Raw genomic sequence first — 45,818 nt, 5'->3', positions numbered from 1 at the left:
CCACTTCTGCTTTCAAAATCTCCGCATCCGGAACGCTGAATTGACGAATCATTTTATACCATTCGTTAATTTTAACGCCCACTTGCGAAGATGACAAAGTTTGCTCCACAAAATCCCCCCTATGTTTTTATAAATTTTACCACTATTTGCATATTATGTGTAAACGAAAAAAAACCGCAAACTTATTGCGGTCTACTCACTTATAACAGATATATAATTATCTCCTTAGAATGAAGTTCCAACTCCAGGTAAGACTGAGTATTTACTCATATCCAATGAGTACGCAGTACCCTTCAAAGTTGCATACCCTCCATTATTCTTATTCATGTGTACAGCTCCACTTATACTGCTTCCTAAAGCCCCCATACCACCTATTGGCGCATCTCTTTTAAAACCAGAATAATAACGTAATTTTACATAACCTTCAAAATGGAAAGGCCATAATGTTTTTGGTCTAACTGTCCAGTAAATAGTTCTTCCATTATCCGCTGCGTTAATAACTGCCCTTCCTCCGGGACCCACAGCTTTTGGTTTAATTCCAGCATCTTCATCAGCTATAACACTATTTGGGTCTTCAGCAATGATATTGGAAACTAAAGGATCATTGCCTAAATCTCTTACTGTAATCTCATTATCTTGATAAACAATGTCGCCAAGCTGAGATAAATCTTCCAATTGACTAGGTTTTTCACTTGCTAAAGAAGGACTTGCTAATAAGAATGACGAAAGCACAATAAATGACAAAACGAACAACTTTTTCATAATATTCAATTCAACTCCTATTTTATTTATTCATGGATAATGGTACCATATAAACAAAAAAAAGGGTGATTTTTTTGTCAAAAAGTAATGAGGTTTCAGATATTTTCAAACAATCCGTCAAAGGACTTTGCAAAATTAACAATATATCTCCCCGGAAGCCTAGATTTGAAACCGTCAACAACTATGTGATTATTAGTATTAAGAACCATTTAAAAGATGGAGTAGATTTAGATTGTTTTAAAATTTTAAACCTGATATACCGAATAATTGGGCAATCAGGGATAAAATTCAACCAACAATTATTCTTGTATGCAGATTCGGATAGAGTTGATAGAGTAACTGTCTCTTTTAACAAAGAGGATTATGATGCTTTAAATAGAGTAATGAAAGATGGAAACATAAATAATTATGGGACCATAAATAACTAGAGGACATTTTTTTGTTGCATTTGTTGAACAACAAATAATGGCTTTATATGCAGTGCAGATCGATGAAATTACAAAAAAGCCCGCCTTCTTAACAGGTGGGCTTTTACTGATCATACGGCCGGTATTTCTTCCGCTCTGCTTCTAATTCTTTTTTTAGAGCTTGTACATGGTCCAGCAAGAATAAGGCCACTGTTCCCACCTTCTTAACCGCTTTGAGCCGCCCACCGCTGTTAAGCTGGCTTACACGCTGCCGAGTTACATCAAGCAGCTCGGCAACTTCCGCTGCGGTTAAAACTTCTTCCTGAATAAACCTGATTTTTTCACTTTCTTTCATGTCGGCTTTCTCTCCACATCATAAAAAATCCTTTTAACAAAATAATCATTACAGCCAAGTATAAAACAAACATTGTGATTTTCCCAAGTGTACCGGCTGTTTCGTAATCAATAGCCACAATACCAGCAATGATGATAATAAGTGTGGTCATATCAAACGAGCTGTACTGCTTAAAATATTTTTTCATATCGTCGTGGACGTGATATAATATTGGAGCAAGGGGATTTTCTCCCCTTGTCTCACTATGTTTCAGCGCTTCTTGCTTGTCCGGCGGGAGCGCTTTTTCATGTTCTTTTCTCGCTTTTCGCTTTCCTTTTGCCATATATCATAGATGTTTTTGATAATGGTCACGATACCAGCGATAATAAGAACAATGTTTCTAATCTCGTCCACCCCAGCACCTCCTTTCTATACTTTAATTATACAATACCTGTTTACGATTGTAAATAGATATTGTGAAAAAAAGAGTTATTTTATTCATAATCTGGTATAATCACTCTATAAAAGTTAAAGGAGATGCTACTTTGAAAGAATACGTGGAAATAATTGAACTAAGCCATATGCAAAATGTAAATCGTTATATCCAAGAAGGTTGGGAAGTAATTGATACTTTAAAGAGAAATATTATGCATGAAGAAGAGGTTCTGAATTATGTAATTGGATACCCTATCAAAAAGAGGGTAGAAGATTTAAAAGAAATAATTAAAGCTTATGAAGAAAAAGGATTAAAAGAGGAACTTTTTAAAGGTATTGCTGAAGATAATGGGGAGAATTATACTGAAATTCATGAAGGATCGTATCAAAAGCAGAATGAAACTTCAAAATTTATGAATAAGTATGAAAAAGCTCTTGATTCTAAAAACGAATATGGCTTGGTAAACGATGTGAAAAGTTTTGATTTTTAACCCCCCTCATAAGAGAGGGGTTTTTTATTATTTCAATAATGAATCAAGCTTTGCTTTGGTATCCGGCCCATAAATGCCGTCAGCCTTCAATCCATTCATCAGCTGGAACCGTCTAACGGCGTTGGCGGTTTTCGGGCCATATGCGCCGTCAATTCCGAAATTCTTTGCATTCTTATCCGGGTAATAGTGAAGAGCCGCCAGCGCCGTCTGAATCTGTTTTACGGCCTCCCCTCGGGTCAACGGGCTTGTGACTTTAAAAATACCCGCAGGAAGGCTGAATTTTGATTTTTGAGTGGTTTTAGGCTTTGACGATGTTACTTTCTTCTTGCCGCCGCTTTTCAGCTCATTATCACTCTTAATGTATGAGACGTTCACATAGCCGTGGAATGTTTGGCCTTTTGAATTGGTATACTCAACATAGCCCCATCCGTTGACAGTTGAACCAAGCTGATATTTTACAATCGTGCCATTCGGCAGGGTTAGCACCATTGAAGAACTGGCACTTCGTTCTGTACGCAAAACCAAGCCATCACTTGAAACCACCGTGTTTTTGATGAAACGGCCCTTATTCGAATCGGTGTTAGTTTTTGATTTGTTGTTAGTTGGTTTGGTAATTACTACCCCGCCTAATCGTGCTTTTACTCCTTTCTTAAAATCAGCGAACCCCTGTGACCTGCTTACCCATGGGGCCGGGCAGATTTTATGAGTAATGTCATAGTGCCGTACGATGTCATTGATCGGATCAAGTTTAAACATCTTGCACAGTTCAGCACAGACTTGTTCCGCTCGGGCAACTGTATCCGGGTGGAAAGTACCGGATTTTTCAATGCACAGTTCCACGCCGACAGATAAGAAATTCGCGTTCGGTTTCAATGCCGCTACTCCGCGGTAAGGCTGACCATTAACGATCTGCTGAACATCATTCGCATGGTAAGCCACTTCGTTTAATGGAATGATACAAATAGCCTCTGTTCGGTCAACAAAGATATGAGCAGAAGCATAGGTTTGGTACTTCTTCGACTGCTTTCTGTTTTGGGAGGGAAGCGTTTCTCCAAAATATCTATAATGGTTAGCAGCAGGCGCTCCGGGATTCGCGGTATAGTGAACGACAAGTTTCCTGACGCTATTATTTTTAATGCCCGGCCGTGTCCATTCGTTAATATTGATATATTGGTTTCTGAATGCTGACATATAATTCTCTCCTATTCTGTTTTGAAATATAAAAAAGGCCGCCGAACGGCAGCCTTTACTTGGTCAAATCGTGCTGTTTTAAAACGGCTTTTTGCTTATGGCCTTTCTTAGTCACATAGTTGTTTTTGAACCATGTTACCAGCGACATGATGATCGTAAACCCGATGGAGCCGCCTAAATAAACCGCGTCCGCCAGATCATTGACTTGATCGTCGGCAATTGGAAGCACGTCCTTACCAAACATCACTAATACCTGGTTTGCCAGTGCAATAAAAAGAAGCACAGTCCGAACGACTGAGCCTTTGTCAAAGTTTTTCATATTTTGTTTTCCTCCTTATTTTTGCAGCAGGTTATACATGATCGCGATAGCCCCGCCGATAATACCCGTGCTGATTGCTGTCACAATGGCTCCTGTGATGGTCCGCTTAATCCAAGTTGTGTTCTCTTCGATTTTATTGAGCTTTTCGTTAAGCGTAGTGATCTGCTGATCATGCCTGTCTGAAGAGCGTTCTAATGAATAAACTCGCAATTCCAGTTTTTCTTGTTTTGATGCTATTTGTTGCATTTCTTTTTCTAATGGATTCATATCAGGTACCTCCGTCATTTGTGACATTAGTACGCCCCCCTTTTTATCTATCTCATACGTTTCACCTCCTTCGAGGCAAAATAAAAAACCCGCCTATATAGACGAGTCTAAAAATTTTCTTGTATATGCGGGATTATTGGTAAATAATCCATCCACCCTTAATTTAAGCATTTTTGGTGTCAATTTTTTCTCAGTTGTCGCATCGAAAAACACATGAATCTTTAAATCTGCGTCATGTACTTTTTTAACAATGTCTTCATTGACTAACTTAGCGTTCGGTCCAACAGCATAAGCATAATTTTTTATATTCTTTAGACTAACGGATGTTACGTTTTTCACCTCTTCATCTCTCAGCAATCGAACAAGAGGAATAGCCTTGTTTATGGAATGAATCTTCTTTAAACTCTTTTCACTAAAGGATTCAAGTACAATTTTGTTTTCCTTAATTAAATCATACTTGTTCAAAATATTTATTAACTTTTCTTCCATGACTAAATTGCCGCTGTTATCTTCTCTCGTTTCAATATAATACTTTATAGAGGTGCCAAATTCTTGAATGATTTCTTCAATAGTCAATATCTTTTGCCCTTTACCCGCATTGAGTTCTTTTAATTGGGCCAAAGTAAGGTTCTGCACATCTCCATTACCATTTGTCGTTCTTTTAACATCCTTATCGTGTATTGCAACCAGATTACCGTCTTTAGTTTGTCTCAGATCGATCTCAATAAAATCAGCTTTATCCTGTATTGCTCGTTTATAAGATCGTAAAGTGTGCTCAGGCTCTAAAGCAGAAGCCCCCCTATGTGCAATCATTAAAGGACGATAACTATCAGTCTTAATTGATGTTTTACTAGCACCTTTTACAGATGTTTCATGTGTTGAGCACCCACTCATTAAAATAAATAAACCAATGATAAGTAAACAGATAGTATTTTTCATAAAATTAAACTATCATACTTGTTCATCTGCAACAATAGTTTTTCCTGAATTAACAATCTCTTCATATTGATTTTCAGTGATTTTGTTGTATTGAACAAATTCCCGTACATCTTCCGGTGAGTAACATCCCCAGTTAAAGCATGCACGAATACTTTTAAACCAGTCCAATTATATCACCCCTTTTTTTGTAAGTAAGAAAATGAGATCAGCGTACATTTGAGCCTGTTCTTTGGACATAGATTGAGTTTTTGCTAACTGAGAGATCAATAAAGCATTTTGTTCTTTTAATATCTCTAAATCTGATGATTCCCGATCTTGTTCCAAACCTTTTATATATTCTAAGGATGCAGCTTCCCACCATTCTCCTTTTTCTGGATGAAATTGAGGTTTGTACATTCCATCAGTCGGTGCTATTTTTGTGCAATTATCAGGCAGAATGATATTTCCAGCCTGATTTAACCCTTGAATTATTACAGGAGTCTCAAAAAAATAATCTTCATCATATTTATATACTTGTATCATCAGAAGTCCCCCTATACAGCTTTGAAGCTAAAACCTAGACTAATATAATCGTTTGGGTTTGCCGTATTTGAACAGTTCTCAATAATTACCTTACCTTCAGTATCAACAATCCCTCTGTATGTCTGGGGAATCCCAGACATACCAACCTGAGAAGAAACACCAACCCATTGAAAAGCTCTTGCTGGTCTATACCCAATCGGCAATATAAAGGCTGGAATACCGAAGCCTATTTTCCCTTTTGCTATAGCACCTTCAACGAAAACTGTACCAGTAACATCTTTAGTATAGCGTGTTTTAAAAACGGTCTGATCATTTGAATTCGCATCAATGTAATTACTCCAACTATTTAGTAATGTCGGAGCGAACCACGTTAAATCGGTTTGTTTTTTTTCGAGTACGTCAGTGTATTTTTTCGCCTCAGTAAGGGAATTGTCAGCTTTCAATTGTGCCCCTGTAATGGTTTCCTTCGCATTCCAGTTTGAGCGCTCTGTGGCTGTAATATGGCGGTCATTATCCTTTGTATGGGCGTCAAAATCAGCTTTCGAAGCCTGTTGCACATTGTCAACGTTGCCAAGCCCCACTTGTACTTTTGTTGTCTTGTGTGGGTTGTCAGTTCGTTTTTCGTGCTTGTCAGTATATGCTTTAGCATCAGATACGGCTGAAGAAATATCATCTTTTGTGGCCCCGATCTCTTGCAGCTCTTTTAATGCTTGGTAAGCCGTATACTGATACCAGTTAAACCAGTCAGCCGGTGGGTGATCCATCGGCTTATAGCCTTGTTCAATGGATGTTTGCGGCGGCCGCTGGCCGGGATTCCCCCATTTAGGCAATTCTTTTGTAAATGGCATTCGCATTTCACTCCTTAAATTGGTAACGGGTAATCATCTTCAGGCCGGAAGATGCCTCCCAGAGTCCCGCCGTCTTTTCCATCAGTAGAAAACCCGTATTCGCTTGTTTCTATCGTGTCGGCTGAAGAGGAAAAACGGAAAGTGCCGTTTAAATCCACATAGGCGACTCGGACCCCCGCAGCCACAGTTTTTTGAACAATGTTCGAAAATTGCGTTTCACTCATTCCAACCTTACTTAACGCCTCGATCGGCGCCTTTTTCACAATGATTGCAGCTGGTTCATCTTGATTGTTCTCCTTGCTGCTTACAATGTTTATTTCACTCGGCTTGCAATTTAACGTTTTCGCCAACGCTTCAATAATCCGGTTTGTTGTCCCGTCCGAGGCATTCCGGGCGACCTTGCCACGAATAAGTACCCGATAAATTTCATCAGTGGCCCGGCCCCGGTCCTGGGCTACGTTATCTCCGAGAAGGTCCAGCGATTTGCCGCGCGCCGCGTCAATATCCCGCCATTGTTCCGCCGTTGTCAGTGAATTTTTTAATGCTGTCAATTGTTCATCTATAATTAAAAAAAGCTTTCCGATGTTGCTCTTTTCGTCTTTCAAGAACGCATCAGTAAGCTTTCCTATTAAATCCTTAATCATGTCAGGTTCACCACTATTTCGGAGAAGTGTACTTGCGCAACCTCTTTCGGTTCAATTGTGATATTTGACTGACCGAGAGCCGCCGCATCCTTCCCGATTTGAATAGTCACATCAGTTACCCCATCTACTTGATATACTGCATTGAATAATTGTGACAAGATCACGTCGTCACCCATCTGTGAACCCGTGAAAGAAGAGCCATTTTCATCAATGCCGCCGATTTTATAGACGATATTGTTTTTGATCTGATTTTCACCATCTGCTGGAAAAGACGCATTTGTTTTCAAATCAAGTTGAACATAAACTTTTACTTCTTTTGCAAAATCAAATTTCACATCATGAGCCAGACCGCTGGCGTCTGTAATGGTCACGGTTTGCCCACCAACTGTTTCAATACCGGCTGCCACACTATCAAATAAAGCCTGGGCGACGTCATCTTTTGTTCCGCCAAGGACATAAGCGTGGATACTTTTCGGCGGGTTGCCGTCACCATCTTCATTCATGGTATTGTTGGCAACAATATTTGCTGAACGTACCCCGGAAACACCCAAGAGCGCCGCTATAATGCCGCTGTTCGTCGAAGCTGAACTCCCTTCGATAGACCGTTTAATCCGTGCCCGAAATTCACTATCAGTTTCAATATCTGAACCGCCTGCCGATTTCTCGGGATTCGTAACAGTGAATATATTTTCTGATGGTTCAGCTTGAACGGTAATCGTATCGGCCGCGACATTGTTATCTATGCCTTTTTCCAATGAAATCGCTTGCGCTGTGCCTTCGCCTTTTGAATTAAGTTGAACGGCCTCTAACACCTCAAAATAAATGTCTGATTCGGTTGCGAATTGTGTTTGTTCCTCTATAACATGGCCGGGTTCACCTGTAAAAGAAAGTGTCACGTATGATTCGCTGGCCGGTTCCCGCAGTATACCGTTATTACTGCCGAGACGGTCTAATTGCACGCCCTCAGACTTGCTGACAAATCCGGAATTATAAACGCGCTCGGAAACATCCCACAACCCTGATAGAAACCATGCAAATATACGGAGAATGATTCCTAACGGGGTACGGCTTGACGTGTTTACATCTTCTCCAAATTGTTCCCGCGCCTTATCTTCCATGTCATCGACTAAATCCGAATATGTTTTGCGCTGGAACCCGTTTTCATTAAGCAAGATCAACGCCCTCCATTTCAATTACTGTATCATCGTCAGCCTTATTCATTTTGATATTAATAGATCGAGAGCGCTTACTCTTGCCTGTTAAAAACTCAACATCCTCAACGCTTTCGATCCGCTCATCTTGAGAAATAGCGCTAATAATATCATAAATCGCTTCTTCATCATCAAGATTTTTCCCGAGCAGGTTTTCACGTTCGAGCCCGACGTGTTCATCCAACTCAAACTCGCCTAACCTTGTTTTTAAAGTGATTTCAATAGACTGAGCAATTTCAACATCACCTTCGACCATTTGCAGTTCATTATTCTCAAAACAAATATCACCGTTTTTGTACTTTAGGGTTTTCATCCGTCCCATACCCCCATCACCACGGCATCCGTCATGTCATGTGTTCGGCTGCTGTCAGGATCAAAGGGTTTATTTCCTGATAGATTGTCAAGCGCTCTTTCGGCAAAGGCGACAAACACGACGACGCCCGGAGCAATGTCAGTTTGAGCATGTTTTAATACAGGCACAGCTTCTATTAATGGCTGCTCATAAAGCGTGTCCTCATCAGCAGTCATAAACAACGGCTTAACACTGGCTGTTTTTGTCCCAGCGTCATAGGAAACGATTCGGGCCGGAGCTAACGTATGGATACTATGTTTTATGTTTTTTATTAAGGCGTCATAAAAATTTGTTTGTTTTGTCATTAGATCACATCCGTTTCCGTCATGAAGTCGTTGCCGTCAAAATAATGCTTGCCGCGTTTCGCCCGATATTTTCCCTTAGCAGTTTTGCTCTTTACCTCAATAATAGAAGCTGTTGTGATACGGTGCTGCAAGAGACATTTCACGGTATACCCCTTCAAATTTTCATCTTCAAAAGGCGCGGGAGAATCTATCAAGCCAGTGGACTCTTGTAATGTAAACCTTTCGTCATCGCCTGATGTAATTGACCGAATAACCATTCGGCCCCGTCTATAATAAAGGGCTGCGCCGCAGTCTTTCACGACCTCTTCAAGTTTCTTTTCAATTGAGCCAGTTACTGTATAGCCGCTTTTATAGATTTTGTTTCGTGGCAATGAAAGCTGGGCCAATTTAATATCAAGTATCCGTGTCAATTTTTTTATAATAACTTGCGCGCTGGTGTTTTTTTTGAACGTGATTTTCATTGACTGCTTTCTGTACTTGGCCTCTCGGACTGTTTTATAGTTGATTGTTTTTGTACTCGTGCGGGTAACAATCTTTCCAGATTTCAGTTTAACCTTTTTCTGTGTTGTTGTTTTAATAGGCTTCTTGAGCTTGTACCGCTTATTGACATAGTATTTTTCGGGGGAATCGGCAACGTCCGCAGTCACTTTTATATGGGAATAGTCGTCACCCTCTTTCATATGAATGACAGTTAGCTTATTAACGCCGTCACGGCTCGTCAGCACTTTTGTAACCTTTCCTATGGCAAGCACACCGTAATCGTCTTTATAGCCCGCTTGGATTGTCATAGAGCTGCCTTTCCGGATTTTATTTATAGTGCTAGTGCTCAAGTTAAAGATTGTCACTTTGGATTCATTCGGCTTGCTGTCATCATCAAAAGGCACTTCGAAATGAATCTCTAAATCTTTGTAATCAAATGTCCCTTTATAATGACCGTTATCGATTGTGACTTTTATAATTCTCCCAAACAATAGTTTATTCGCCGTCGCCATTATCTGCCTCCTCGCTTCCCACGTCATCAATATAAAGAAACACGGTTTTCATAAAATTTTCTGCTGAAACCCGCGTTTCTGTATTTGATTCATCCATTGGAACAAGAGAAGGGGCGGGGAGACGGTCATCAACAATATCTTCCCATAACGGAACATTAAGGATGAGTTTTTCGCCGAGCACAATCTCTTCCATATCCAAATCAAACAAGTCAAGCGAAAAGCTGTCATCTGTCTGATTGTAATTTATTCGCATAACGAATGTCCCGTCAGCAAGATCAATTTCAAATTGCTGTGGGATTTCCTCTTTATCAAAAGGGATATAGTCACGGACCGCCATATGCCATCCTCCTATTTCACACGTAATTTGACCCCAATCGGTATTCGTCGATCAGGGTATTTGTTCCACTTTCTCAATTGGGAAAGGCTTGTACCATACCACATTCTCATGTGTGAATAGGTTTCACCCTTTTTCACTTTGTGATAAACAGCTTTTGATTTTTTGGTGCTGGATTTCTTCTTTTTTCCGGCATTTTTTGTTTTCTTCTTAACCCACGGACTTTTTGCGATTCTGATTTCTTGTAGTTCAACTGTTATAGCAAAACCGTTTTTTATTTCGCCGATGTCTCTATTGATGTTTGTAATCAGCACATTTTTAGCAATTTTGCGTCCGGTATACTGCATGAGTTTCCCGGCATACTGCTGCTTTTTCAAATATTCATAATCGCTATTGGCGCTGCTCCCCAACAAATAACCCGAAACGCTTGTCGTCTCGGGCTTTCGTTGTACATGATCCGTGATAGGTATGCCTTTTTCAACTGGATATGAAGTAACATCGACATCGGCCGTATCGGATTCTTTCTCGTTGATAATTTTTATTTTGCCGAGTTTAGCCATATCAATAATCTCCTTCCGGGGAATACATGTCCATTATGCTGGCGTATGACTCCTCTATCACTTCTTTAATTGCACGCTTTATGTTGCCCTCTGTGTTTTCTCCCTCTTTGCTGTTAACCTGAACGTAGATGGTAGGGTTAAACTGGACAGAGCTGCCTGATCCAGTTGAAGTCGTGGCGGCCGTTCCCGGAGTGTATCCTGTTTCGACGCCGAGATCATGGCCGACTCGCGCCCATAGACCGAGATTTCTTTCGCGGTATCTCGGATCAGTTGTAATAGTGGTTTCATCATAGCCGCGCTCATTTAATACCGCCATTTTAGCCCCGCCGGCTCCCGGTGACGTTCCACCTTTGGCATAGCCGACATACGGGCCACCATGTGCCATAGATTTAAGACCTGGGTGCTTTAGGATGCCGCCGTATCTGCTGTTCAGATAATTAATTGAAGCCAGTATCTGATCCACTGGATTCTTAATGTTTCCATGTCCCGGCTCCTTATGAGCATTGAATGTACTCGGTATGAACTGCATGAGCCCTTGTGATGGATGGCCGGCTTTCGCATTTGAATCCCAGTTATTTACCACATTAGGATTTCCACCGGATTCTTTCATAGCGATTGTTTCAAGAGCCCCCGCGAACTGCGGTCCTAATCCTTTAATAGACAAAGCTTGAGCAACCCATTTTTTCACGGCCTTGCTCCCACCGCCGGAGAAACTTTCCGCATAGCTTGCCATTTTGCCTTTAACAAAGCCTACAGCCTTATCCTTGATAAAAGTAAAAGCCCCTTTTGCCATATCGCCGAATGAACCCGGCATCGAAGGAGCTGAAACCCCCATTTTTTCCAAGACCTTCGTCAATAGTTTTGATGGATGCCCAATATAATCAAAAACATCTAAAGCGACGTCTTTCACCTTACCAACAGCCGCTTTGGCCCCATCCCATGCTTTTGTCAAGAAATTTCCACCTGTACCCTTGGCATATGCAGGCATCATGGACAATGCAGCTCTTGTCTGTTTTGCAGACAGTACTTCCGTGCCTTTCGGCAGGTTCATCATGGTATCAGTTGCTGGGCTCAAACCCATATGTCCAGATGGTGTCCGGAACAATTCAGACCCCGCATTGGAGCCTTTACCATCTCCAAGAATAGCAGGTCCGCCTGGATGAGCTCCGGTGCCGTGTGCATATTTCGGCATTTTGAAATTCGCTGGCTTCCACTCAGGGATCTTGGAAACGCCTATCTTATCTAGAACCCAGTTTACCCCACCGATAACACCATTTACAGCTTTAGCCATTGCATCTTTCATTGAATTACCAAGCGAAATAATCCCACTCAACGCATGCTTTGACATATTCTTAATTCCATCACCGATTTTACCCGGCAAAGCTTTTGCAGCATCAACAATGTCATTGAATTTATTCGTTACGTTTTCCCATAACCGATGCGCCAGCTCAGATACTTTATTCTTGATGTACGTCCATCTATCCACGATCGCATTTTTCACACTTGTTACTGTGGTTACAACCGAATTGAATACCTTACACAAAAATCTAATAACAACTGAAATGGCATTGATTACGGTTGTGATGACACTTAGCACCAGCGGGAAAACAATTTGAATGACAGCCAATATCAACCTGATGGCCGGAATCAATATATATGTGATGACGATCATGACGCCTTTTAATAATGCCGTGACAATCGGGATAACTGCTTGTATGACTGTCAGGATAATCGGGAACACAGCTTGAACCACCGTCAAAATGAGAGGGAGGACCGCGCTTGCCAACTGCAAAACGATTTGAATTACACTTGTAAATAGTGTTACAGCGATCGGGAGAACGGCCCTGATTACTGCTAATATAATCGGGAATACCGCTTGAATCACCGATAAAAGCATTGGCAACACTGTATTGACAATTTGCAAGATCACAGGCATTAATGCAGTGATTAACTGAAGCACTATCGGTAACACCGCTTGTATAATTTGCAAAACTGCTGGAAATACCATCTGGACTACTTGTAGTAGAATCGGAAGCACAGCCTGTATAATTTGCATAATGACCGGAATAATTGCACTGATGAGAGATGGTAGCAAACCAAAAACAGCCTGAACAACTTGCAGGATCACTGGCATTATTTGCATGAATGCTTGTGCTAATATCGGTAACACCGAGGTAATAACAGTCATCGCACCAGATAAAAGCGTCGATTGCAAATTCACCCAAACGGAAATCAATTGACCGATGATAGGAAGGATCTGTGGAATAAGTTGAGCGAATGATCCGGTCACTTGTTGCAAAATCGGCTGGATCGTTTGCGCAAGCTCGCCAAAGGCAGAACCCAGTTCAGAAAAAGCAGGCTGAAGCGTCGCCAAACTTTCACTCATTACTTGGGCTGTCTTCTGAAATTCTGGTCCCAATTGATCTGCAAATTCCTTGAATGTATCTTTAAATACTTCAAAAATCGGCTGAAGTGCTGTTAAAACGGAACTGATGACACTTGAAATAGCTGTCCATGCAGTGACAAGAGCATTCTTAACTGTTTCATTAGTTTGGGACAATCTGTAAATGTAGCCTATTAAGCTGACAAAGGCAGAGATAAGAATACCTATTGGACCAGTAACTCCCGCTATCGAAAGCCCAATCCCTGTCATTAGTGGTGCGATAAGTGAAATGACACCACCAACGCTACTTAAACCCGTTTTAAATTGGGTAAGGAATCCAGAGACAAGGGGGCCGACACTTGCCTGTAATCCCTTTCCGAATTCACTGGCAGCGTTCTTCCCTATTTCAAAGAATGCCCCTATTCCATTACCAATCTTAGAAAAGGCTGAACCAATCGTTTTAAGAGAACTTGCAAAACCTGAATTAAATGCCCCGGCTGCTTCTTGTCCTTTCTTGCTGAAATAGGATTTTAATATATTGCCTGCTGCCCCTAACGCTTTGATGACATTGTCCCATGCGCTAACCAATCCAGATAAAGCTGAATTGAATACAGGAGCCAAACTATTCCACGCGGCTTGGATTCCTTTAACAACTGATACAGTCGCTTTTCCAATGCTCGAAAAAACCTTATTTACTCCGTTTCTGAATGCTTCAGATTTCTTGTAAGCTGTATAAAACGCCGCTCCCAGCCCAATGATCAGTGAAGCAATTAAAACGAATGGATTAGCTAACATTGTGATATTTAAAGCCCTCATTGCTGCTGTGTTCGCCAAGAGCATTCCACGAACCCCACCGCCGCTTACAATCATGGCAAGATGGGCCGCTCTCTGCGCCTTTGATAAAGCGATGGATATAGCTCTTACCGTGTTACTGACTTTTTCGGCAGCGACAACAGCCATTGTGACAGTTTTATAAGCAATAAAAGCCGATACTATCCCGGATACCACCGGAGCAAAGCCCTTCCAAGCTGTAATTGTTTTTACGACCGGACCAACAACAGTTTTAAATGCAGTACCTACACCTGATATAGCACCTATCAAAGCTTTTCCAAACAAGCTACCAACAGGTTCAAATGCAGAATAAATAGAAGCCGCAGCCGGAACAAGATCGTTTTTAACTGTATCAGAAATATCAGCAAAGGCATTTTTTATTGGCAGCGCCGCTGGCTTTAATGTATTGGCTACTCCGAATATCACGTCAGGAAGCTTACTAAACTGCGTTCCGAACCATCCCATAAAATTCTGTAAAGGGATTTTTAAAGGCGTCATCAGTTTTGCCATTGTGGAACTGATGGATGATTTCATGCTATCCAAAGAGCCCACCCATGTATCTTTCGCCTTTTCCATAATTCCGGCCATCGCTGCCGTTTTTCCGGCTACTCCGTCAGTCCCTTTCTGCATTCCTTTAACAAGGCCGTCAATTGCCTCGGTGCTGTCCATGGTGCCTTTAGAAATAGCATTCTTCATGTCCATTGCACTGACGCCCGCTTGGTTTGCTAAAATCTTCAAAGCTGGAATACCAGCATCAGTCAGGCGGTTTATTTCTTCCATTGACACAGTTCCGGCGACTTGCATTGCTCCAATGGCATCACCGATTTGCCTGAAACCTTCTGCACCTTTTCCGGATGCCGCAGCAGCGTCACCGATTGCTTTCATGGTAGGGATGACTTTCTTTTCATCCTGACCAAAAGCAATCAAGTTTCGGCCGATTTCCGCCAAGTCAGGAAACGCGAAAGGAGTTGTTTTGGCAAACGATAATAGTTTATCAAGAAAGCCCTGAGCCTTCTTTGCATCACCCATTAAAACAGATAAGGAGGTTTTCGCTTGCTCTATAGCCGATAAACGATTCATACCTGTTCCGGCTAACGCTCCGGCGGATAAAAGACCCAGAGCTCCGGCATAACCTTTGACAACGCTTGTCGCTTCCCTGAAGGGGGTAACGATTCCCTTAGCTACACTTGCAGAAACACCGCTCGCCATTGAACTGGCGTTTATAGGCACTGTTCTGATGGCGCTATTCATATTACCAACAGCCCTTGCCGTAGAACTGTTCATGCTCTGCATTCCACTTGTGACGGTACGGTCGGCATTGCTAAAGTTCCGCGAAAATCCCTGCACGTTGCTAGTCATTCGGTTAAAATTTCGCGTTGTTTGGTTTCCAAGCGTACTGAAGCTGCGTGCAGTAGTGTCCGACCCCCTACTGGTATCAGCCAGCCTATTTCTCATGACATCCATCTGGCTGTTTGTCACTCGCATTGTTCTGTTTACTGTGCTTGCGCCGCGGTTCATTTGCGTCAACCGAGTTGTGGTCTGATTGATATTCCGATTCATTGATTGAGAATTCCCATTAACATCACGCAGGCCCCGCGATAGTGTTTCAACATTTCCGGTTACGAGACGAAGCGAACGGTTTGCCCCTTTCATAGTCCTCGTTGTTTGCTGAAAGTTTCTTTGCATGGTTTGGACGGGGCGCGCTGCTTGTCTGACGTTATTTAATACCCGGTCTACCTGCTGGTTCATTTGTTGCAAAGGTTTGGAATTCATGATCAAATTCAGTTCAACAGCAGTTGTACGCAAAGCTTGACCCAATTTTATTTACCTCCTTTCTTCTTTTCTTGTTCTTTCTTTAAATCCAATGCTGCATTGGCTTCCAGCAGCACGTCCCAATCCATATCAAAAGCTTCAGAAATTGAGGCGACCCCTTCCAGCACTAATCGCCAGATGGGCCACCTTTCCCTTGCTTTTTGTTTGTAAAAAGGGTTACTTTTCTTCGCCGTTAAGAAACAAGGCAGCTTCTTGCATCACCTCTTGAATTCCCTCGTTTTCTTCGAAAAACTCCCAGTTTACTTTTGGTTCAACAATCACGTGTTCCATGTATAATTCATACATTTTTGTGATGCTTGGAACGCCGTTTGATTTGATTGTCTCGTCTTGAATTTCAATTGATTTTTTTACCCCCGGATGTTGCAGTGTGTATTCTACGCCTTTTACTGTTACTTTCTTTTGAGTACCGAATTTAGCCATTGGTTTTCTCTCCTTTAGTGGTTTGTTTAGATTTAAAAAAGCAGCCTTTTCAGACTGCTTCTGTGCGTTCGATTTTCTTTTGTTTACGGTAGCCATTATGCTACCGTGTAATCAAATACCTGAATCTCAAATTCCCGATCGCCGACCTCGTCAGAGAATTCAGCATCAGCATTCTTTTTGACTGCTGCACTTGTTCCCCCGATCTTTTCTTTGACCGATCCCGCAGAGTTAACCCAGATCGGAAATTGTTTCCCGGTGTTTGCGTATTTATTGAGCATTGCAACAAACGGGGAACCCTGCGAAAGAGTCAAGGTAACAGTGCCTAGTTTATTATTTGTGATCGCCATGCTGGCCTCACCTTTTGCGCTCATTTTGGTTTGGAAATTTTCTTCATCCTTTGAGCAAGACACCATAGTTCCCTCTGAGAAACCCGTAACAATCTTCCCATCGACAGTGACGGAAACATCCATAGGGTTGTATGTGTATGTTGGCATTTATAAAACCTCCTTAGAGAATGATCTCCCCTGTGATATTCGCTTCATGAACGGCTTGAGCCAATTCGAAACTAAATGATAAACCGTCATACAATCGTTTGTTTCTGTTCTCGTCTGAGATTTCAGAGCGATTTTTTGTTTTGACGGTGTAAATCGGCTGGCCGTCCTCATCACCCGCAATGATACCGTTTGTAAATGCTGTAAGGAGAACGTTTGTCACCTGAGACTCAAGCAGTGAAAAACCTTCGTTAGAAAACGGGATCTTTCCAGAGTTAGACAAGGCCGTCTGGATAGATGTTTCAATGTTCAATTTGACCCAGTCTTTTCCGTGCAGAACGTCAATGTATTCACCGGACGCCGTAATCCCTTCGCTCGTCTGGTTTATTCCAGCTTTTGTGACGTAAACAATCGCACCAGATTTGTGAAAATTGGCAATTTGATCCGCTTTGTAATCCTGCGGAGTGATGCTCACAAGCGTTTTAAACTTCCATGTAACTGATCCGACCGTACGAGAAGAAACGGCGCCGACAAGAGCCGCGTCAGGCTCTTCGTCCGTCAGAGGGTGGTAAAAAACTATAGTCCGGTCTTTGCCTTTGTATGAGGTAATCTCCGCTTCATCAGTAACCTTGAGAACTAGGAATTTATACGCTTTTTCCTCAAAGAATTTCGAAGCTTCCAGTCGGTCGTCAGCATTTGCCGCAGCCAATAAAACAAAGTGAAAGTCCTTATCAAAATATTCTTCTAGTGCATTACGCACTGAAAATGTTGTTACTGGCTTATCCTTTCCATCCCCCGATGTCTCTTTACCAAAAGAAGCGACGGCAATTTTATGCGGGGCGTAATCCCCTTGTGCATAAATCGCGGCCGCTTTCTTATATGTGGAAGAGCTCTCCGGGTAATTCTGTTTTAACGCTTCAAGCGAGCCGTATTCACGATAAACACTGTCAGCTGACGTGTTCTTGACTAAAATTAACGGAACACCCAAGCCGATAAGCGTTGACGGTTTGACGAGATCAATCGTCACTTTAACATCTGACAATGGCATTTTTTAACCTCCTATTGATTCATTCTTGATTTGTATTCCTTCGAAATATTCGTTGTCTTCTTCACCGTGGATTACACGCATTCTAAGACGCATATCAAACCCATGACGGCGTTCTGTCTCAATCGTGATAAATGTATCCCGATTGCCGAAACCGTCTGTTCTGATGAACGCCAGCCCGTTATCATGAAGCACCTGCTTAGCCTTAACTGATTTGAAATAGGTTGCCGTTTGCTGGGCAAGGGAAACGACTTCCAGATGACTGTTTGAACACCAAGTCAAAGAGAACACTAAATCAACATCCTCTGTAATTGCTCCCCCTTCATAAACGCCCCTATGCTGCGATAGATAGGGAGAAGTCACCGTGTAGGTGCAGAATGGGTAAGCTGGCTGTTTCCCGGTCCCGTCGGCTTCAATAACGATATGACCTGTCTTCTCTTTAATCATCCCAATTACAATGCGGACAATTCTTTCATAATCAAGCAAGACCGTTCACCGCCTTCAAAATATAGCTGTCAAAATCGGCGTAATCGCTGTAAGGTATCTTTGATTCGACATCATAAGTGACGCCATCATATTCAATCCTTGATTTTAATGGGATGTTTTTATTTATATAGAGCTGTCGATCATACGACGTGAGCCGGCCGCCAGACTGATAGATCAATTGAGTTGGCAGGGGAATAAGCGCGCCGGATTCAACTGAAATTGCTGACTCACCGCTCACCCATCTACCTAAATCATCATAATGACCTTCGTCAGCGGGCGTTGTTAAAGTGAATAGCACAGCATATTCAGTGATCAAGTCCTGAAAATAGAATTGTCTCCCCATCACTCTACCTCGTAATCTATCGAACCGATCATAGAGCCGGTATCCACTAAAGGATTAGATGACCCTTTTTGCTGGACAGTAAAAGGGTTGTTCGCGGGCTTTCTCAAGTCCCGAGCATATTTCTGCATTTTCCCCTTAGCTTCAAGTCCGATGGCAGCAAGAATAGCCTTTGGGCTGATACCCTTTTCGACAGCTTGAAGCAGATACTTGTCAAGCTTTTTAATGATTTCTGCTTCGTTTTCATCCCAACCTGACCGAATAAATGCGCGTTCAGGAATTACAATGTGTTGCGTGTCCTTCTTCAAATGCAGGCCCTGAGAATGAAGATAGGCCCGCATTTTAGGTGTGACATTAATCTTCACACCAAATTCATGAACAGCTGCTATCATGGCCGCCTCACTGTTGCCAAGCACGCCGATTTGCACTTTTCTTTTCTTATTTCCAAGAGCTTTTACAACCTTTGGGATACGGTTCTTATCCTTGATTCTGAGATTCGCCAATTCAGCACCTTCTTCTCTTTTTCAATTCAAGAACTTTAAGTTTTTTGTATGGCCGCCAAAGTCTGTATACCGCCTGATACTTTTCATCCTCGCTAGCGAAGGATTTACTCATACCACCAATTGAATGAGCTGTGACTCCTGGTTGTCCTGTCCGATCAATCTTAATCATTAGAGCAATGCCCTTTTTGATAGGTGAAGGTAAAAATAGTTCTCCCTCTTTATTCGTAAAAGGGTTATTACAGTAATCAACTGCATGCTCTATGGCATCATCAAGTTCAATCTGCAAACACGCGTCTTGTGTTTCATCATCAACAGGTATACCTAAACGGGTTTTTAATTCTGATAACTCCATCATAATCACCTCAGTCCTACTACTTCATATGTCACAAAGCAACGGCAATTTATATCATTCGAAGCGCTTCCGGACTGTCCCGGAGCCTGTGCCGTTACACCGTTTCCGAGATCAAAACGCTCATTTACCGGGCGCCGCTGCCCCTGCAAGCTTCGGTGATTGGCTCGCTTACTGTGCCTCACTCGCTCGTCACCAACGTTATTCCAGACCTTTTCCATTACAACGCCCTGAGCCGCTGCATCAACAGCACTGGTATGGGTTGCCTTTTCCCTTACCCGATGAGCTTCGGTACGGGCGATAGTGACTGAACGGGAAAACGAGCTTTCGAAAGCTGCGTTCACCTTCTTGGCTATCCCGACGTAACGCTCACCCTCAATAAAACCGCGTTCAATGGCTTCGTTAATCTCTTTGACTATGAGTTTTCGGTGACGCTCAAGTGACTCCTCAAGCCGCAAGCCGTAAACAGCGTTTTTCCGCGTCTCTTCTACCAGTTGCGGCAAAGAAGGCGTTGAATCTTTCAGTTTGTCGTCAATCGCATTATTAACGGTCGCAGCCATCCACTCATACGAAAAATCATAGGTGTCTTCCAGCAAACGTATGATTTCTTTGCGGCCCTTTTTATCCAACTGGTTAGCGAGGGCCATTATTTGCTCTCGCAACTTTTCAAGATCACCAAACTGGTTAATGTCGGCATATGTCAGTTCTTCCCCTTGATCAAGCCGGGTGTATATGTCGCTGATCTCGGATAAAAAGTCTTTTGCAAATTGCCTGTACAATTTCCTGAGCTTCCGAACGGTTATTGTTTCCTTTTGAGTTAACGGCTTCAAAAGCTCATTTACATATAAATCTTTATCCACCGCTCACCCTCCCTATTTATCCGTTTTCACATTAGAACCGCCCTCATCATCGGCGGGCTCTTTGTCTTTTTTCTTTTTCTCTGTTTTCTTGATTGGTGAAGTCACTTCCTCGAATTTCTCGCCTTTCAGCAGCTTCTTGGCATGATCCTCAGTCACGTACCAAACAACATCAGTTTCAATATTTTTAATCCACATAAGAACAGCTCCCTACTTCGGACGGGATGCGCTCAATACAGCCAGCGCTTCCGGTCTAGTAACTTTTGCACCGTAAAGGTGAAGCCCTTTGACTGCATCAGCAAAACGTTTTTCAGGGCGATACGCCTCGACTTGAGTCGCTTGGTCAGCATAAGACCACGCACTGCTGTGACCAGCAATAATCTTATGGTTTTCCGTTCCGCCTTCCGGAGTAGAGACAGGCGTATTATTTGACTTCAATACTGTAAATCCAGCAGCTTGTCCGACTACACCATTAAGCAATCGCTCTTCCGAAGACATATTACCCGCTTTTACAAAGCGATCATCTTTCAGTAATAGCCCCTCATACCATGGCGGCAGAACAACCCAGCGCCCTTGCTCTGTAACGTCTGATTCATCAAGTTTTACTGACAAATCCACAAGATATTCATAAGCATCGTTCTTTGTTGGTGAAACAACCTTTGTATCATCACCAATAGTGTTAGCAGCTTCAACATAATGGGAAGCAATAAATGAATCAGCAGTATTTTTAAGTGCATATGCCGCCTCCTGCATAGCTGCGTCCATTAGTTTTGGATTCTGTTGAATTTTATCAACGTCATCAATTTGAAAGTTAAAATATTTCATTTGATCAATAAGTAGTTTACGGCTGTTAGAATCAAGTGTTTCCGGACTTTTCATATCTTTGTTTTTAGTGTAGTCTCCTACACTGACACGGCCGATATTATTGATTGTTACTGAATCGCCAGCGCTACTGATTTCCCCTTCGTAATCCCGGTTAATTACACCCAGTTGTCCGTATACTAATGTTCTTTGCAGATTATACAGAAGCCTCGCGCTCCATAACGATGGAATAAAGTTGTCAAGTGCCATATTGTTTTTCCTCCTATTGTCCTTTTAAGACTTCTTGGATTTGATCCCAATTCTGATTGATTTCAGCTTCAGACATATTTTTAATTGCTTCTTTAGTAATTGGCGCTGCTCCTCCTGATGGTGGAGGCGTACTACCGCCCTGTTTGAATTTTTCATCAATGATTGACTGACGGTAGGTTTTCAAGGCTTCGGAAAGAACATTGAGATTTTGCGCCGTTGAATCCTCGTCCTGACCGATGAAGAAATCAACCAATTTCGTTGGTAAGCTTTGTTCGGATGCAATCGAAAGAGCTGTGCTTCTCAATGCCGCCCGCGTTTTCTCATGCTCAAGGTTCTGAAATTTTTCTTGCAGCTCACGTAATTGCTTTTGTTCCTCTGTTTCAGGCGGGAACCTCTTTGCGATCTCTTCTTCAAGTTTCTTCGGCAGCGTGTTTTTCTCATATGTCTTGATTGCCTCAGTCACCCTTGCGTCGGACGTTGATTGAAGTAGTTTCTTGCCTTCTTCATTTGATTCTAAGAAAGCTTGAACTGCATCCAGCGTGAGTTCTCCGCCGCTTGGCTGTGGTGCTGGGTCATTACCAACTCCGCCTGCCACTGGCTGGCTTCCCGGTGTTGGATCGGCAGCGCCCCCAGATTCGGAAAAATGCTGAAGGTTAATACGCAGTGGCAGCCTTTCTTTTTTCATGAAATTCATTGACGGACTGACTGACTTACCCGTGTTTAATCGTTTCATTTCTGTGTGTCCTCCTTGCCCTTATCAGTTGCCGAAGCCCCTAACAAGTTCAAAAGTATTTCGGTTGCTCTTTAACGCCTACAACGCGAAAAAAAGGCATAAAAAAAGCCGCGTTAGCGACTTTACTTAATGATCTCCCAATCCTCTGCAAGAATGTCAGAAACACTAGGAACCCACATAGCATGGTCACCTTGTGCGGTTTTTAACTGAAGATATGGACGGACTTTAAATAAATCCCCCTCATTCATCCCCCATGCTTCAGCCGTTTGCTTGTTACAAGGAATACCTTCTGGATAACCCTTTTGATAAACAGCAAACATCCCTTTACCATTCCAACCCGAACGAAACGCTTTTTCACCTTGCTTCATCAAATCCAAAGCTTGACCAAATTTCATATTGTCCCTCCTAAAATAAAAAAAGCCCCTCATGAATGAGTTGCGCGTTTACTTGCCTTGTGTATATATCTTGGGGAAAATCGCTGGTTCTCCTTTTGTTGAAGCCTTTTTCGTATGAGATTCTTCCCTCTTGAAAAGAGTCGCTTTAAGTTCAGCATACACCTCTTCAAATTCAGTGAGCTGGTGATTTGCAGTAATTCCGAGCATCGTCAATAATCCATTGATTCTAAATTCTTCATCCAGATCTTGTTTCACTCTACTGCACCTCCTGTTCTTCATCATCTAATGAATAAGCTGACACTGCGTTCTCCATCTTCTCAATCTCAAAACGGACATCATCAATAAATGATAAAAGAGCAAGCCGCGTTTCTTCGCTCACCAGTCCTTTGAGCTGAGCAGATGCCTGTGCCTCTTCAAGAATATTAGCAGGTAGATTCCTTTTAAACTGGAACCACACGTCTAAATAGTCATCTTTGTAAACTCTTTCCTTTTCGGCCCATGCCGAACAGAGAATCTTGTATTGATAACGGAATGCCGCTGTCATTTTCCGTTCCATCGTAATGGCCTTATGCTCAAGTGCCATAAGTTTATACCTGAGCGCCACGCCAGTTGCTGAATTTCCAAATTTATCATCAGAGAAATTTACTGTTTTAGCAAAACGCAAAATATTCTCTTCCAGCCTGTCCAAATGGTTTTCAATCATAGTGTCGTTTATTTCTTTGGTTAGAAACTTTGCGTCATCGTCTTTGTCGAAGAATTGCATGATACCGGATTCTTTCAGCTTTCCCTCAGTATCCTCGTCAATTCCAACTCCCCGAATTATGAGATACGCCAGCCGAAGTTGTTCTATTTCGTTTGATGCATCGGAAAGCGTACGATCGTAAGCATCAATTAACGAGAGCACTTTTTCTGCATCCCCTTTTAGCTCTTTGTTATTCGGAACACCGAACAACGGGCAGCCATTAAAAAGATGCGGCCGCTCTTCAATAAATTTATACTTCTCTTTATCTAAGGATTTAAACGAATAGATATACTTTGAATCATAAAAATCAGCCCGATACACCTTTACCTTCTTTTCGTCTGACCACTCAAAAACCTGATAGTACCGTAAAGCGAAAGTGGGCTCGGTTATATCATCTACTGCAAGAAAAATACATTCCCACGGATCAATGTTGCGGAGCCGCTCATTTCCTTCTTCATCAATGTAAAGAAGGCGACTGCCATATCCGCAAATAGTCGACGCTTTTCCCAATTCAGAGTCAGCGTCATCAATGGTATTGCGGATATTAAAAGTATTAATCATACCTTTTAATTTCTCATTATCCGTCTCATAAGCAATAGGATGACCAAACATGTATCCTGTTTTTGTGTCAACAATCTCAGCATCGAATGCATTGTTTAGGCGATTATTGACCTTGTTGTCCACACGTTTAAAGAATTCGTTTTCTGAGCTTCCATAGTCAATCGGGTTCCGAACAAGAATAGGCACGCCAGACGCTTCGGCTTTATACCGATCATACAACTTCAGCATTTTCTCCCTGACTGGCGCATGATCTTTTATCAGCATCTTTATAATGTTCCCGCTAATTCCACTTTGTTTGATAAGACCGATATATTCGTTCAAGTGATCACCTCTTTTCTTTTCGTCTCATTGGTTTGTTGTGTGTATACAAGGCATATCGAACCGCGTCTAGCACGTCGTCCCATTCCTTAACTGGTTCGCCAGTCTTTTGATTCCAGACGTACATAAATATTTCTTTCTTGAAGCGCTCCACCTTGTCCATCACGATGAATAATTTGTTTCGTTTGAACAGCCGCGCCACTTCTTCAATGCCGGACACCACTGCTTTATCAGCATTGATAGCCCGGATTCCTTCCCGACGGAAACGGACAATATGTTCCGGCCGCGCTGTATCACAGTAAAAATTGATATTGCCGTACCGCTCTTTCACGCCTTTCGCCACCTTCACCCAGTAGTCAATCTCTTCATGCTGCTTGGCATGTTCTTCGTGCAAATAAAAACACCCTTGGTCATCTTGTCCGATTACGACAATAGACCCCGGGTGTTCATATCCCCAGTCAACACCAGCAAAGTATTTTGTGAAGTTGACCTTTTTTTCTTCTAATTCCTCGGAGCTGATATAGTGAATTTCCTTATTGAAGTCCTTATATATGACTCCCTCAGGCGCCACCCAATAACCGTGTATATCCCGATCCGTAAACATGCCGCTGGGCGTCGATGCCACGATACTCTCCACATACTCAGGATCAAGGAAATTATTATCGAACAGCGAGAAATGGAATGACCGGATGTTCACCCTACCACTTTTCAATGTCTGTCCGTCCTTGTCGATATAATCCGTTTTGACGGTGTGCATCGGGTTTTCAGGGTTGGTATCCATCATAACCATTGCACCTTTATAGGAGCACCGGGAAATAACTTCTTTCACGAATGAATCATGTAGGGCCGTTGCCTCATTAAGAAATGCGCCAGCTGAGGTAAACCCCCGGGCCTTCTTCCATGAATCAGCATTGGCGCCGTCAAAGCAATAAACGCGGTTTCCGAATATCTCAACGGCATTCGACTTGTCGAGCCTCAACTCTTTTCCGAGAATCATCTCTAAATCGTTCAAGACGTTTCGTTTTATGGCCGCCTGAGTTGCCCCGCCAATAATAAAAGAAAGCCCCATGTTTTGATACTTGCTAACATGAGCAAGAAACGTTAAAAGAAGCACGAATGTTTTTCCTGCCCTCTTCGCTCCGCTGCACACTAAAATTTTAGGCTGCTCTTTTATAAAGCTGTCCCAAACTTCCCTTTGCTTTTTATTCAGTTCCATTGTCATTCACCAATCTCTGCAACATTGTGGCGATCTCGTTTTCTTTGGTGTTTCCGTCGCCGCCATCAATAGTTTTCTTCGTCTTCTCAATATTCAAGCGCATTTGCTCCAATTTAAGGCGCCGTTCATCTTGCTCATGCGCCAGTTGGTCAAACTGCTTAATCAGACTCCGGAGCTCACCCATTGCCCGAGATTGAGCGTTCAGGAATGTTGCGTGACGATCCCATGCGAATTGTATTTCGAACTCTTCTTCAGTGGCAGTTTTTTCAAAATATTCGTTGCCCTCTTCGTCCTCTTCTGGAAGATAAGTGTATTTCGCCTTTTTAAGCTCTTTTGCAAGGTCGTCTTTATTCTGTACAAACATAATGCGTTGCGCCCAGATAATGGCCGCATATTGTATTTGAATCTGATCCCATATCATATCAGCAGGGGAACGCTCCTGAATCTCTTCCATGATTTCAAGCGTTTCTTCCGGCAGATACTTTGAGAAGAATCCATGCGAAACCGCGTTTCGATTTCTCTCCGGGGCGCCGCCGTTGTTTCCCAATGCATTTTTATTGCCGGGTGGGGCGCCTGCCTTTTTTGTGTGCACCCTTTTTTCAGTGGGTGCACCCTTTTTTCGTTCCCATCCATGCCGCTGCTTCCACGATTTAATGGTGTTCACTGACACCCCGTACTTCTCGGCAAGGTCCTTGTATTTCATGCCTTTGGCGTAATCCTTATACGCCTGAATGTGCTTTTCAGCCATCTACATCCACCGCCGCCTCCTTTTGAATTGAGTTGTTTTGGAAAAAGATATTCCCTCTAAACCGCCACCGTGCTCAAGCCGTTAACCGCCAATTGTCTATCCTGAGACTTACCGGAAGCAGTTTACAGGGAACAAAAAAAGCACCCCGAAGGATGCTTCTTATAAAGATATATTTAGTTTTTCTGGTTCCTTTTCGCCTACTGGCGTAACAGTTAATACATTTGAGAAATTAACAAGTTTCCCGCCGATTCTTACCCATTGAGAACCCTTAGCTAATCTAACGAGCAAATCACTGGCAGTGTCATTTGGTAGTTCTTCCACTTCACCATTCACAAAATGAATTAAGTATTTTTCGGGTGCGTATGCTGTCATAGTCGTATCACCTCCCCACCTTATTATCGGTGAAAGAGTATGACAATGGAACAATTTGCGAAATTTGTCGAATGAAAGACCTACACACAATAAGGGCATAGAACTTTATGATCACTATATGAAATTGGTGGGGACGCAGAAATATTTCGCCTCCCCGTCCTGCCTTCCAGTTTACACTGCTGATTTTATCTGATTCAACAATTGCAAAAGCTGACACGTTTTGCACATTTGGCACAAATGGCACACAATATCATTTTTAATGCGTCTGACTGTTTCGCGGGAAACGCCAAGATGCAGCGCGATTTCACGAAACTTCATCCCTTCTAACATGCAATCAAAGACAATCCGTTTTTTTTCGTCCTCTATTTCTTCAGTAGAGCGCTCAAGAAAATCAACGATTGTTTCATATTTCCGGAGCCGCTTTTCCCGACGATCCATCTGACGTAATTCCGCCTGGCTTATTCCGGCTGATCCTCTCGGCATTCCTGCTTCGTCGCCGTAAGTAGCCACAAGCTTCTGCCCGGCAAACTCCACTTTGTTGAGAATGCGGCTTAATCGACTGATCTCCCGCAGCATAAAATTATAATCACGAATCCATTCTTCGATTTCCCACGCCATCATTTGATCAGACATTATAAACTCCCCTTTTGTTCGCAAATGGAATATTTCTCGTTCCAGCCGTTCTTTTTTTGTTCTGTCAGATATTCGGTTTTAGATACTTCCTGAATTGTCAGGCTGCACTTTTCCATCAAAAAACTTTTCATATCCTCAAATAAATCTTCTTTTCCGCACAAAAGATTTATGATTTTTCCATTTTGATAAGCGAATCCATACTTCACACCAAACACTCCCTTTATTTGCGCCTTAAAGCGCCGCCCTTGCCTCTTTTCAGAGTTTGCATATTTTGTCCCATCATCCGTTGCCAAAAGCGATCCGATCGCTCAGAAACGTTTTTATCTGGCTCCTTTTTCTTCTGCTTCATGTTATCCCTCCTGAGAACAAAAAAACGGACACCAACCAGAGCGCAGAAAAATTCTGTGCAATGATCAGTGTCCGCAGGCTTTCCGTCTTGGACGTATTTATTTTTAAGCTCCTTGGCTGCGTAATGCCAGCAGGCTCTTTTTTAACTCTTCATATGCTTATATTTTACCATAATCTAGGTTCAATAGGGTTACCAAACCATTAAAGGCCGGCTTTCTCTTTATATTGCTCCCAAAAGCCGTTCACTTCATCCAAGTAACTTGCGGCCTCGGGGCTTTTATTTTCAGCCTCTTCCCGAATTGCGTCAAAAGCCTCTTCAAATTCATCGGCGGGCGTCTTTAAAATCTCATATTGGTTAGTAGCGAGGGCAGTCGCAAGCTCTACTTGATCAAGGCTGTTTAACAGGGCCCATTCTCCCTCCCATTTTCCTAAGCTAACACTTTTCCGTAGGCTCTCAAAAGCCGCAGCCTGTTCTTTTGTTAATTGTAGCATTGTATTTTCCTCCGATTCTTCTTTGAATTTAGTCTTACTTTACAATGAATTTTGCTGATTCAAATGTTCCGATGTAGTTACGCTTGCCGGAATCAGAATAGCAGTCCAGCTGGATGACATAGGTTCCTTTCCCGGTCTTATTCCGGATCGTTTTCACGTTGAATGATTTCAGAGGCGTTGCTGTTTTGAAGCTGCCCCGTTGCACCAGTTTTGTGTCAGTCAGCCCGCCGCCGCTGCGCTTCTTGTATACGCCGGCCGTATAATAAAGTGTGCTTGAGCCTTTTTTCTCGGCTTTCCAGTCCACCGTTGAGGCGCCGGCCGTGTAAGTCGCTGCATCCGTAAATACCCGGGCACTGTACCCGGATTCATTTTGCCAGCCGGACCATGCGGCGGAAGCAGACGGCGCAACGGCCACAGCTCCAATAAATAATATTGCCGATAGAATGATTGATTTGAATAGCTTTTTCATGATTCTCCCCCCCAGTTAATATCCCCTATTTCCTCAATGTATTTTTTTAGTTCGGTTGCAGCTTTGAATTCCAATTCGGTTAAGCATAATGCGCAAAGTGTAATTGTTGTGGAATTGTCGTTGTCATCAGTGAACGACACCGATCTTACCGCTTTACTGTCCGGGTGCATCGTGCATGTTTTCTTCATAGGCACAGGCCGTGTAAATTCAATCATTCCATCACCCCCAGAAATAATTCACGGCACTCACAATGCCATACACGACCCAAGAGAGGGCGAAAAACAGAATTCGCCAGTTTTGCCCCCGGATCATTTTGTTTTGTTCTTCAACCGTCCGCGCTAAATCTTCATTACGCGTTTCCAGTTCGAAGCATCTTTCTTGCAGTTCTTCGTTTTCCGTCATTGCTCCGCGCCCCCTCAATAATTTCTCCACCAAACTATAACTCCCCAAAACAGGAACAGGAAGAATATGACTCCGATTATTCCATCATTCATTCCGCGCCCTCCTTATCCCTCTATAACTATTTGTCCCTCCGTGTAACCTGCCCTGACTTTGAACCACTCTTGAAATTCTTCTCCAAGCGATATGAAAACTTTATCATCCGGATCAAATTCACGTAATATCTCAATCAATTCACAATTTTTCATTCCGCGCCCTCCTTCATCGCCTCTTCCAGTAAACTTAAATCGTCAGAATCTATCGCAAGAGTTTGATCTCCACAAAAAGGGCAATAAATTTCGGACGTGCTGGCAGGCCTTTCTAAGAATGTCCATTCCTCGCAGTCGTCGCAATAGTATCGGATTAATGTTCCATTCACTTTCGGCATTATGCGCCCTCCCAATGTCCATGTTTTCTCATAATGTCCGTTACCTCGTTGATATAGGGTTCATCCCGGTTGATAACGGCATAATCATTAACCGCTTTCCCTTCGGCTTCTCTGCCTATCCTCACTTTTTCAATTAACGTCCGGAATACAGCTCGTTCACCCCAATTCAAATGATCTTTGATGTCATCCGCTTTCAAAACGACAAATTTACTCACTCCGCGCCCTCCTTCACAGGCATAAACAGATCAACCATAAACAAGTTAGGGTTATAGGCTCCGCCTGCTTCCGCAAATTGATACACCTCTATCATGAATCCCAGATTATACGCCTCTTGTATTCTTTCACACACTTCTTCTACACTTGCGGCTCTGACTGACGTCACAGGTTTTTTATTCATTCTCCGCCCCCTCCTTAATCGTCCGATCCTTCATTTAGCGCATGTTCATCACTAGATTCAAGGAATTCTAAAAAGTATTGCCATTGATTTGAACCATTCTCTATGCAATCAATTAACTGATCTTGTACATAATCGCTATCTATGTTGTTTGATTCCATCCAGTCGCGTATTTCATCGCCGAATGCTATTGCTTGTTTGTAGTAATGCCCGCCGTAGATTATGGCTTTTTTTATATTGTCAGGTACTTGCATCACTCCGCGCCCTCCTTAATCACATATCCCTTTAAAAGCGCCATATTCAAGTCATCAGCGGACATGCTGTTTAATGGTTCGAATATGCCTTCCCACGGATCGGTTTTCCCATTCTTCACTCTCCAATGTTCAAAAACAAAAAGCCTATATAGTCGATCTCCACGTTTCAAAAGACCCTGATCTTCATAGCATTTTATACCTTCCTCAATCGCCCGCGCCTGTTCCCGTGTGACTTCAACCTTATCGCTTGTTTTGATTGTGATTTTTGTCTTTGTCATAGGAGCGAACCGTCCCATATGAGAACTTCAATGTCCGGATTGTTGAAAGTTCCTGAAATATAGGTGTAAGACATAAGCTCCCCATCTTCACCCTTCGTTTATGAATACATAATGAGCGCATAGTCTCGTTCCACTTCTCGGATTTCTTCGTCTTGAAAATTATCGTAATCGTCCGTGTCGGCGACGTTCTCAATGTAAATTTTCTCGGCTTCGGCCTTGTCTTCCGCTTTGAGAAGCGCGTAATATGGGTTATTGATTTCATAGAATTTCATTGTTCTTCCCCCTTCAATAATTGAGCTGATTTAAGAATCTCTTCAAAATGTGCCATTGCATGATCCCAACCTCCGTAATGGCGGGGATGATATAGCCTCTTGATGTCTTCCCTCGTAGCCCTCATTTCATTGAATCCTTTGATGACTTCTTTGATATTTTGATTGTCGTCCAACGTTTGGATAGCCGCTTCCAAATAGACTGCATGATCAAGAGTTTCTTCAAGTGCATGCTGCAACCATCCGCGCAGATCGTAGGCATTAACTTGGACGGGCTGGCCGTACTTGGCAAGCCCCTTTTCCTGTTGTGTGTTTAGTTTGCTGATGACAGCTGAAATGATCGGGTTGTCTGTGTGGTTCATCAATACCCCTCCTGCTGCCGCTGATGATTGACGGCGTTTTTGTCCATGTAAGCCGCTTCGATCTGTTCAATAGTAAATCCGAGCCGCTTGCCAAGAGTAAAAAAGTTAATAAACAAATTGATATAGTTTTGACGTGTAAAAGCAACAGTAGAAATAAGAGAAGAAAACAACCACTTAGGGTTTAAAATGCCTCGAATATTCAAATATTTAGAAAGAATAATATTTATTGTTTCGCTGTCGTTATAATCCAGACGATTCCCAATGCTCAAGATAAAATGCAGGCAGTCCACGTATTCCTCAAGCAACGGATAAGAGTCTATAACTTTTCCAGATCCATGACATACCGGGCAGGTAACTCTTGGCGTTGCTAATAATCGAACATTCTTATCGCCTGAACCATAACAATCAACACAATTTACTTTTTTAGTGAGATTCGGCTGCTGATTATTACTCCAATGCTTAAAGCCGCGCCATTCATTCGCACACTCGGCAAGCTCCACCTGTAGAGCAAGAATGAGGTTCGGCAGCAAGTCCTGCCCCTCAAGCCGCTTTTCTTTGATGATCCGATCATCAAGCACCTTTTGCATTTCAAACATTTTTTGTAGATTCATTGCGCATCCTCCTGAATATCTTTTTTGATCACTTTTAAAGCGAATGAAGCCATGTCTTTCACGTCTACTTTCTGCAAACAATTTCTATTTTCTGTATCGCACACTGGTATTTTTATGGCTATGTTGGATTGTTCATAGATTTTATACGCGCCAGTTTGTCTATTGCATACTGCACATGGCTTTTTTTCTGATGATAAGATGCTCCCTATTTTCACGCTATTTCCTCCTCAACGCCCATGCTGCAGCCGCATTTCGGGCAGCGTGCATCTGGGCGGATTTCTAAATCAAGTTTCTTATAATCGCAGTCCGGGCAGTGGTATTCGATCATTTACTATCCGCCCATTCATCAAAGCTGTAGGGGTAATCAACACTTTCAATGAAACCGATCTCCTTCGCCTTCTGACGGATTTTCATACATCCTTCATAGCTGTAAGCCCATATTTCTTTATAATCCCTCAGCTCGCCAGATTTCCCTGTTATGATGAACTTTCTAAAGCTGTTGACCAGTTGCCACATGTTGCCTCCATGCGAAAAACCGTTTGGACTACCGTATCCCATTTCATATGGGTAAACGTCATCCCCTGTGTAATCATCAACGAAGAACAGTTTTTTCTTAAATCTGAAATACGCTATGCGATCCTTTGACTTGCGGTAGAATGTACGATGATCAATGCTTGCGATAAGCTTGACCACGTCGTTTATGTCGTTCATTCGTTTCAATTGCTCTGTTGTTGGCATAGGGTTCCCTCCTGATCAAATAAGCTGAGTTGAGTGATTTTATAGTTAAACAGCAATAATTCTTCAGCTCCGCGGCTTTTTCCGGATCCGCCGACAACCTGTTTGTATGCGGAAAAGGTTTCTGACTCCCAGTTCGGGTAGATCTCGAGTATCAAAGGATCATCGTAATAAGAAAGAACCACTTTCCCTTTAATCTGATTAAGCAGCCGGGCCAGTTCCCGGTGATCCTCTTCGGTAAAGCCGCCAGCATAAAACCGCTCACGGCCAACATATGGCGGATCCACATAAAACAGAGTATCCGGGCTATCGTATTTCTCGATGATGTTGCGAAAATCCTTACATTCGATCATGACGCCCTTCATGCGGTTGGCGAAAGACTCGAAGGCAGCGCAGGCGCTTATGTATCCCCCAGCAGGGTTCTGCCCACTTTGTGTGCTATGCCTCCATCCTGTCTGCGGTACTTCCTCCGCGTTCCCCTTACTAATGCCGGAGCGATTCATATAAAACCACCTGACAGCCCGGTCAAAATCATCTTGCGGGTAATCCTCAGTTTTCCATTTTTCATAGAGCGCCCGGCTGTACGGAATGGATTCGCAAGCTTTCTGCATGGCCTCCGGATCCTTCCTGACTTGCATCAAGAAATTTACTACATGGCCGTCAATGTCGTTATACACTTCATGACCTATTTGCGGCTTGTTTGCTATGACATGAGCCGCGCCGCCGAAAGGCTCGACGTACACCTTGTGGGCGGGCATTTTATTTATGATGTGATCAGCGTAGCGTCCTTTGCCGCCGAACCAGATTAACGGTGAGCGTGCCACAGTGGTTTCCCTCCTAATTTGCCTTTAATCTTGTAAATTTGGTCATATGTTCACTTACGCAGAATTCAGGAAGGTTTGCCCTGACAAGCTGCTCGGCGAAGGGCGGCGGAACTGCGTTGCCGCATCGCTCAATCTGTTTCTTTTTCGAATACGCTACGCCGTTTATATCCCTATCAATCACGTAATTAGTCGGGAATCCCTGCGCCGCAAATAGTTCATGAGGCTGAAGCATCCGCATTCCGATGTCAGCAATCTGATAGTTTTCGCCTTTAATCGTGACCAGGCCGAATCTGTCTTTTGTGGTGACTGTATGCAGAGGGTCACTGAGAGCCTGCCCCGTATCTGAACCGTAATATTTCGTCAGGAAAGCCCTGACTTCGCCAACGTGCATGCCGCCCGCCGTTATTGTAGGCATTGGATTCGTCACTGTTTGGCCGTCTCTGCATGTGCCGCGGAGCTTGATCAAGTGACTTGTGGCAATGGCGAACTTATTGCCGCCTGCTGTTATGGTGCCGAGTGGCTTTTTCAAATCGAGCACCCGCCGGCCTTCTGGGTCACCGTATCCCATTTGAATGAGTGAATTACCGCGTTCCCCTATAACAAAAGGTTTTTGACTGTCAATGACAAACCGCTGGATGCCACGGGCAATGCGGCGCATTGTATTTTCAGATAAAGGCTTTTTTCTGGTGAATATAGACGGTGTTTCCAGTGACCAATCCATAATCTCGGAGGCAGTCCGCCACGGTTTAAGCTTCCCGGATTTCACTGCTGCGCTTTTGGGGTCACCGTGTGTCGGCTCGGGCCATAAAATCGGCCTCCCATCCCGCCGAGCGATTAAGAACAGCCTTTTTCGTATCGTCGGGGCGCCGTAGTCGCACGCTTTCAGCTCTTTCCATTCCACTTTATATCCGTGTCTGTTTAACGCTCTGACAAAAGAACGGAACGTATACCCCTTTTTGTCCGGGTCCGGCCTTCCGTCTTTCCCAAGAGGCCCCCACGTCTGAAATTCCTCCACGTTTTCAAGAATGATCACCCGCGGGCTTACCGTTGCCGCCCACCTGACCGCTACCCATGCAAGCCCCCGGATGCTCTTCTCAACGGGTTTGCCGCCCTTGGCCTTTGAAAAATGCTTGCAGTCCGGCGAGAACCAGGCTAAACCAATCGGCCGCCCCTTGGCTGCTTCCCTCGGGTCTACTTCCCAAACAGACTCACAATAATGTTCTGTATCCGGGTGGTTTACCTGATGCATGGCGATGGCCGCCGGGTCATGGTTAATCGCAATGTCTACTGATAGCCCGGTAGCCAGTTCAATTCCGGTACTGGCCCCGCCTCCGCCTGCGAAGTTATCGACAATGATTTCTCTGAATAGTCCCAGTTGCTGCTTGATCATCCCGTCATCCCCAACATTCCCGGTAGCACAGAGATAGCGAAGAAGATGAGCGCCACGCATGCCCCGACCAGCCAAGTATTTGTTTTATCCCGTTTAGCGATAATGGTATCGCCGATCATTTTTAGATCGTCAGACCGAGCGACCAGCGTCGGGATGTAATCCGGGTGAACCTTCAAAAGCTCGGCCGCCTGCTCGACGGTCATTGCTTCGTCCTTTGTGGCCTTCACGTTCCGTTGCAGTTCTACTTGTAATGGCATCATTCTGCTGCACCGCCTAACAATTCGGGATTTTGATATACGTTGCCGCCGATCTCGCATTCTTCCCAAGCTATACAATCGTCAAAATAAGCATGATTATCGGGGAATTTAAGACCAAACCGGCCATCTTTAAAGACAACAATCATTGGTTCATCGTCTGTCAAATCAACATCGCCTTCATAAATCTCCTTGCTGTTTTTGTCCTTCGTGCCGGCAAATAAATCGCGGCTGATCAGCTCGTAACCGAACTCTTCACAAAAGACAGGAGACAGTTCGCGCGCCGGGCGTTCTTCAAGTTGACTGATAGAGTACGTTTTCAATTCGACATTACCTGTTTCCTTATGCCGGAATGCATACCGGATTTTGATGTTATTCATTCCGCAGCCCCCTCCAATGCTTTTCTGGCCGTTTGCCCTCTGTCTACTTCCATGAATGAAGGGTTAAAATCGCCATATTTCTTTTCCATTTCAACCGTGTTCCACTCTGATAAACGCAATGTCCTTCTGTAGCTATTCTCATCTGCGTATATTTTTAGGGTTTCTCTATAACGCTTGTTCTCCGCCTGCAACCGCTGTATATCTTCCTGAGTCTGCCGGAATTGATTGACCGCAATGTCCTGCTGGCGCTGGTGTTCCTCTATAGTTGACTGTTGCTTTTTCATGAAGCCGATCATTATGTCTTTGACATAACTCTGCTCGATGATGTAGCAAGGCCCTGCATTTATATCGAGTGGCTTCAATTCCTCTTCTGAAGCTAAATGCCACAATGACAAGTCACTTATAATTTCCTGTAATTTATCCATGCCCGTTCCTCCCCCGCAGGGGAAAGCCCCTGCTATTTGAATTTATGGCCGATCTCGTAATCGCAACGAGCAAGGCCGCCTTTTATTGTTTGAATGATTGTTTTACCGTGTTCCGGGGCGTCCAGTAAATGAGCTGTCCCTTCAGTGCCATCTAAAACGATGATGCGGACTTTCCCCGGCTCAATGCTCTGCTGAATAGTTGATTCATAATTTTTAATTTCATGTGGCTTGTTCACTCTGGCCGCCCCCTGTGCTATGATAGAAGTACCAGTTCATATCAAAGCTCCGGGGCTACGGCTTCGGTGCTTTTTTACGTTTTACGACGGCAGCCTCACTGTCACGCCAGCTGACGGTTTTAATTCCTCTCGGTAAATGATCGGATGCTTTTCGACGTAGGCAGCCAACTGCTCCGGCGTCATCTTCCATTCGTTAACTGGTCCTGGCTTGTATGGATCGATTTTTTCTTGCATAGCGATAACCTCCTGAATTGATTTTTGGTATTTCTGAACCTCCAAGCTTTTTGCAATCCGCTCCCATGCGGCTGGCGCATCGTTTGTAATCGGAACAGAGCGTCATGCAGGCCATGAGCTTATCTTCTTCCTGCACCCACAAGGGCCGATCGTCTGCGATTACCACGTTTTGCAGTGGTCTTCCCCGCCTTTCTTTTGAGTTTTTTCAGCTCGTCCAGCTCAATGAAGCCGAGTGCCTTATCCAGCGCCAGCACCTTGAGTGGCGTATCGTAAAGCCGTTCATACAGCTTGCGTTTGATGGCAAATTCCTTTGTTTCCACGCCTTTGATGTCAATGACTTCGCTGCTGCCATCCAAGTTACGAACCTCAAAGTCTGCAATATATTCAATCTTCCGAAAAGTTTTGCCGTTCTTTTTGAATGCCTCTTGAAGCAGGAACCGCGGTTGCAGCTTGAAATCTTTGATCTGCTTGCTCACCTTGAGCCATTTCAGCTGCTCATAGTATTTGGCTTCGGCCCGGCTATCGAACGTGATGCCGTCCACCTGCGTTTTCTTGGCGCCGTACTTATTCGCTGGCATGATCATCCTCCAAAAGCTCAGGATCTTCATAAATGTTTCCTATGACTTCAAATCTTTCACCACAAAATAGGGAATCACGAAGTGGATGGGTCCGTAAATCTCCCAAATATCCAATTACACAGAAACAGCCATCATCAAAAACTACTTCTGCAGAGTTCTCGTGTCCATCAATTACAATATCCCCCTCATAAATCTCCCGGCCGTTCTTGTCCTTTAATCCGGTATATTGCATTTTGTGGCAAGTTAGAAAGTAATTAAATTGATCACAACCCTCTGCTTTTTCTGGAATTGAATAAGGTATGCCCTCCGGTGTAATTCCTACTTCATAGATCATCTCTTGAGAGTTTTCTTCCCAAGCACGAAACTTAATTTCTCTCATTCTGCGGCCTCCATATCTTCTGCCTTGACGAGATAAAAACCACTCAAGCTGCTTGCGACGAGATAAAACGATTCCTGTTTTGTATCAATAATCTCTTGGCCTTTTTCAAAGTGACAGTCAATTATGGCGTATCCTTCCGCAGCCCCTCCGCAAACTGGTTTTTCAAGATAACCGTATAGCCATGTTCTCTCTACTGCCCGCCGCCGCTTGCCGCAGATAATTCCTGTAAGTTCCTTTTCAACTCTTGCGTAAACGACTTGCGTAATTTCCTTTTGTTCTGATCCAGCCATTGACTCGTTCAGTCGATCAAAATTGATTCCTATATCGGAACGCTTTTTGTATATTGCTTTAACTATTACCTTATCGCCTAATTTCATAAGTCGTCATTACCTCCCGTCAATTCGTTCCCAGTGCTGAATCTGCTTTTCTTTGTACGGCGCCGTGATTATGATGGCCGGAAGCAAGATCACCGATTTAAATAGCACCACGGTATTCCCTCCCGTTTTCGCACTTCACCTTAATGTGCAGCCGTTCCAATTCCGGTAAAGAAAGACGTTCAAGCCATTCCCGGTCTTCTTTGGCAAAATTCTCATCATGCAATAATGCAGAAATGAGTGTTCTTTTACGTCTTTCCGCGAATGCTTTAAGCACTGTGCATCAGCTCCATTTGTTTGATTTTTTCCTCAAGCACCCGGATTGCCGGAGTAAGGTCCTTGCCGCCGTCGCTTCGCTTTCCTATAAATTCAAAGGCGCCCGGCATAACATGATTGATTTGTATATTTTTCATGCTTGTTCTCCTTTATAGAATTGCCGCTTCCTGTAGTCGGGGCCGTCCATGACAATAGGCGGTTCTGTATCTTCCATCATTCGTGAAAAAATCCGTTGCCGATCCTTTGTAGTCTGGAAATCCGATGCTGAAAGGTTTGTTGTGTATATATTGTGCTTTCCGGAACGCTGGTCAATAATTTCAAAAGCTTTTGACATGCTCCAAGCGTTTGCCTCTCCTTCAGCTCCTATATCGTCAAGAATGAGCAAGTCCACTTGATAAAGCATGTCCATGAGTCGATCTTCAGAAATGTCGCTGTCTTTGTTGTATGTACTTCTGATTTTGGTGTACATTTTCGGCAGCGAAATAAAGATTGAACTAAACCCCATAGCTACCACGGCCTTTGAAATAGATACTGACAGATGACTTTTACCAGTTCCGAAACTTCCAGTGAACAGCAGATTTTTCGGATCATTTAAATCAAATGACTTGGCGTATTGAACCGCTCTATCATAGGCTTGCGGAAAAAATTCTCTACTGTACGTTTTGAAATTTGCATTTTGCAATTTCTTATTTAGGATGCTGTTCTCTGCAAAAATTCTCTTCATGCGGGCATTATCAGCCTCTTTTTGTTCGTCCTTTACTTTCTGATAAACACTGCAATTGCAGCCGATCTTACTTGAAACTTCTTTACCAGCCATCGGGCCTAAAGCTATGACCGTTGTAAATTCTCGGACATTTTCACCGCACCCATCGCAAACATATTCATTCGTTACATTAGAATCCGAAGTCGTAGCTTGCCCCATCTTCAGGGCTTCTCTGAAGCTGTGCATGATCTTTCTTCCCCCCTCGATTCATTAATTTCATAAGCCCCTGCCGCGCTTTATGGTCACTCGTTCCCCGCAGGATACCGAGTGTGTACGCCTCTTTGCGGTCGTCGTATTTCTCAGCATGTTCCCACATCGCATAATGAAGCTGATCAACGCTGTACTTACTCATTTTTTCAATGTGGTTAGCAAGAAGCTTCGCGGAAATTTTGCAATGCGAACGTGTAAGCCGGATGCAGTCGAGATATTGAACAAGAATGCTTTTTTTGATCCCTTCCGGAAGCGCGCCCATTTTAATAACCATATCAGCGAATTTTTCAATCTCCTTTTCGCTTGCAAGATTCATATTTTTTAATTCTGCGGCGCTTAACGCATCTTTTAATGTGTCTTCGTTGCTAATCTGTTGCGGCAATAAATGATCAGCGTAATCAGGAATGTTTTTGAATTTACCTTGGTCTTGCATGTCCTCACCCTTTTTATGTTCTTGTTCCGAATCCCCGGTATCCACTGGCGGAAATGAATCTGACTTTTTCCCGTAATTCTTTATGTTCTGAAGCTTTTCATAGTGAACAATTGTGATAATCGTTGACTTGTTCTGCTTCATTCGTCTTGTTTTAATTAATCCTGCTGTCTCCAGTTTGCTGAGAGAGTACCGTACTTTTTTAAGATCAATAGAAAGGTCCCTCGCAAGCTCCGCCACATTGATCATTGCTTCACCTGTCTTTAATGATCCAATGGGAGCAAAAACGGCCTCTTCAAGCAAACACATATAAAGAATCTTTTCGCGCCTATTTGCGAACTGCTGGCGGGGCTGAATAACATAACCCATACCTTGCATTTCCAAGCCGCTCACCTACTTCCTTTCACACAGTGCTGTCATGCCGCTGATGCGGACTAAACGCAAGCCCGGTTCATTTGTTCGGATATAACCCTCAACATATTCACGGAACAGTTGCGCCCGGTTGGGCGCCCCTTCTGTCATCCACTTGTAACAGAAGGGTATGCCAACCTTAATCAAATGGCAGGTCATTTTCGCTAATGTCTACAGGCTTGCCGTCAAAAGGATCAGCATCCTGCACACTTGACTTTTCTGCCTGTTGTTCAGGTTCACTCAAAAACTGATTTCCGCCTAAATCTAAAACATTTTCGTCATATACAGACTGGGCTTCTGCTGTTATATCCTTTCTGATTGTCTCGTCTTGAGCAACTTGTTGTTGAATCTCAATACTGATCGGTAGGTACTTCCACATGCGACGGATTACAGTTTTCTTAGCCATTTCTTCATAGTCTGTTTTCCATGGCCCGTTATCACTTGCTTTACTTCGTTTTCGTGTTTTTTCAATGTCTTCTTTGCTGAAAACCTCGAATTGATAGCCGCCATCTTTAAAGTGGGCTACAGCGTACACGTGGGTTATCGCCCCTCTTTGTCCGGTAGCCGGCTTATGAACCAGCTTAGGATGCAAGCCCAGTTCGTAGTCGAATTCATCTGATTCATAAACGGCATGAGCATAAATACTTTCGATATGTCCCGATCGTCTTGCAAGGTCAATCATTCCTTTGTAACCGATGATAAATTGTACATCTCGTCTTTTTTCTTTGTTATTCCAAAAAGGAACAAAATAACAATGGCCGATAAGCCCCGGCTCTAGTCCTAATTGGGCTGACTGCATTACAGCTCCGAGCAACGAAGGGACAGTGCATTCTAATAGAGCTGGATTGGTTCGAATTGTCGTTAAAGCAATACGAGCTAGTCGATCAGGTTTTACGTGATCCGGCAAAGCTTTTTGAATCTCCGGCGCCATTTTTTCAAGATACGCTGTTATGGTTTGCGCTGGAGTAGGCGGCTTCTCGGTGGGTGCTCCGCTTGCTTTGTTTTGTAGTTTGTTTTTAATATCCTCGGTTTTAGCCATTGTCTTTTAACTCCTTTACATTGAATCGTCTATGAGTTGATACTTTATTGAATTTTTCAAAGAGTTCAGGGTGTTCAGCAGCAAATGCTTTTGAATCAAAACGGGTTGTCGTGACGGTTTTCCAAGTAACAAGAGCTTTTTCCGCATTTCCTACCTCGTACTCCCCGAGCATCCCTTTTAATTGGTTTTCCGCTTCTTTCAGCCTTTCTTTTGCTTCCTTCTCCTCAGCCTTGGCTGTTTTGTATCGCGCAATAAGCTCATTTGCCGTAAGAGGAAGGTCCGTTTCATCCTCGAATCCTACAGGGTACAAATGCGTTAAAAGCTCCGCAGAAGCCTCAGAACCATCAAACATAGGCGGTATTTCATTCTCGACATGGTTTTTCCAGAAGTCTTGTTCAATTTGAATCAGATATGCAATGAGCTCATCGTCTCGCTCAATCTTTTTATAAACGAATTTGTTTCCGCCGATCAGGACAGCTATCCACCAAGCGTTTAACCCGGTGACTGCCATATAATGCTGGCATTGGACCAGATACGCGTCCGGCACTTCTTCGCCGTCCCATTCACCTTTCAGGTATTCTGAAGCTGTTTTACATTCAAGTCCTGCTCGTTCGCCGACTATTAATCTATCAACGTTCGCAAGCATAAACGGGTAATCAGGATGCTGTAAGATAGCTTTCCGCCGCCGCACCTTCTTTCCAGTCCGCTTTGAAAATTCCCGGGCAACGGTTTCTTCGTGAATATGCCCCCAGTATGCTGCCTCACTGGTTATATGCTCTTGGGGTGACTGCCCGAGCTTGTCCAGATAAACTGATATTGGCGTTTTCCATTTACTTAGCCCAGCAATTGCCGCAGCATCGGAACCCCCGATGCCCGCACGCCGCGCCTCAAGCCATTGATCTTCTGTCATGTTGTCTGTAGGTCTATAAACTTTTGCAAGCATCAGAGCATCCCCACCCTTCCCTTGTATGCTTCCGCACCAAGCTGCTGCCATTCTCGGTATGCGTCCATTGACGGGAATTGAAACTGTGGTTTACCTTTACTGAACACAATTGAACCGCCGACCTGTCTTAAACGTTGCTGATCCTCCGCACGCTCACTGAATGCCACTTTAACTGCTTTAGCCATTATTTAGCACCTGCTTTCTTCTCGTACATTTGTATAATTTGGTGTGCTTCATGCTCTGATAGCAAACCGCCACCATTAAACCGCCTAACTATTTTCCGTTTTGCTTTACTGAGTGGGGCCAATCCATGTCTTTTGAATAGCGCCGCAATATATCCCATTTGTTTTGGTGTAATGAAATGAGGGCTATAAACACAGTCATCTTCCCGCAGATAAGATACCAGATTAGCTCTTAACTGCTTTCCCTGTTTAACTGCCATATGAAGAGACATGTTTTCTTTATAGACCTCTTTCATATGGTCTAATTGCTTTTTTAAAATCTCGTTTTCTTGCTTCAGTTGAGACTCAGTCATAACCAACAACCTCCATTGTTTTTTATGAGGCGTTTTGATATAATGGAAATACAATCAATTTTTCAAAATGCCTTACCTAGTCCACTTGTCAGAGTGGGCTTTTTTATTGCGCTGAGTGAAATTTAAATCCAAGTTGCTCCTTCAAATAGCGCTCAAGATTGTCTCGCAAGATTACCTCGCCGCAGTCAATTACATAATTATCTGCCGATGTTACTTCATCCCCGAAAAAGTCTTTTTGTGTTTCCGGTTCAGTCGTCTTATCATGCCAGTTGTTCAGAACCATTGGATTTTCAATATGCTGCATCAACCAAAAACCTCCTTTGAAATTCCTGAGCAGTTGTAGGACTCATATACTTAACTGGTTGTATCATCCGAAGAAACTCTCTTTTTTCGTCTTTATAACCTTCCAGTCTCGCGCTTGCTTGCTGCATCCTCGCATATGCTTCATCTGCTTGTTTAAAGTCACCGCTTATTAAAGATTTACTGAGAATTTTCGAATATTCTTCAATCACTATCATTTCTAATTTGGCCGCGTTACGTCGCTTAACCAGCACTTTGTCATCAATCACACCAGCACCGCCTGCCTTCCCTCTTGTTTTGCCATTGCAACCTGATCCACTAACGCTTTCCGTGTCCATCTTTCGGCAAGCTCCTTCATATTCAGACCATGACTACGGGCCAGTGAATATATCAACGTTTTGTTCGCCGGGATCAGATCGAAAATCTGCTTAATATCAGCCATTGGCAGTTCTTCCGCCTGCCGGCCCGGTCTATCATTCGCCAACCAGCGCGCTAAATGTTTTGTGGCTTGCAACGCTTCTTCAAGCTGGTGGATCATGTTAATCACCGCCGCGCTTGCGCTCTCGTTAAGAGCCGGATCAATTGGCGCCGCCGCTGTCGGATGCAGCCGGAAAAGGTAATGTACGAGATCAATATGTTCGTATGCGCCGCACGCTTCAAACCACTTGATACATAATTCAGGTGTTAATGGAAAAACACCGTTCTCAACATTGGAAATAAACGATTGATTTCTTTTCCCGATGATTTTCCCCATCTGGTACTGTGACAACTTTGCCCTTTGCCGCTCGATTCTAAGAAGGGTGGATAAATTGTCCATATTGTATGGATTGTTCGACATATGTTCGCCCCCTGATATATTTAGTTTTCACTGTTAAAATTTAATTAATGAAGGAACTTGAAAGGCTTTAGGAAACCTTCCGAGGAATCCAATTTTCAATATATTTGATTGCGGATAACAGCTCCCGGCGCTTTATGTCTTTGTAGCTTGCAACGCCGAACCGGTCTTTTATCTCACGGTGTATTTCTCTGAAAAGCCTGGCCGCTTCTGTCTTACCTTCCGTGATGCTATAAACCCGGCGTGCTACTACTTTTTGAAACCGGCGCTGTTCTCCGGAATCCAAAGTGATCTGCTCGTCCACTTTTTGACTGAGCTCATCGATCTGTTTTTCATGATCGAACAACACATTTTGCATTTTCCGTTGTTGTTCTGCTGTTTTTAAAGTGAGTTTCAGCGATTCGATTCGCTGTTCTTCATCAGATAAAACTCTTGGGCCGCCGTACTGGCCTGTTTTTCGTAATGTTGGTAACACGTCATCAAACACCCATGATTCGAACTGAATTGCGGCGGGAAGCCTTGATTTCACGATCAACCGATACAAATTTCCTTCGTTGATAAATTTTTTCTGTTGTGTCCGATCCATTGAATCGGTGACCTCGTGAAACGCGACCCCACTTTCCAAGCAATGTTTTGATATGGCGTCATGTGGATTTGCGTAGCCAAGTGCCTCAGCCACTTCAGTTGCGCCGAAATAATCCTTGTTGTTAATTTGAATGATTGGCAGTTCTCCAAACTGTTTATGGGAGAAGTTTTGCAGTTGATTCATGTTGTTGTGGCCTCCTTTGCTTGTCCACCAAAAAAAGGTGAAGCAGAAAATTTTAAGCGTTTAACTTCAGGTCTTTTTTAGAAGTGAAATACGGTTCCAGAGCTTTACGGAAGCATTCTTCTCTGTCCATTGTTCCGTAATACTCTTTGCCGATTTTGATGTTTGTTGTTTTAGTCTTTGTTTGTTTAGCCATTGCGCTCACCTCACGACAGTGTATTCAAGTTGGACAGATGGACTACCCATGGAATTATGCTGTGTTTGTTCTTCGGCTTTCATTATTCTTCGATTCGTATATTTTGTTCTCAAAAAAATTTTGAATTGGTTCATCCAATACTTTTGCAATATCTTTAAGTAATTCAACATGAATTTTTCTGCGTCCCAATTCATACCCGTTATAAGTAGCAATAGGGATTTCAAGACTTTCAGCGACAAATTTTTGGGTTATCCCTTTTGCTTGCCTAATCGTTCTTAGTTTTTCATTTACTTTCATAATGCTCACCTCTCTTTTATACGATTCGAAGAACTCTTAATCACATATTAATTCTTCAAAACGTATATGTCAACAAAAAATATACTTTTTGTTTATTTTTTTTACTCATATTGAAGAATAATGTACAATTTGAAGAAAGTAAGGTTAATACATGGAGGAATAATTATGGCTCTAGGAGCACGAATTCGTGGGTTGAGAGAAAAGACAAACTTAACGCAAAAAGCCCTTGCGGAAAAACTTAATATACCTCATCAAAATTTATCTAATTACGAGAGGGGATTCAGACAACCTGATTATGACACTCTAATTAAAATAGCCGATTTTTTTGAGGTAACAACAGATTATCTGCTTAGAGATGAACCTCCAGAAATAAAAAAGAAAGTCTTTGAAGATGAGGCTCTGAAGATTTTAGAGGACCCTGACACATTAATTGCCGCTGCTGACGGTAAGATCACTGATTCCATCCTAAAGGCAGCACAGAAGATAATTGCGCAACAATTAGAAATAGGCCGCAAGCCTGGGGATATTCGCAACAACAAATATAAACCGGACAAGCCAACTGATGAAAGTTGATTTTTTAGTCTGTAGTGACACAAATAATTATATAACTTCATCACTTTGATAAGCCGATCCTCTGTTTATAAAAAAACGACGTCTTTGTTATTTTAGTTATCTTTAGTTATTTAGTTATCTAATAGAAGAAACCCAACAAAAACGAACGGAAACTAATGTAAGACAATTCGAATCCCAATGTTAAATTTTACAAGTACACAAACCCGCGTTTACCAAGGGTTCGCGAAATACCCCGTGTCCCAATGGTGTTCCTTCCGTGTCCCAATGGTATACCAGAGTAGTACCAAAAAAATCAGAGGAAATTACGGTGTTAAATCGCATTGAAAAGCGCTTATAGGAAAGAAAATTGCCGCTTTTATAAAGAAAAATCCGGCTTCTGCCGATATAAATAAAGTGTATTCATTTCTATAAAAAGGGGAAATTGCTTTGAAAAAATGGTTGTTAGGTATCGGGGCATTAACATTAAGTTTTTCACTAGCTGCATGCGGTGGTAAATCAAATTCAGATGCATCTACTACTACCAAAGAAAGCACAAAAGAGACTTCGGCTGAAACAAAGACGGAAAAAACGAAAGTTGATGTGGTAGATAAGGTCTTTTATAAATGGAATGATGAATCAGTCGGCGGCTCACCAAAGGTAAGCTCGTATGCAGTAATTAAAAACACAGGTGATACCACTGTAGATGTTTCGAACACAAAAATCACCTATCTGAACGACAAAGGGGAAGCACTTAGAGTTACACAGGCTAATTCAATGTACAGAAACCTCGCTCCTTCAGTAATAAAACCGGGAGAAGTGGCTTACCTTGGTATTGATGAAGACGCGAACGACGATATTTCCGGTTTAAAAGATATTAAAGTTGAAGTAGCGCCTTCCGCTTTTGAAACTGGTG

The 45,818-nt window shown here is 43.0% G+C and carries 81 protein-coding genes and 1 pseudogene (1 of these 82 cut by a window edge); 4 read left to right on the top strand and 78 right to left on the bottom strand.

The annotated features are described in order from the left end of the window. On the bottom strand, positions 1-109 hold a 109-nt coding region (locus tag KY305_RS11345), incomplete at its 3' end, for a response regulator aspartate phosphatase (RefSeq protein ID WP_223062620.1). Between the two features lie 116 nt (positions 110-225). Further along, entirely contained in the window at positions 226-771 is a 546-nt protein-coding gene (locus KY305_RS11340; protein ID WP_223062604.1) for a hypothetical protein, read from the bottom strand. 65 nt (positions 772-836) lie between these two features. On the opposite strand from KY305_RS11340, the gene KY305_RS11335 reads away from it, so the two are divergent. After that, a complete protein-coding gene (locus KY305_RS11335) occupies positions 837-1,190 on the top strand; it encodes a hypothetical protein (RefSeq protein WP_223062603.1) in 354 nt (117 codons plus the stop codon). A 103-nt stretch (positions 1,191-1,293) separates the two neighbouring features. Here KY305_RS11335 and KY305_RS11330 read toward each other — a convergent pair whose 3' ends face one another. Both KY305_RS11330 and KY305_RS20020 read right to left on the bottom strand, forming a co-directional pair. Then, positions 1,294-1,524 carry a helix-turn-helix domain-containing protein gene (locus tag KY305_RS11330; RefSeq protein ID WP_223062602.1) on the bottom strand — a complete coding sequence of 77 codons (231 nt, stop codon included), beginning with the start codon at positions 1,522-1,524 and terminating at the stop codon, positions 1,294-1,296. Then, positions 1,511-1,846 carry a hypothetical protein gene (locus KY305_RS20020; protein ID WP_262417708.1) on the bottom strand — a complete coding sequence of 112 codons (336 nt, stop codon included), beginning with the start codon at positions 1,844-1,846 and terminating at the stop codon, positions 1,511-1,513. Before KY305_RS20020 ends, KY305_RS11330 begins: the two co-directional genes overlap by 14 nt. A gap of 202 nt (positions 1,847-2,048) precedes the next feature. Between KY305_RS20020 and KY305_RS11320 the strand changes: the two genes are divergently transcribed. Next, positions 2,049-2,429, top strand: a complete 381-nt coding sequence (locus tag KY305_RS11320; RefSeq protein ID WP_223062601.1) for a hypothetical protein — start codon at positions 2,049-2,051, stop codon at positions 2,427-2,429. Positions 2,430-2,456: 27 nt separating this feature from the next. Here the strand turns inward: KY305_RS11320 and KY305_RS11315 are convergent, their stop codons facing one another. The 74 genes and pseudogenes from KY305_RS11315 to KY305_RS10955 all read right to left on the bottom strand — a co-directional run bounded on the left by KY305_RS11315 (position 2,457) and on the right by KY305_RS10955 (position 44,353). Further along, complete coding sequence (locus KY305_RS11315; RefSeq protein ID WP_223062600.1) at positions 2,457-3,620, bottom strand: N-acetylmuramoyl-L-alanine amidase; 1,164 nt, start codon at positions 3,618-3,620, stop codon at positions 2,457-2,459. Between the two features lie 55 nt (positions 3,621-3,675). Further along, a complete protein-coding gene (locus tag KY305_RS11310; protein ID WP_223062599.1) occupies positions 3,676-3,939 on the bottom strand; it encodes a phage holin in 264 nt (87 codons plus the stop codon). A gap of 15 nt (positions 3,940-3,954) precedes the next feature. Further along, complete coding sequence (locus tag KY305_RS11305; RefSeq protein ID WP_396021521.1) at positions 3,955-4,206, bottom strand: hemolysin XhlA family protein; 252 nt, start codon at positions 4,204-4,206, stop codon at positions 3,955-3,957. A 93-nt stretch (positions 4,207-4,299) separates the two neighbouring features. Further along, complete coding sequence (locus KY305_RS11300) at positions 4,300-5,145, bottom strand: glycerophosphodiester phosphodiesterase family protein (protein WP_223062597.1); 846 nt, start codon at positions 5,143-5,145, stop codon at positions 4,300-4,302. 12 nt (positions 5,146-5,157) lie between these two features. Then, complete coding sequence (locus KY305_RS11295; RefSeq protein WP_223062596.1) at positions 5,158-5,313, bottom strand: XkdX family protein; 156 nt, start codon at positions 5,311-5,313, stop codon at positions 5,158-5,160. Then, on the bottom strand, positions 5,314-5,667 hold the full coding sequence (locus KY305_RS11290) for a hypothetical protein (RefSeq protein ID WP_223062595.1): 354 nt from the start codon (positions 5,665-5,667) through the stop codon (positions 5,314-5,316). A gap of 11 nt (positions 5,668-5,678) precedes the next feature. Continuing rightward, positions 5,679-6,515, bottom strand: coding sequence for a hypothetical protein (locus tag KY305_RS11285; protein WP_223062594.1), 837 nt, complete (start codon positions 6,513-6,515; stop codon positions 5,679-5,681). Positions 6,516-6,529: 14 nt separating this feature from the next. Then, on the bottom strand, positions 6,530-7,159 hold the full coding sequence (locus KY305_RS11280) for a DUF2612 domain-containing protein (protein ID WP_223062593.1): 630 nt from the start codon (positions 7,157-7,159) through the stop codon (positions 6,530-6,532). After that, positions 7,156-8,331, bottom strand: coding sequence for a baseplate J/gp47 family protein (locus tag KY305_RS11275; RefSeq protein WP_223062592.1), 1,176 nt, complete (start codon positions 8,329-8,331; stop codon positions 7,156-7,158). Before KY305_RS11275 ends, KY305_RS11280 begins: the two co-directional genes overlap by 4 nt. Continuing rightward, on the bottom strand, positions 8,324-8,692 hold the full coding sequence (locus tag KY305_RS11270) for a DUF2634 domain-containing protein (RefSeq protein WP_262417707.1): 369 nt from the start codon (positions 8,690-8,692) through the stop codon (positions 8,324-8,326). Before KY305_RS11270 ends, KY305_RS11275 begins: the two co-directional genes overlap by 8 nt. Next, the gene (locus KY305_RS11265) at positions 8,680-9,027 is read right to left on the bottom strand and encodes a Gp138 family membrane-puncturing spike protein (RefSeq protein ID WP_223062591.1); all 348 of its coding nucleotides are present in this window, start codon (positions 9,025-9,027) and stop codon (positions 8,680-8,682) included. Before KY305_RS11265 ends, KY305_RS11270 begins: the two co-directional genes overlap by 13 nt. Next, complete coding sequence (locus KY305_RS11260; RefSeq protein WP_223062590.1) at positions 9,027-10,019, bottom strand: phage protein; 993 nt, start codon at positions 10,017-10,019, stop codon at positions 9,027-9,029. Before KY305_RS11260 ends, KY305_RS11265 begins: the two co-directional genes overlap by 1 nt. Next, positions 10,003-10,356 (bottom strand): phage baseplate plug family protein, encoded by a 354-nt coding sequence (locus KY305_RS11255; protein WP_223062589.1) that lies wholly within the window; start codon positions 10,354-10,356, stop codon positions 10,003-10,005. Before KY305_RS11255 ends, KY305_RS11260 begins: the two co-directional genes overlap by 17 nt. 11 nt (positions 10,357-10,367) lie before the next feature. Next, a complete protein-coding gene (locus KY305_RS11250) occupies positions 10,368-10,913 on the bottom strand; it encodes a LysM peptidoglycan-binding domain-containing protein (protein ID WP_223062588.1) in 546 nt (181 codons plus the stop codon). Between the two features lies 1 nt (position 10,914). Further along, a complete protein-coding gene (locus KY305_RS11245; RefSeq protein ID WP_223062587.1) occupies positions 10,915-15,945 on the bottom strand; it encodes a tape measure protein in 5,031 nt (1,676 codons plus the stop codon). A 171-nt stretch (positions 15,946-16,116) separates the two neighbouring features. After that, a complete protein-coding gene (locus KY305_RS11240; protein WP_223062586.1) occupies positions 16,117-16,380 on the bottom strand; it encodes a hypothetical protein in 264 nt (87 codons plus the stop codon). A gap of 95 nt (positions 16,381-16,475) precedes the next feature. Next, positions 16,476-16,874: a phage structural protein gene (locus KY305_RS11235; RefSeq protein WP_223062585.1), complete on the bottom strand. Its 399-nt coding sequence runs from the start codon at positions 16,872-16,874 to the stop codon at positions 16,476-16,478. A gap of 13 nt (positions 16,875-16,887) precedes the next feature. Further along, the gene (locus KY305_RS11230) at positions 16,888-17,919 is read right to left on the bottom strand and encodes a DUF3383 family protein (RefSeq protein WP_223062584.1); all 1,032 of its coding nucleotides are present in this window, start codon (positions 17,917-17,919) and stop codon (positions 16,888-16,890) included. A 3-nt stretch (positions 17,920-17,922) separates the two neighbouring features. After that, complete coding sequence (locus KY305_RS11225; RefSeq protein ID WP_262417706.1) at positions 17,923-18,402, bottom strand: phage neck terminator protein; 480 nt, start codon at positions 18,400-18,402, stop codon at positions 17,923-17,925. Then, positions 18,395-18,745, bottom strand: a complete 351-nt coding sequence (locus tag KY305_RS11220) for a hypothetical protein (RefSeq protein WP_223062583.1) — start codon at positions 18,743-18,745, stop codon at positions 18,395-18,397. Before KY305_RS11220 ends, KY305_RS11225 begins: the two co-directional genes overlap by 8 nt. Beyond that, positions 18,745-19,245, bottom strand: a complete 501-nt coding sequence (locus KY305_RS11215; RefSeq protein ID WP_223062582.1) for a hypothetical protein — start codon at positions 19,243-19,245, stop codon at positions 18,745-18,747. Before KY305_RS11215 ends, KY305_RS11220 begins: the two co-directional genes overlap by 1 nt. A 1-nt stretch (position 19,246) precedes the next feature. After that, positions 19,247-19,600 carry a phage head-tail connector protein gene (locus tag KY305_RS11210; protein ID WP_262417705.1) on the bottom strand — a complete coding sequence of 118 codons (354 nt, stop codon included), beginning with the start codon at positions 19,598-19,600 and terminating at the stop codon, positions 19,247-19,249. A gap of 2 nt (positions 19,601-19,602) precedes the next feature. Continuing rightward, a complete protein-coding gene (locus KY305_RS20255) occupies positions 19,603-20,454 on the bottom strand; it encodes a phage minor head protein (RefSeq protein ID WP_223062581.1) in 852 nt (283 codons plus the stop codon). Positions 20,455-20,466: 12 nt separating this feature from the next. Further along, on the bottom strand, positions 20,467-20,649 hold the full coding sequence (locus tag KY305_RS11200; RefSeq protein WP_223062580.1) for a hypothetical protein: 183 nt from the start codon (positions 20,647-20,649) through the stop codon (positions 20,467-20,469). A gap of 12 nt (positions 20,650-20,661) precedes the next feature. Further along, positions 20,662-21,522: a phage major capsid protein gene (locus KY305_RS11195; RefSeq protein ID WP_223062579.1), complete on the bottom strand. Its 861-nt coding sequence runs from the start codon at positions 21,520-21,522 to the stop codon at positions 20,662-20,664. 13 nt (positions 21,523-21,535) lie between these two features. Next, positions 21,536-22,255 carry a DUF4355 domain-containing protein gene (locus KY305_RS11190; RefSeq protein ID WP_223062578.1) on the bottom strand — a complete coding sequence of 240 codons (720 nt, stop codon included), beginning with the start codon at positions 22,253-22,255 and terminating at the stop codon, positions 21,536-21,538. Positions 22,256-22,377: 122 nt separating this feature from the next. Continuing rightward, positions 22,378-22,650 carry a DUF2829 domain-containing protein gene (locus tag KY305_RS11185; protein ID WP_127010303.1) on the bottom strand — a complete coding sequence of 91 codons (273 nt, stop codon included), beginning with the start codon at positions 22,648-22,650 and terminating at the stop codon, positions 22,378-22,380. A gap of 48 nt (positions 22,651-22,698) precedes the next feature. Then, positions 22,699-22,905, bottom strand: a complete 207-nt coding sequence (locus KY305_RS11180) for a hypothetical protein (protein ID WP_223062577.1) — start codon at positions 22,903-22,905, stop codon at positions 22,699-22,701. Between the two features lies 1 nt (position 22,906). Then, complete coding sequence (locus KY305_RS11175; protein ID WP_223062576.1) at positions 22,907-24,274, bottom strand: phage portal protein; 1,368 nt, start codon at positions 24,272-24,274, stop codon at positions 22,907-22,909. Between the two features lie 4 nt (positions 24,275-24,278). After that, positions 24,279-25,487: a PBSX family phage terminase large subunit gene (locus KY305_RS11170; protein WP_223062575.1), complete on the bottom strand. Its 1,209-nt coding sequence runs from the start codon at positions 25,485-25,487 to the stop codon at positions 24,279-24,281. Beyond that, positions 25,474-26,235: a phage terminase small subunit gene (gene terS, locus KY305_RS11165; RefSeq protein ID WP_223062574.1), complete on the bottom strand. Its 762-nt coding sequence runs from the start codon at positions 26,233-26,235 to the stop codon at positions 25,474-25,476. The genes KY305_RS11170 and terS overlap by 14 nt, the downstream gene beginning before the upstream one ends. 159 nt (positions 26,236-26,394) lie before the next feature. Next, a complete protein-coding gene (locus tag KY305_RS11160; protein WP_223062573.1) occupies positions 26,395-26,607 on the bottom strand; it encodes a hypothetical protein in 213 nt (70 codons plus the stop codon). Between the two features lie 171 nt (positions 26,608-26,778). After that, a complete protein-coding gene (locus KY305_RS11155) occupies positions 26,779-27,240 on the bottom strand; it encodes a helix-turn-helix domain-containing protein (protein WP_223062572.1) in 462 nt (153 codons plus the stop codon). Continuing rightward, positions 27,240-27,446: a hypothetical protein gene (locus KY305_RS11150; protein ID WP_223062571.1), complete on the bottom strand. Its 207-nt coding sequence runs from the start codon at positions 27,444-27,446 to the stop codon at positions 27,240-27,242. The genes KY305_RS11155 and KY305_RS11150 overlap by 1 nt, the downstream gene beginning before the upstream one ends. 14 nt (positions 27,447-27,460) lie before the next feature. Beyond that, entirely contained in the window at positions 27,461-27,589 is a 129-nt protein-coding gene (locus KY305_RS20010) for a hypothetical protein (RefSeq protein ID WP_262417704.1), read from the bottom strand. 200 nt (positions 27,590-27,789) lie between these two features. After that, positions 27,790-28,080 carry an alpha/beta hydrolase family protein gene (locus tag KY305_RS11145; protein WP_223062570.1) on the bottom strand — a complete coding sequence of 97 codons (291 nt, stop codon included), beginning with the start codon at positions 28,078-28,080 and terminating at the stop codon, positions 27,790-27,792. Between the two features lie 34 nt (positions 28,081-28,114). Further along, a complete protein-coding gene (locus KY305_RS11140) occupies positions 28,115-28,549 on the bottom strand; it encodes a hypothetical protein (RefSeq protein WP_223062569.1) in 435 nt (144 codons plus the stop codon). A gap of 29 nt (positions 28,550-28,578) precedes the next feature. Continuing rightward, positions 28,579-28,764: pseudogene (locus KY305_RS11135) on the bottom strand (hypothetical protein); the annotation flags it as partial. A gap of 4 nt (positions 28,765-28,768) precedes the next feature. Continuing rightward, positions 28,769-28,951, bottom strand: a complete 183-nt coding sequence (locus KY305_RS11130; RefSeq protein WP_223062615.1) for a hypothetical protein — start codon at positions 28,949-28,951, stop codon at positions 28,769-28,771. 104 nt (positions 28,952-29,055) lie between these two features. After that, positions 29,056-29,196, bottom strand: a complete 141-nt coding sequence (locus tag KY305_RS11125; RefSeq protein WP_223062568.1) for a hypothetical protein — start codon at positions 29,194-29,196, stop codon at positions 29,056-29,058. Then, positions 29,193-29,375, bottom strand: a complete 183-nt coding sequence (locus KY305_RS11120) for a hypothetical protein (RefSeq protein ID WP_223062567.1) — start codon at positions 29,373-29,375, stop codon at positions 29,193-29,195. Before KY305_RS11120 ends, KY305_RS11125 begins: the two co-directional genes overlap by 4 nt. Further along, complete coding sequence (locus tag KY305_RS11115) at positions 29,375-29,590, bottom strand: hypothetical protein (protein ID WP_223062566.1); 216 nt, start codon at positions 29,588-29,590, stop codon at positions 29,375-29,377. The genes KY305_RS11120 and KY305_RS11115 overlap by 1 nt, the downstream gene beginning before the upstream one ends. Beyond that, a complete protein-coding gene (locus KY305_RS11110; RefSeq protein WP_223062565.1) occupies positions 29,587-29,772 on the bottom strand; it encodes a hypothetical protein in 186 nt (61 codons plus the stop codon). Before KY305_RS11110 ends, KY305_RS11115 begins: the two co-directional genes overlap by 4 nt. Positions 29,773-29,786: 14 nt before the next feature. Further along, positions 29,787-30,023, bottom strand: coding sequence for a hypothetical protein (locus KY305_RS11105; protein WP_223062614.1), 237 nt, complete (start codon positions 30,021-30,023; stop codon positions 29,787-29,789). Further along, complete coding sequence (locus tag KY305_RS11100; protein ID WP_223062564.1) at positions 30,023-30,301, bottom strand: hypothetical protein; 279 nt, start codon at positions 30,299-30,301, stop codon at positions 30,023-30,025. Before KY305_RS11100 ends, KY305_RS11105 begins: the two co-directional genes overlap by 1 nt. A 98-nt stretch (positions 30,302-30,399) precedes the next feature. Next, complete coding sequence (locus KY305_RS20005) at positions 30,400-30,573, bottom strand: hypothetical protein (protein ID WP_262417703.1); 174 nt, start codon at positions 30,571-30,573, stop codon at positions 30,400-30,402. After that, a complete protein-coding gene (locus tag KY305_RS11090) occupies positions 30,570-30,932 on the bottom strand; it encodes a hypothetical protein (protein ID WP_223062563.1) in 363 nt (120 codons plus the stop codon). Before KY305_RS11090 ends, KY305_RS20005 begins: the two co-directional genes overlap by 4 nt. Continuing rightward, the gene (locus KY305_RS11085; protein WP_223062562.1) at positions 30,932-31,543 is read right to left on the bottom strand and encodes a dUTP diphosphatase; all 612 of its coding nucleotides are present in this window, start codon (positions 31,541-31,543) and stop codon (positions 30,932-30,934) included. The genes KY305_RS11090 and KY305_RS11085 overlap by 1 nt, the downstream gene beginning before the upstream one ends. Further along, positions 31,540-31,758 (bottom strand): hypothetical protein, encoded by a 219-nt coding sequence (locus KY305_RS11080; RefSeq protein ID WP_223062561.1) that lies wholly within the window; start codon positions 31,756-31,758, stop codon positions 31,540-31,542. Before KY305_RS11080 ends, KY305_RS11085 begins: the two co-directional genes overlap by 4 nt. Before the next feature lie 109 nt (positions 31,759-31,867). After that, the gene (locus KY305_RS11075) at positions 31,868-32,281 is read right to left on the bottom strand and encodes a hypothetical protein (RefSeq protein WP_223062560.1); all 414 of its coding nucleotides are present in this window, start codon (positions 32,279-32,281) and stop codon (positions 31,868-31,870) included. After that, the gene (locus tag KY305_RS11070) at positions 32,260-33,102 is read right to left on the bottom strand and encodes a DNA adenine methylase (protein ID WP_223062559.1); all 843 of its coding nucleotides are present in this window, start codon (positions 33,100-33,102) and stop codon (positions 32,260-32,262) included. The genes KY305_RS11075 and KY305_RS11070 overlap by 22 nt, the downstream gene beginning before the upstream one ends. Positions 33,103-33,115: 13 nt before the next feature. Continuing rightward, entirely contained in the window at positions 33,116-34,492 is a 1,377-nt protein-coding gene (locus KY305_RS11065) for a DNA cytosine methyltransferase (protein WP_223062558.1), read from the bottom strand. Beyond that, a complete protein-coding gene (locus KY305_RS11060) occupies positions 34,489-34,752 on the bottom strand; it encodes a YrzE family protein (RefSeq protein WP_223062557.1) in 264 nt (87 codons plus the stop codon). Before KY305_RS11060 ends, KY305_RS11065 begins: the two co-directional genes overlap by 4 nt. Then, entirely contained in the window at positions 34,749-35,126 is a 378-nt protein-coding gene (locus KY305_RS11055) for a YopX family protein (protein WP_223062556.1), read from the bottom strand. Before KY305_RS11055 ends, KY305_RS11060 begins: the two co-directional genes overlap by 4 nt. Further along, positions 35,123-35,551: a hypothetical protein gene (locus KY305_RS20000; RefSeq protein WP_262417701.1), complete on the bottom strand. Its 429-nt coding sequence runs from the start codon at positions 35,549-35,551 to the stop codon at positions 35,123-35,125. The genes KY305_RS11055 and KY305_RS20000 overlap by 4 nt, the downstream gene beginning before the upstream one ends. A 32-nt stretch (positions 35,552-35,583) precedes the next feature. Beyond that, positions 35,584-35,787 (bottom strand): XtrA/YqaO family protein, encoded by a 204-nt coding sequence (locus KY305_RS11045; protein ID WP_223062555.1) that lies wholly within the window; start codon positions 35,785-35,787, stop codon positions 35,584-35,586. A gap of 81 nt (positions 35,788-35,868) precedes the next feature. Beyond that, positions 35,869-36,021, bottom strand: coding sequence for a hypothetical protein (locus KY305_RS11040; RefSeq protein WP_223062554.1), 153 nt, complete (start codon positions 36,019-36,021; stop codon positions 35,869-35,871). 119 nt (positions 36,022-36,140) lie between these two features. Beyond that, positions 36,141-36,599 (bottom strand): DUF1064 domain-containing protein, encoded by a 459-nt coding sequence (locus KY305_RS11035; RefSeq protein ID WP_223062553.1) that lies wholly within the window; start codon positions 36,597-36,599, stop codon positions 36,141-36,143. Beyond that, the gene (locus KY305_RS11030; protein ID WP_223062552.1) at positions 36,586-36,978 is read right to left on the bottom strand and encodes a YopX family protein; all 393 of its coding nucleotides are present in this window, start codon (positions 36,976-36,978) and stop codon (positions 36,586-36,588) included. Before KY305_RS11030 ends, KY305_RS11035 begins: the two co-directional genes overlap by 14 nt. Continuing rightward, complete coding sequence (locus KY305_RS11025) at positions 36,975-37,355, bottom strand: hypothetical protein (protein WP_223062551.1); 381 nt, start codon at positions 37,353-37,355, stop codon at positions 36,975-36,977. Before KY305_RS11025 ends, KY305_RS11030 begins: the two co-directional genes overlap by 4 nt. Positions 37,356-37,452: 97 nt before the next feature. Next, positions 37,453-37,629 carry a Fur-regulated basic protein FbpA gene (locus tag KY305_RS11020; protein WP_223062621.1) on the bottom strand — a complete coding sequence of 59 codons (177 nt, stop codon included), beginning with the start codon at positions 37,627-37,629 and terminating at the stop codon, positions 37,453-37,455. Continuing rightward, complete coding sequence (locus KY305_RS11015; RefSeq protein WP_396021520.1) at positions 37,622-37,738, bottom strand: hypothetical protein; 117 nt, start codon at positions 37,736-37,738, stop codon at positions 37,622-37,624. The genes KY305_RS11020 and KY305_RS11015 overlap by 8 nt, the downstream gene beginning before the upstream one ends. Before the next feature lie 23 nt (positions 37,739-37,761). Beyond that, a complete protein-coding gene (locus tag KY305_RS11010; protein WP_262417700.1) occupies positions 37,762-38,577 on the bottom strand; it encodes an ATP-binding protein in 816 nt (271 codons plus the stop codon). Continuing rightward, on the bottom strand, positions 38,522-39,409 hold the full coding sequence (locus tag KY305_RS11005; RefSeq protein WP_396021519.1) for a winged helix-turn-helix domain-containing protein: 888 nt from the start codon (positions 39,407-39,409) through the stop codon (positions 38,522-38,524). Before KY305_RS11005 ends, KY305_RS11010 begins: the two co-directional genes overlap by 56 nt. A gap of 172 nt (positions 39,410-39,581) precedes the next feature. Further along, complete coding sequence (gene recT / locus KY305_RS11000) at positions 39,582-40,481, bottom strand: recombination protein RecT (protein ID WP_223062548.1); 900 nt, start codon at positions 40,479-40,481, stop codon at positions 39,582-39,584. Beyond that, positions 40,474-41,424, bottom strand: coding sequence for a YqaJ viral recombinase family nuclease (locus KY305_RS10995; protein ID WP_223062547.1), 951 nt, complete (start codon positions 41,422-41,424; stop codon positions 40,474-40,476). The genes recT and KY305_RS10995 overlap by 8 nt, the downstream gene beginning before the upstream one ends. Continuing rightward, entirely contained in the window at positions 41,424-41,609 is a 186-nt protein-coding gene (locus KY305_RS10990; RefSeq protein WP_223062546.1) for a hypothetical protein, read from the bottom strand. The genes KY305_RS10995 and KY305_RS10990 overlap by 1 nt, the downstream gene beginning before the upstream one ends. Further along, positions 41,609-41,959, bottom strand: a complete 351-nt coding sequence (locus KY305_RS10985) for a hypothetical protein (protein ID WP_223062545.1) — start codon at positions 41,957-41,959, stop codon at positions 41,609-41,611. The genes KY305_RS10990 and KY305_RS10985 overlap by 1 nt, the downstream gene beginning before the upstream one ends. Positions 41,960-42,062: 103 nt before the next feature. After that, positions 42,063-42,263 carry a YqaI family protein gene (locus KY305_RS10980; RefSeq protein WP_223062544.1) on the bottom strand — a complete coding sequence of 67 codons (201 nt, stop codon included), beginning with the start codon at positions 42,261-42,263 and terminating at the stop codon, positions 42,063-42,065. Next, positions 42,250-42,528: a hypothetical protein gene (locus tag KY305_RS10975; RefSeq protein ID WP_223062543.1), complete on the bottom strand. Its 279-nt coding sequence runs from the start codon at positions 42,526-42,528 to the stop codon at positions 42,250-42,252. The genes KY305_RS10980 and KY305_RS10975 overlap by 14 nt, the downstream gene beginning before the upstream one ends. Next, positions 42,525-43,097 (bottom strand): helix-turn-helix domain-containing protein, encoded by a 573-nt coding sequence (locus KY305_RS10970; RefSeq protein ID WP_223062542.1) that lies wholly within the window; start codon positions 43,095-43,097, stop codon positions 42,525-42,527. Before KY305_RS10970 ends, KY305_RS10975 begins: the two co-directional genes overlap by 4 nt. 67 nt (positions 43,098-43,164) lie before the next feature. Continuing rightward, entirely contained in the window at positions 43,165-43,863 is a 699-nt protein-coding gene (locus tag KY305_RS10965) for a BRO family protein (RefSeq protein ID WP_223062541.1), read from the bottom strand. Positions 43,864-43,915: 52 nt separating this feature from the next. Beyond that, positions 43,916-44,056 (bottom strand): hypothetical protein, encoded by a 141-nt coding sequence (locus KY305_RS10960; protein ID WP_016938671.1) that lies wholly within the window; start codon positions 44,054-44,056, stop codon positions 43,916-43,918. A gap of 54 nt (positions 44,057-44,110) precedes the next feature. After that, positions 44,111-44,353 (bottom strand): helix-turn-helix domain-containing protein, encoded by a 243-nt coding sequence (locus tag KY305_RS10955; RefSeq protein WP_223062540.1) that lies wholly within the window; start codon positions 44,351-44,353, stop codon positions 44,111-44,113. A 165-nt stretch (positions 44,354-44,518) separates the two neighbouring features. Between KY305_RS10955 and KY305_RS10950 the strand changes: the two genes are divergently transcribed. Together KY305_RS10950 and KY305_RS10945 are read left to right on the top strand one after the other, a co-directional pair. Continuing rightward, positions 44,519-44,926 (top strand): helix-turn-helix domain-containing protein, encoded by a 408-nt coding sequence (locus tag KY305_RS10950; RefSeq protein WP_223062539.1) that lies wholly within the window; start codon positions 44,519-44,521, stop codon positions 44,924-44,926. Between the two features lie 426 nt (positions 44,927-45,352). Beyond that, positions 45,353-45,818, top strand: partial view of a hypothetical protein gene (locus KY305_RS10945; RefSeq protein ID WP_223062538.1) — the 5' portion only. The gene runs 302 nt beyond the window's last position; the window shows 466 of its 768 coding nt (coding positions 1-466); the start codon lies at positions 45,353-45,355; its stop codon lies off the right edge, out of view.

Source organism: Bacillus sp. YC2 (genome assembly GCF_019891195.1).
Classification (GTDB): domain Bacteria; phylum Bacillota; class Bacilli; order Bacillales; family Bacillaceae; genus Bacillus.
Note: the sequence above shows the minus strand (reverse complement) of the source record. Positions and strands in the feature narration are given on the sequence as shown.

Excerpts from the sequence above, each read along its gene's own strand:
- KY305_RS11055 (WP_223062556.1), bottom strand. The coding sequence starts at position 35,126 with ATGAATAACATCAAAATCCGGTATGCATTCCGGCATAAGGAAACAGGT.
- KY305_RS11240 (WP_223062586.1), bottom strand. The coding sequence starts at position 16,380 with ATGGCTAAATTCGGTACTCAAAAGAAAGTAACAGTAAAAGGCGTAGAA.
- KY305_RS20010 (WP_262417704.1), bottom strand. The coding sequence starts at position 27,589 with ATGAAGCAGAAGAAAAAGGAGCCAGATAAAAACGTTTCTGAGCGATCG.
- KY305_RS10970 (WP_223062542.1), bottom strand. The coding sequence starts at position 43,097 with ATGTCGAACAATCCATACAATATGGACAATTTATCCACCCTTCTTAGA.
- KY305_RS11190 (WP_223062578.1), bottom strand. The coding sequence starts at position 22,255 with ATGAAACGATTAAACACGGGTAAGTCAGTCAGTCCGTCAATGAATTTC.
- KY305_RS11265 (WP_223062591.1), bottom strand. The coding sequence starts at position 9,027 with ATGACAAAACAAACAAATTTTTATGACGCCTTAATAAAAAACATAAAA.
- KY305_RS11290 (WP_223062595.1), bottom strand. The coding sequence starts at position 5,667 with ATGATACAAGTATATAAATATGATGAAGATTATTTTTTTGAGACTCCT.
- KY305_RS11125 (WP_223062568.1), bottom strand. The coding sequence starts at position 29,196 with ATGAAAAATTGTGAATTGATTGAGATATTACGTGAATTTGATCCGGAT.
- KY305_RS10990 (WP_223062546.1), bottom strand. The coding sequence starts at position 41,609 with ATGGCTAAAGCAGTTAAAGTGGCATTCAGTGAGCGTGCGGAGGATCAG.
- KY305_RS10995 (WP_223062547.1), bottom strand. The coding sequence starts at position 41,424 with ATGCTTGCAAAAGTTTATAGACCTACAGACAACATGACAGAAGATCAA.
- KY305_RS11030 (WP_223062552.1), bottom strand. The coding sequence starts at position 36,978 with ATGAGAGAAATTAAGTTTCGTGCTTGGGAAGAAAACTCTCAAGAGATG.
- KY305_RS11185 (WP_127010303.1), bottom strand. The coding sequence starts at position 22,650 with ATGAAATTTGGTCAAGCTTTGGATTTGATGAAGCAAGGTGAAAAAGCG.
- KY305_RS11035 (WP_223062553.1), bottom strand. The coding sequence starts at position 36,599 with ATGCCAGCGAATAAGTACGGCGCCAAGAAAACGCAGGTGGACGGCATC.
- KY305_RS11310 (WP_223062599.1), bottom strand. The coding sequence starts at position 3,939 with ATGAAAAACTTTGACAAAGGCTCAGTCGTTCGGACTGTGCTTCTTTTT.
- KY305_RS11210 (WP_262417705.1), bottom strand. The coding sequence starts at position 19,600 with ATGATGGAGTTATCAGAATTAAAAACCCGTTTAGGTATACCTGTTGAT.
- KY305_RS11235 (WP_223062585.1), bottom strand. The coding sequence starts at position 16,874 with ATGCCAACATACACATACAACCCTATGGATGTTTCCGTCACTGTCGAT.
- KY305_RS11195 (WP_223062579.1), bottom strand. The coding sequence starts at position 21,522 with ATGGCACTTGACAACTTTATTCCATCGTTATGGAGCGCGAGGCTTCTG.
- KY305_RS11330 (WP_223062602.1), bottom strand. The coding sequence starts at position 1,524 with ATGAAAGAAAGTGAAAAAATCAGGTTTATTCAGGAAGAAGTTTTAACC.
- KY305_RS11270 (WP_262417707.1), bottom strand. The coding sequence starts at position 8,692 with ATGGGACGGATGAAAACCCTAAAGTACAAAAACGGTGATATTTGTTTT.
- KY305_RS11005 (WP_396021519.1), bottom strand. The coding sequence starts at position 39,409 with ATGCAAGGTATGGGTTATGTTATTCAGCCCCGCCAGCAGTTCGCAAAT.
- KY305_RS11060 (WP_223062557.1), bottom strand. The coding sequence starts at position 34,752 with ATGATGCCATTACAAGTAGAACTGCAACGGAACGTGAAGGCCACAAAG.
- KY305_RS10985 (WP_223062545.1), bottom strand. The coding sequence starts at position 41,959 with ATGACTGAGTCTCAACTGAAGCAAGAAAACGAGATTTTAAAAAAGCAA.
- KY305_RS11315 (WP_223062600.1), bottom strand. The coding sequence starts at position 3,620 with ATGTCAGCATTCAGAAACCAATATATCAATATTAACGAATGGACACGG.
- terS (WP_223062574.1), bottom strand. The coding sequence starts at position 26,235 with ATGGCTGAAAAGCACATTCAGGCGTATAAGGATTACGCCAAAGGCATG.
- KY305_RS11260 (WP_223062590.1), bottom strand. The coding sequence starts at position 10,019 with ATGGCGACGGCGAATAAACTATTGTTTGGGAGAATTATAAAAGTCACA.
- KY305_RS11285 (WP_223062594.1), bottom strand. The coding sequence starts at position 6,515 with ATGCCATTTACAAAAGAATTGCCTAAATGGGGGAATCCCGGCCAGCGG.
- KY305_RS20020 (WP_262417708.1), bottom strand. The coding sequence starts at position 1,846 with ATGGCAAAAGGAAAGCGAAAAGCGAGAAAAGAACATGAAAAAGCGCTC.
- KY305_RS11255 (WP_223062589.1), bottom strand. The coding sequence starts at position 10,356 with ATGGCGGTCCGTGACTATATCCCTTTTGATAAAGAGGAAATCCCACAG.
- KY305_RS10965 (WP_223062541.1), bottom strand. The coding sequence starts at position 43,863 with ATGAATCAACTGCAAAACTTCTCCCATAAACAGTTTGGAGAACTGCCA.
- KY305_RS11300 (WP_223062597.1), bottom strand. The coding sequence starts at position 5,145 with ATGAAAAATACTATCTGTTTACTTATCATTGGTTTATTTATTTTAATG.
- KY305_RS11110 (WP_223062565.1), bottom strand. The coding sequence starts at position 29,772 with ATGAATAAAAAACCTGTGACGTCAGTCAGAGCCGCAAGTGTAGAAGAA.
- KY305_RS10950 (WP_223062539.1), top strand. The coding sequence starts at position 44,519 with ATGGCTCTAGGAGCACGAATTCGTGGGTTGAGAGAAAAGACAAACTTA.
- KY305_RS11085 (WP_223062562.1), bottom strand. The coding sequence starts at position 31,543 with ATGAATCTACAAAAAATGTTTGAAATGCAAAAGGTGCTTGATGATCGG.
- KY305_RS10980 (WP_223062544.1), bottom strand. The coding sequence starts at position 42,263 with ATGCAGCATATTGAAAATCCAATGGTTCTGAACAACTGGCATGATAAG.
- KY305_RS11140 (WP_223062569.1), bottom strand. The coding sequence starts at position 28,549 with ATGAAAAAGCTATTCAAATCAATCATTCTATCGGCAATATTATTTATT.
- KY305_RS11250 (WP_223062588.1), bottom strand. The coding sequence starts at position 10,913 with ATGGCTAAACTCGGCAAAATAAAAATTATCAACGAGAAAGAATCCGAT.
- KY305_RS11025 (WP_223062551.1), bottom strand. The coding sequence starts at position 37,355 with ATGAAATTAGGCGATAAGGTAATAGTTAAAGCAATATACAAAAAGCGT.
- KY305_RS11015 (WP_396021520.1), bottom strand. The coding sequence starts at position 37,738 with ATGCCGGGCGCCTTTGAATTTATAGGAAAGCGAAGCGACGGCGGCAAG.
- KY305_RS11160 (WP_223062573.1), bottom strand. The coding sequence starts at position 26,607 with ATGACAGCATACGCACCCGAAAAATACTTAATTCATTTTGTGAATGGT.
- KY305_RS11170 (WP_223062575.1), bottom strand. The coding sequence starts at position 25,487 with ATGGAACTGAATAAAAAGCAAAGGGAAGTTTGGGACAGCTTTATAAAA.
- KY305_RS11105 (WP_223062614.1), bottom strand. The coding sequence starts at position 30,023 with ATGCAAGTACCTGACAATATAAAAAAAGCCATAATCTACGGCGGGCAT.
- KY305_RS11120 (WP_223062567.1), bottom strand. The coding sequence starts at position 29,375 with ATGCCGAAAGTGAATGGAACATTAATCCGATACTATTGCGACGACTGC.
- KY305_RS11200 (WP_223062580.1), bottom strand. The coding sequence starts at position 20,649 with ATGTGGATTAAAAATATTGAAACTGATGTTGTTTGGTACGTGACTGAG.
- KY305_RS10960 (WP_016938671.1), bottom strand. The coding sequence starts at position 44,056 with ATGGCTAAACAAACAAAGACTAAAACAACAAACATCAAAATCGGCAAA.
- KY305_RS11090 (WP_223062563.1), bottom strand. The coding sequence starts at position 30,932 with ATGAACCACACAGACAACCCGATCATTTCAGCTGTCATCAGCAAACTA.
- KY305_RS20005 (WP_262417703.1), bottom strand. The coding sequence starts at position 30,573 with ATGAAATTCTATGAAATCAATAACCCATATTACGCGCTTCTCAAAGCG.
- KY305_RS11230 (WP_223062584.1), bottom strand. The coding sequence starts at position 17,919 with ATGCCATTGTCAGATGTTAAAGTGACGATTGATCTCGTCAAACCGTCA.
- KY305_RS11065 (WP_223062558.1), bottom strand. The coding sequence starts at position 34,492 with ATGATCAAGCAGCAACTGGGACTATTCAGAGAAATCATTGTCGATAAC.
- KY305_RS20000 (WP_262417701.1), bottom strand. The coding sequence starts at position 35,551 with ATGGATAAATTACAGGAAATTATAAGTGACTTGTCATTGTGGCATTTA.
- KY305_RS11280 (WP_223062593.1), bottom strand. The coding sequence starts at position 7,159 with ATGATTAAGGATTTAATAGGAAAGCTTACTGATGCGTTCTTGAAAGAC.
- KY305_RS11305 (WP_396021521.1), bottom strand. The coding sequence starts at position 4,206 with ATGAATCCATTAGAAAAAGAAATGCAACAAATAGCATCAAAACAAGAA.
- KY305_RS11010 (WP_262417700.1), bottom strand. The coding sequence starts at position 38,577 with ATGCACAGCTTCAGAGAAGCCCTGAAGATGGGGCAAGCTACGACTTCG.
- recT (WP_223062548.1), bottom strand. The coding sequence starts at position 40,481 with ATGGCTAAAACCGAGGATATTAAAAACAAACTACAAAACAAAGCAAGC.
- KY305_RS11100 (WP_223062564.1), bottom strand. The coding sequence starts at position 30,301 with ATGACAAAGACAAAAATCACAATCAAAACAAGCGATAAGGTTGAAGTC.
- KY305_RS10955 (WP_223062540.1), bottom strand. The coding sequence starts at position 44,353 with ATGAAAGTAAATGAAAAACTAAGAACGATTAGGCAAGCAAAAGGGATA.
- KY305_RS11145 (WP_223062570.1), bottom strand. The coding sequence starts at position 28,080 with ATGCTACAATTAACAAAAGAACAGGCTGCGGCTTTTGAGAGCCTACGG.
- KY305_RS11075 (WP_223062560.1), bottom strand. The coding sequence starts at position 32,281 with ATGCCAACAACAGAGCAATTGAAACGAATGAACGACATAAACGACGTG.
- KY305_RS11040 (WP_223062554.1), bottom strand. The coding sequence starts at position 36,021 with ATGCAAGAAAAAATCGATCCATACAAGCCAGGACCAGTTAACGAATGG.
- KY305_RS11220 (WP_223062583.1), bottom strand. The coding sequence starts at position 18,745 with ATGGGGAGACAATTCTATTTTCAGGACTTGATCACTGAATATGCTGTG.
- KY305_RS11130 (WP_223062615.1), bottom strand. The coding sequence starts at position 28,951 with ATGACGGAAAACGAAGAACTGCAAGAAAGATGCTTCGAACTGGAAACG.
- KY305_RS11155 (WP_223062572.1), bottom strand. The coding sequence starts at position 27,240 with ATGTCTGATCAAATGATGGCGTGGGAAATCGAAGAATGGATTCGTGAT.